This is a genomic window from Streptococcus mitis (genome assembly GCF_016658865.1).
Classification (GTDB): Bacteria; Bacillota; Bacilli; order Lactobacillales; family Streptococcaceae; genus Streptococcus; species Streptococcus mitis_BT.
Genome location: NZ_CP067992.1, coordinates 1 through 57,671, shown reverse-complemented (window position 1 = coordinate 57,671; position 57,671 = coordinate 1). Strand labels below are relative to the sequence as shown.

Genomic DNA, 57,671 nt, shown 5'->3' with positions numbered 1-57,671 from the left:
GCAGACCTATAATATCCTTCCTTGATATTATCAACTACCTCTAGCAAGTATTTCTTAGTAACTTCACGTGAGATTTCTTCAGTTATTACTTTTTCAATTTTATCTTCCATATCAAATTATATATCCTTCCCCAAACTCATCAACACTATCCGGTTCATCACTAAACAAAGTCACATGTCCCATTTTGCGGTTGTGCTTCGCTTCTATTTTACCATACATATGGAGGTGGGCGCTTGGATTTTCTGCGACATACTTTTCAGCAACCTCGACGTGTTGGCCGAGAACATTGAGCATGACTGCAGGCGCATGCAGTTTGATAGCTGGCAATGGCGTTCCGAGAACACCCAAGATATGGGTGTCAAATTGCGAGAAGTCGCAGGCTTCAATTGAATAATGCCCAGAGTTGTGTGGGCGTGGGGCAATCTCATTGACAATGATATCGTCAGCTGTCGCAAACATTTCCACGCAGAGAGTTCCAGACAAGTTCAGTTGTTCAGCAATTCGCACTGCCATTGCTTTGGCTTTATCTGCTAGACTATCAGAAATTCGAGCTGGGACGATGGTCTTAGACAGGATGTTGTTGCGGTGGATATTTTCCTGAACTGGGAAAACCGTCACATCCTTGCCATTTCCTGACACGATGACGGAAATTTCAAGGTCGAAGTTGACAAATTCTTCCAAAACGCAATCTGCTGAATCAGCCAGTGCATAGGCTTCTTCAAAGTCTGCTTCTGAGCGAATAACCTTTTGTCCATGCCCATCGTAGCCACCAGTCGCAGTCTTGAGGACATAGTTTTTCGACAGGTCGATATCTGCCAAGTCTTGGCTAGAAGTCACAACCTTGTAAGGTGCCACAGTGACTTGCGCCTTGTTGGAAAGGAAGTCCTTTTCAAAAATGCGATTTTGAGAAATGCGGAGTAGGTCTGTCCCTTGAGGGAGCTGACCATCCTTGATGACAGCATCCAAACCGTCAGCATCGACATTTTCAAACTCATAGGTGAGGACATCGCAACGCTCAGCCAACTGACGCAGAGCATCCACGTCATTATAAGGAGCCACGATGATCTCCGCCACGCGAGAGGCCGGGCAATCCGCCGCAGGATCCAGCGCGATGACCTTGTGCCCCATGTAGATAGCTGAAATCGCCATCATCTGACCCAGCTGACCGCCACCGATAATTCCGATTGTTTTAGATGAGCTCATTGGTAGACTCCTCTGCGATTTTTCCTTGTTCCTCTGCGAAATCTGCCAAAGCTGTCGCGATAGCCTGATCCTCTACCGAAAGGAGACGGAGGGCAAAGAGAGCTGCGTTAGTCGCTCCAGCTTCCCCGATAGCCATAGTCGCAACAGGCACACCACCTGGCATCTGAACGATAGAGTAGAGAGAGTCCACGCCACTAAGGGCACGTGATTTAACTGGTACACCAATGACAGGAAGGGTTGTTTTTGCTGCGACCATACCCGGCAAATGGGCTGCACCACCCGCACCTGCGATGATGACCTTAATACCACGACTACGGGCTTCTGCTGCATGCTTGAACATGAGGTCTGGTGTACGGTGGGCAGAGACAACTTTCTTTTCGTAGGCTACACCGAAGCGGTCTAGGACTTCTGCTGTTTTTTGCATGGTTGCCCAGTCGGATTTTGAGCCCATGATGATGGAAATAATTGGTTTGGTCATAATTTTTCCTTTTCTTCTTTTTGATACTGGTCTTAGGTGATGGGGATGGAAGCAAACCTTCGGTTTCATTCCTAAAATTTGAGCCTAAAGTCTCAAATTTCCCCCGACCAGAACAGATACTGTTCTGGTCTTTTCACCACGGGGACTATTATCGTGTTTGGCGACTGCGTCGCTTTTTCTTATATCTTTATCTAATTGCCTTGCTTCCGATATCTGTTCGGTAAAAGAGGCCTTCTGTGTTTTGTTTTGTAAGTTCGCTGTAGATAGTGTCTTGAGCCACTTTGACGGTGGCTGCTGTGGTGACTAGCATGTATACTCGACCTCCATTTGAGAGCAGTGCTCTGCTATTTTCCGCAAACTTAGTTCCTGCATAGTAGGTGATGATATCACCCTCTGTCTTGGCTGGCAACTCAACACCCTTCTCATAAGCCAGTGGATAACCGTTTGATGCGACAACCACACCCAGAGTCACACCCTTGTCCGTCCAGGTGATGTTTGGCTCCTTACCATCCAGAATATCCGTAATATTTTGTGCAAAGTCAGATGTCAAACGAGGCAAGATAATTTGCGTTTCTGGATCTCCAAAACGAGCGTTGAACTCGATGACTTTGGGTCCATCAGCTGTCAAGATAAGCCCCGCATAAAGAACACCCAGATAAGGGCGCCCTTCTTTAATCATGCCTTCTAGGACTGGCTTGACAATAGTCTCCACTGCTGTGTCAACCACGCTCTCTGGCAAGTGAGGAACTGGCGCATAGGCACCCATACCGCCCGTGTTAGGTCCTTTGTCGCCATCGTAGGCACGTTTGTGGTCCTGAGCCGTTGGCATGATGTAGAACTTGTCCCCATTGACAAAGACAAAGAGTGAAAACTCCTCTCCTTCAAGGAATTCCTCAATAACCACACGCGCACCTGAGTCACCAAATTTATTGTCCAAAAGCATCTCGTGAGCTGCTTCGACTGCTTGCTCAACTGTCTCCGCAACGACGACACCTTTTCCAAGGGCCAAACCGTCTGCCTTAACGACAATTGGAGCGCCTTTTTCTTCGATATAGGCCTTGGCTTCCTCGAAATCTGAGAATGTGCCATAGGCTGCTGTTGGAACACCGTATTTGACCATGATTTCCTTAGCAAAATCCTTGGACCACTCCAGTTCAGCAGCGGCCCTAGTCGGCCCAAAAGCCTTAAGCCCAGCTTGGTTAAAATCATCCACAATGCCAGCAGCAAGGGCATCATCTGGACCGATGAAGGTCCAAGCGATATCGTTGACCTTTGCGAAGTCAATCAACTTAGAATGTTCGGAAATAGAGATACTTACCAATTCTAGACCATCCAGAGTCATACCATCATTCCCAGGAGCCACAAAGACTTTTTCAACATCTTTTGATTCAAGCAACTTCTTGGCAATCGCATGTTCACGACCACCCGAACCGACAACTAACAGCTTCATCTCTTAACCTCTTTTGCGAATTATTTATTAAAATTATACCATAAATGTTCGTTTTAATCTTGTTTCACTTAGCATTTTAAGCCAAAAAAGGAAAGAAACTGTTTTCTTTCCTTTATATTCTTAATGTCTAAAATGTCTCACGCTTGTGAAGACCATGGTCAGACCATATTTGTCAGCAGCTTCGATGGATTCCTGATCACGGACCGATCCACCTGGCTGGATGATAGCCTTAATACCTGCTTTGGCGATTTCTTCCACATTATCCGCAAATGGGAAGAAGGCATCCGAAGCAAGCACAGCGCCGTCAAGACGGTCTTTAGCTTGGTCAATAGCGATGCGAACAGAAGCCACACGGTTAGTCTGACCTGGACCAACACCCAGTGTCATGTGGTCGTTGGTCACAATAATTCCGTTTGATTTGACGTATTTAATAGACTTCCAAGCGAATTCAAGTGCTGTCGCTTCTGTCTCAGTTGGTTGGCGTTTGGTCACCACTTGCCAGTCAGCTGGACTTTCCTTAACCACGTCTTGGTTTTGCACAAGAAGTCCACCGACCACACCTGTGTATTCCGCTTCTGCTTCACTGGCATCTTGTGCGTCAAATGGCAAGGCAAGGATACGCAAGTTTTTCTTTTTATTGGTCAAAATGGCTAGCGCTTCATCCGTATAGCTTGGTGCAATGATGATTTCAAGGAATACACCATGCATCTTCTCAGCTGTCGCAGCATCCACCTCACGGTTAAGAACAACGATACCACCAAAGATAGACACTGGGTCAGACTCATAAGCGTAGGCCCATGCAGTTTCGATATCATCAGCCTGACCAATTCCACATGGATTCATGTGTTTGAGTGCCACTACGGTTGGGCGGTCCTTGAAATCACGGATGATACGAATGGCAGCGTCCGCATCGCGGATATTGTTAAAGGACAATTCCTTACCGTTAAGCTGTTTCGCTGATGCAATAGAGTAATCTGTCGTCAAGGCTTTTTGGTAGAAGTCCGCATCCTGCTGAGGATTTTCCCCGTAACGCATTGCTTGTTTAAGGTCATAAGTCAAGGTCAGTTTTTCAGGCTTGCTTTCGCCGACCTGAGCTGTAAAATACTCTGCTATCAAAGCATCATAAGCTGCTGTATGACGAAAAACCTTGGCTGCCAACCGTTGGCGAGTTTCATAAGTAGTCTCACCATTTGCTGACAACTCGTCCAAAACCACTGTATAGTCAGCAGGGTCTACCACAACTGTTACGCTAGCGTGGTTCTTCGCTGCTGAACGAAGCATAGATGGACCACCGATATCGATATTCTCCACCGCATCAGCGTAAGTTACGTCTGGCTTGAGGATCGTTTCCTTGAATGGGTAGAGGTTGACCACAACAAGGTCAATGAGCTCAATTTGATTGTCCTTAGCCGCTTCCAAGTGGCTATCCAAGTCACGACGAGCGAGAAGGCCACCGTGGATATTTGGGTGAAGAGTCTTGACACGACCGTCCATCATCTCTGGAAAACCAGTCACATCATCGATGGCAACGGTCTCCACCCCAGCATTATCAAGGGCAATCTTGGTCCCACCTGTCGAGATGATGTCCCAACCCAGTTTTTTAAGTTCTTGGGCAAATTCAACAATGCCCGCTTTATCTGAGACTGAAATAAGTGCTCGTTTAGTCATTTGTTCTCCTTACTTATTAGAATAGACTGAGGAAACCTGAGTTAAATTCATCTTCTCTTATCTTTCGTGTAGCTTTTAGAATATTATTTCTTGATAAAACTGCATTTTGACTTGAAAACTCATAAAAATAATCTATTAATTCACTATTTTCAATATCAAAAGGCTCATTCATTCCAAATTCTGAATTAATAAATATATTAATCCTTTCAAACCATTCTTTTCTACTTCTAAAAACAAAAACTGGTTTTTCTCCACCATACTTCAAATAATTTGAAATTCGTTCCAAAATAATACTCACTGTGAAGTTCGTAATTTTTTTATCAACATCCGATAATTTAATATCCTTTTTATTCAGCGAAGCAAAAGGAACCAATTCTAAATTACAAATACGTACCCCTTGATATTTTTCTAGATTATCCCACTCCTCCAATAAGCGATTAGCCGCCTTATCTAACAGATTTTTTCCTTCCCCTTTTTCACCCAACAATGCTTTATAGTAGCTTTTAATGTAGTAACATTCACTCTTTATAAATTTTGTGAGCAATTGATGATCTGGTTTTTTAGAAAATTTCCCGAGTATCAGTTTGATTTCTTGGTAAAGAATATTGTCTTTCTGAACTATTTTATTTTTAACATCTTCCACAGAAAAATTTTGATAGTCTTGAAACATCCTCTCTATGTAGTCTTCTTTATTTTTGGCTCGTTTAATAAATTCACGAATGTCAGTATCTTTTAATTTCCAAATACTATCAGCCACACCGGGATTATAAAGACATTGATACAAAATTGCGTTTTCATAATCGCCTTGAACGTGTGTAGGGATAATGTATCTTGTTGCAGGTTTGTATTTTTTCCCGTTAGGTTCAATCCAAGAAAATTCATTATTCGGTTGTGTTAAACATTTAAGAAAATCATTAATCACCCCTACACCGTTATCATTTTTCCATGGATTATAGTCACTGACATCTTTATCCCAGTTTTTCAACTTTTCTTTAAAACCCATATCTTATCTCCACTCCCAAACTATTCAACACCTCAGGATACAACTTATACTCTGCCTCATGAATGCGAGCTTCAAAGCTTTCGATGGTATCATTCGCTAGTCTTGGCACACGTACTTGTTTGATGACCTTGCCTGTATCCACTCCGGAATCCACCCAGTGAATGGTCACGCCGCTCTCAGCAACGCCAGCATTCCAAGCGTCCTCAATCCCATGAGCTCCTGGAAATTCTGGCAAATAGGCTGGGTGAATGTTGATGATTCGTCCTTCATAAGCTGCCAATAAGGTTGGCCCAACGATTTTCATGTAGCCTGCTAGACAAACCAAGTCAATCTGGTGTTCTTCCAAGAGTTCGACAAGGGCCGCTTCGTAGTCTGCCTTGCTCTCAAACTCCTTGAGTTCAAAAGCATAGGACAGAACGCCGAGCTTGTCTGCACGTTCGAGCACATAGGCGTCACGATGGTCTGAAAAGACAAACTCTACTGGAAATTGTTCCGCTATCACCTGAAAATTTGAGCCATTACCAGAGGCAAAAACCGCTATTTTTTTCATTTGATGATGACACTTTCGTTTTCTTTCTTGACGATACGACCAATTTCATAGACTGGTTCATCCAACAATTCCTTGACACGACTTACATTTTCAGGGCTAACTGCCAGCATAAGCCCCACACCCATATTGAAGATTTCAAACATTTCCTCATGTTTGATCTGACCGTATTTTTCAAGGGCTTTGAAAATCGGTAAAACTGGAACCTTGTCTTCCTCAATCTCAGCTGCTAGGGCAGCTGCAAACATACGAGGGACATTTTCGATAAAGCCACCACCAGTGATGTGGGCAATGCCGTTGACCAACTCTTCCTTGATGAGTGGCAAAACAGCCTTGACATAGATACGAGTTGGCTCAAGAAGAACGTCCTTGAGTTGCTTGCCTTCCAATTCTGGCAAGATTTCCTCACCTGTGTAATCCGCAAAGACACGACGGACGAGAGAGTAACCATTGGAATGAATCCCACTTGAAGCAAGTCCGAGAAGAACATCTCCTTCTGCCACCTTTGAACCGTCAATGATTTGAGATTTTTCAGCCACACCGACCGCAAAACCAGCCAAGTCATAGTCATCTTCGCCGTACATGCCAGGCATTTCAGCCGTTTCCCCACCGATGAGGGCAGCGCCTGCCTGCACACAACCTTCTGCCACACCAGCAACCACTTGTTCTAGCTTAGCTGGTTCATTCTTGCCAGTTGCGACGTAGTCAAGGAAATAGAGGGGCTCCGCACCCGCAGCGATGATATCATTGACACACATGGCCACACAGTCCTGACCGATGGTATCGTGCTTGTCGTACTTGATAGCCAGCATGAGCTTGGTTCCGACACCATCAGTTCCTGAAATCAAGACGGGTTCTTTAACCCCAGTCTTTGAAAGGTCAAACATACCACCAAAGCCACCCAGAGCTCCCATGACACCTGCTCGCTCCGTACGAGCCACGTGCTTTTTAATCCGTTCAACAACTTCATAACCCGCTTCAACATCCACGCCAGATTGAGCGTACGCATTTTTATTTGCCATTTTTATATTCCTTTTCTTTAATGGAGGATTTATTGTCTATTTGTAAAAACTGGTCTTTTCTTCCAAACTTCTACGATAGTCTTCTTCATAGTCGTAGAGAGGCGTTGGGTAATCACCATCAAAATAAGCGACACAGAGACCACCATTTGGCGCATCCGTTTCAATACCAATTGACTCAATCAAACCTTCAACAGACAGATAGGTCAGACTGTCCGCACCAATGATTTGGCGAGTTTCTTCAACCGTATGATTGGCTGCAATTAGCTCCTGACGGGTCTGGATATCAATTCCATAGAAGCATGGATAAGCTAGCGCTGGACTGCCAATGGCAACGTGAACTTCAGTCGCACCCGCTTCTTTCAAGAGCTGAACGATACGACGAGAGGTTGTTCCACGTACAATAGAGTCATCAATCATAACAACACGCTTGCCTTTGACAACACCAGAAACTGCAGACAATTTCATCCGCACCCCTTGCTCCCGTAATTCTTGAGTCGGTTGGATAAAGGTACGTTGGGTGTATTGGTTCTTGATGAGGCCCATTTCATTTGGTAGCCCGGACTCCTCCGCAAATCCCATAGCCGCGCTGAGGGAAGAATTGGGCACACCGACCACTATATCCGCCTCATGCTTGAATTCACGCGCCAATTGGGCACCCATACGTTTACGTGCCGTATGAACATTGACACCATGAATGTTAGAATCAGGGCGGGCAAAATAGATATACTCCATAGAACAGATTGCTAGCTGAGTATCATCTGTATAGCTATCATACTGGATGCCCTTGTCATCAATGATCACAATCTCACCTGGCTTCAAATCACGAATCCATTCAGCACCAATAACCTCAAAAGCACAGGTTTCAGAGGAAACAACCACCGCTCCGTTGGCCATTTTCCCGATAGAAAGGGGACGGAAACCATTGGGGTCAAGAGCCGCAATCAACTTATCCTCAAACAGCAAGATATAGGCAAAGCCACCTTTAACTAGGCTGAGCGCTTCTTTGATTTTGCCCATCAAGTTCGGATTGTGACTCCGACGAATGAGGTGAGCCAAGATTTCCGAGTCCGAAGTCGCGCTGAAAATCGCTCCTCTTTGTTCCAGTTCTTTCTTGAGAGAAGCTGCATTGGTCAGATTCCCATTATGAGCCAAGCCGAACTGCATATCGTGAAAACGGAAGAGGAAAGGCTGGATATTATCTACAGAAGCTTCGCCAGCAGTCGCGTAACGCACATGTCCAATCGCACCAGTTCCCGTCAATTTATCCAAATTAGCAGGATTTCTAAAGACTTCTGATAAAAGCCCCATATCGCGATGACGCTTTAGTTTTCCTTGGTCATTGGAGAGGATTCCTGCCCCCTCTTGACCACGGTGCTGAAGACTATGGAGACCAAAATAGGTCAATTTAGCAGCATCTGGATGTCCCCAGATACCGAAAACACCACATTCTTCATTAAGAGATTTTACTTCGTATGTCATTTTATATACCTAATTTTTATTTGTATAGCACCAAGAGCTAAATCTACATGACTTTTACATTACTGATACAATCTATTAGAAAATCTGTAAGTCTTATTTTCCAGTAAAGTATTTAACCGCCGACGCAAACAGGTGCTGGTCTTTATTTCCTGGGATGTTTTGGAAAAGACCGTCTTCATAACGTTCTGAGTGTCCCATCTTACCGATGATTTGGCCGTTCTTGCTGGTAATTCCTTCGATGGCATGGACAGAACCATTCGGATTGTACTTAGAGTCCATACTTGGTTTTCCATCAAAGTCAACGTATTGGCTAAAGATTTGGCCATTGTCACGGAGCTCCGCAAATTCCTCAGCCGTCACGACAAACTTCCCTTCACCGTGCGAAACAGGAATAGCGTGGATATCACCCACTTGCACTCCAGCCAACCATGGTGAGTTGGTATTGGCAATTCGAGTTTCCACCATCTTGGCCACGTGCTGGTTGGCATCATTGTAGAAGAGGGTTGGACTAGTACTGCTTGCATCCTCGAAATTTCCATAAGGAAGAAGACCTGATTTGACCAAAGCCTGGAATCCATTACAGATACCGATAATCAAGCCCCCACGAGCGATAAAGCCATCAATGGCCACACGCACTTTTTCATTGAGCAGGATATTGACAATAAACTTAGCTGATCCATCCGGTTCATCCGCAGCCGAGAAACCACCTGCAAAGAAGAGAATGTTAGCCTTACCGATGTTGTAAACCATAGTTTCAACTGACTTGACAATAGCCTCTTCATTCAAGGTCACAAATGGCACCAAGTTGACCTCTGCACCTTCTTTCTCAAAGGCCTTAGCTGAGTCATATTCTGAGTTGGTTCCTGGGAAGACTGGGATGTAAACCACAGGTTTTTCAATGGTTTCTTTTGATTTGATGACTTTGCTAGAAGCGACAGCTGGCACTTCAGCCAATTCTTTCGCTTGAGCAAATTCTGTTGGGTAAACTTCTTCCAATTTGCCTTGGAAAGCACTGTCAAGTTTGTGTCCATCTAGCTTCACATCGTTGACAGTTAGTGTAAAGTCTGCTTTTGTTTGTCCGATTTTCTCTACTCCAGCAATTTCTTCAGGCGATGTGAAGACAAATCCGCCCAATTGTGCTGTCAAAGAACTTTCAAGTTCAGGCAAGGTCACCTCTGCACCAATATGATTTCCAAAGGTAGCAAGGGCCAAACTTTCAAGCACACCACCGTATTTGACAGCTGATGCAGATGTCACTTTGTGACCAGCTTGGATGTCTTCAAACTGAGCAAAATTAGACTTAATCAAGTCAAAATCAATTTCTGCAGAGAGGGCTTGACCTGGGATGTAGTAGATATTTTCACCAGCAGTTTTGAACTCTGGAGAGAGGACCTTACGGCTATCTGCCGTCGTCACCCCAAAGGCTACCAAGGTTGGTGGCACTGTCAATTCTTCAAAAGTACCAGACATAGAGTCCTTACCACCGATAGATGGCAAACCAAGCTGAATCTGTGCTTCGATAGAGCCTAGAAGAGCTGCTACTGGCTGACCAAAACGCTCGGCTTGTTTGTCCATCCGCTCGAAGTACTCTTGGTAAGAGAAGCGAGCCTTAGACCAGTTGGCACCAGCAGCAACCAAACGAGCAGTTGCTTCGATCACAGCATAGGCAGCACCGTGGTATGGAGACCATTCAGCTACATATGGGTTGAATCCTTGAGCCATAACAGACGCAGTATGAGTCACACCGTGTTGAACTGGTAATTTCTGCACAGAAGCCTCGGTTGGTGTAAGTTGGTAGCGACCACCAAGTGGGTGATTAACCGTAGAACGTCCAACAGAGCAGTCAAAGATAGTCTGTAATCCTTTTTGACTCGCATGATTCAAATCAGATAGAACCGCAAGGGTATCAGCTTCAAGTGTATCAGAGTTTGTTGTGCGCTCTTCTGGGAGCTTGACATCCTTGTCCACAACCTTAGCATTGACGACCACGCGCACACCGTTTGTATCAAGGAAACGACGCTCCAAGTCCACGATTGTCTCACCATTCCAGTGCATGACAAGATTTGGTTTTTCAGTTACTGTCGCAACAACAACAGCATCAATATTCTCTTTGTTACATTCCGCAACGAAGGCATCCACATCTTCAAGACGAACCACCACAGCCATCCGTTCTTGTGATTCAGAGATGGCAATTTCGGTACCATTCAAGCCTTGGTATTTAAGAGGAAGCTTGTTGAGGTCGATTTCAAGACCGTCTGCCAATTCACCGATAGCCACACAGACACCACCAGCACCAAAGTCATTAGATTTCTTGATAAGACGAGTGACATCACCATTACGGAACAGACGTTGAATCTTGCGTTCTTCGATAGCATTCCCTTTTTGAACTTCAGCTCCAGCAGTTTCTACAGACTCAACCGTTTGAACCTTAGAAGAGCCCGTCGCACCACCGACACCATCACGTCCAGTCTTACCTCCAAGGAGAATAATCACATCTCCCGCTTCCGGTTTTTCACGGACAACATTGCCCTTAGGAGCCGCTCCGACAACCGCACCAAGCTCCATGCGTTTAGCTACAAATCCTGGGTGGAAGCATTCACGAACATAGGTCGTCGCAAGCCCAATTTGGTTACCATATGAAGAATAACCATGAGCCGCTGTTTTAGAAATAACTTGTTGTGGCAATTTCCCAGCGCGAGTTTCAGAAATCGGTGCTGTAATGTCACCCGCACCTGAGATTCGCATGGCTTGGTAGACATATGAGCGACCTGACAATGGGTCGCGAATAGCACCACCGATACAAGTAGCCGCTCCACCAAATGGCTCAATTTCCGTTGGGTGGTTGTGAGTTTCATTCTTGAACATTAGGAGCCATGGCTCTTTCACACCATCAACATCCACTTCGATTTCTACTGAGCAAGCATTAATCTCGTCTGACACTTCCATATCATCCAAACGTCCATTGGCACGCTCATAACGACCGAAAATAGTGGCCATATCCATCAAGGTTTGTGGTTTTTCAGAACGCCCCAACTCATCGCGCATAGTGATATATTTGTCATAGGTTGCCTGTAATTGTTTTTGGAATTTAGAAGCTGAAAAGTCGATGTGTTTCAACTCTGTCTCAAACGTCGTGTGACGGCAGTGGTCAGACCAGTAAGTATCCAAAACCTTGAGCTCTGTCTCAGTTGGCACGCGCCCGATTGACTTGAAGTAGTCTTGGATAAAAAGCAAATCATCCACTTCCATGGCCATCCCTTGCTCGGCCTTGTAGCGGGCAAAGTCTGCTGCCGTATAGCTTTCAAAGAAAGTCAATTTTGGAATGGTCTTGTCTGACTCTGAAAATTCCTGCTTGGCAATCCCTACCGTGATATCCTTGAAGCGAGAATCAACTGGATTGAGCAGATAGTTCTTGACCGCCTCTAACTCAGTCGCATCAATGTCTTTATTCACCAAGTAAAGTTGGGCTGTGTTGACTGTCACATCACTCGAACTTCCCAGCAAAAGCAAGGCTTCCTGTGAAGAAGCTGCACGCTGATCAAATTGCCCAGGTAGGTTTTCAATGGCAAAGAAAGCATAGTTAGCCAGATCCGCCTGCACAGCAACTTCGTCCAAAACATGGTCTGTCACCTGCTCAGAGAAAATGTGTTTCTCTGCAGGTGCAAACAGGTCCTCTGCCAAGTCAAATACATCATAAACTTGCACGATGCGAATACTTTTCAAGCTTGAAAGTCCCAAGTTGTGCTGGAGTTCTCTAACCAAACTCTCTGACTTGACCTGAAAATCAGCCTTTTTTTCAACAAAAATACGTTTATCCATCAATCCTTATTCCTTTATTTCAGCTCTTACAATGTTCCAACGACCTTGAGGTTGTTATTTCAATTCTTGCAACTTTTCCCAAACAATCTCGTAAACGTCTATTAGCTCTCCCAATCCTCTACGGATTGAAAAGGTCTGGGGGACCTTTTCAACCTGAGTCCTTTTAGTTGAGAGACGAAGGTTTTCCGTTGCAAACAGATTATTTCAACCCTTGCAACTTCTCCCAGACAACTTCGTAAACGTCTGTTAGTTCTCCCAATCCTCTACGGAAAACATCCTTATCCATGTGGTTGCCATCCGCATCCCACAAGCGACAGTTATCTGGTGAAAATTCGTCTGCTAAGATAATCTTGCCATCCTTATCAAAACCGAACTCTAGCTTAAAGTCAATCAACTTAAGCCCAATCTCAGCAAACCAGGCTTTCAAAAGTTCATTGATTCGACGAGTTTCTTCCTTCAAGTAGGCAATCTGCTGGTCATCCGTAATCTTTAGGAATTTCACATGCTCATCATTGATAAATGGATCATCCAAATCATCATTTTTGTAGTAAAATTCGACAATCGGAGTCTCCAAGGCGATTCCTTCATCAACGCCAAAACGTTTTGAAAAGGAACCAGCCGTGTAGTTGCGAAGCACGACTTCTAAAGGAATAATCTTAACCTTTTTATTGAGTTGTTCCGTGTCTGAAAGCTTCTCCACAAAGTGAGTCGCCACACCAGCCGCATTTAATTTCTCAAAAATAAAAGATGAGATCTGATTATTCAACACTCCCTTACCTGCAATCTGCTCCTTCTTGACACCATTGAAAGCAGTCGCCTGGTCCTTGTAAGTTGAAATAATAAGATTTTCATCCTCAGTTGTATAGATATCTTTAGCTTTTCCCGAATAGATTAATTGTTTTGACATTTTAAAGTTCGCCTTTCGTATTACTTGAGCACATTCTACCATAAAAAACCTAAAATTACAAGAATTTAACCGAATAAATGACGTAGTAACTTCAAAAATCATAAAGAAAAAACTGCAAGAAGAATCTTTCTCACAGTTTTAAAATCATTTAACTCTAAAAACACGAACATTACTCTTTGTTCAAAAATTGATCCAAATAATAACGTAGGTAACTTTTCTTGCCCGTAATCATCTGCAGACGACCTTCCACCCCGTACCGAAGTTTTTCAGCCTGCTCCGAAGTTAGATTAGTCTCCACCTCGATTTTAAAGAAATTCCCTTTTTCAGTCTTGGTAGCTGTCGCATCAATACTTGTAATAGTAGAATCTAGGAAAATTTGATTCTTGGCATCATGAGTCGTAGTATAGCGAACAGAATCACCGACCTTGATCCTTGCTACATCCTTTGAACTAAGATAAGCTGTTAGTTTGGCTTTCCCTTCTTTTTCCAAGGCCGGATAGAGTTGGGCTAGTAAGGCACCTTCTGCTACCATGGTAGAATCACTGGTCTCAGGATTAAGGTGAAGCACCCCATCCTCACTCGCCATAATTTTCCCCTTGTCTAAAAGATTTCCCTGTACCTTCTTACCTGACTCTGCCTCCAAGATTTTCTGCTCTAGAAGGGTCAATTCCTGACCAACCTTAGCCAAATGTTGGGATTTAAGGGACTCCAATTGACTGCCTAAACCAGACGCATAGGCTTGCTGGGTACCTGAACCTGCATACTGGACGCGGTAAGTAGCGAGACTAGATTCTAACTGAGAAAGCTGCGCTTCAACTTGCGCAACAGCCTGGGCCTTAGCTTGCGGATTTTCCTCGCCCTGAGACTTGTAAGACTGGTAGAGAGAATAGGCTAGATTCTGACTGGCCAAGGAAGCACCTGTTTCCATAGCTGACTTAGCTGTCTGGTAATCGCGAATTTTAGCCTCTGTTTGGCTGATGAGGTTGCCGATTTCAGCTTGGGTTTGACTAGCTGCTGCATTCTGGGACGCGATGGTCTCATTTTGTTGCGATGTACTAGCCCTAAGACTGCTTGCTTGACTGATGTAGTCGCGAAAGGTGGCTTGGTAGCCAAATTTATCCTCCTCTGGAAAGTGGTTCTCCCCTTCTTGCAGACTTTTTTGCAAATACTCCAATTGCTTTTTTTGATCCTTAAGCATGTCCAACTGACTAGCATAGGCCTCCGCTTGGACACCCTCTGCCCCTTCTTGATATTGAACCAACAGTTCTCCCTTTTTAACCAGCTTATTTTCTTCCAAATGATTGACAAGAATGCGATTATTGCTAGTTGACTGGATATTTGCAAGGATACGACTAGGCTCAATAGTAGCTCTAGTAGACAAACTCATCTCCTTCTCTGCCAAAGTTGCAAAACCAAGCAAAAACACGAGCAGAAGGGACATGGGGACAATCACCCGACTGGAAAAATTATGGTAACGACGATTATAAAACTCCGCACTTTCTAAAAATTCTGGTTTCATCCTCTCCTCTTTCTAGCTATTCACCAAATGGGCGTAAAAGCCACCCTGTGCAAGTAAATCAGCATGATTTCCTTCTTCAACAATCTTGCCCTGATCCAAAACAACCACCTTCTCTGTCCGCTCAGCAATGCTCAAGCGGTGGGCGATGAAAATCAAGGTCTTATCTAAAGCCATGAGATTATCTACAATTCGCTTCTCTGTCAAAATATCCAAACTGCTGGTCGCCTCATCCAAAATCAAGACAGGCGCATCTGTCAAGAGAGCACGCGCCAGAGCGATTCTCTGACGTTGACCACCTGAAATTCCTGCCCCATCCGAAGTCAATTCTGTCTGGTAATTCAGGGGCATACGCTCGATATCCTCCCGAATCTCTGCCAATTCGACCGCCCGTAAGATATCTTCCTGTGTCGTCCCCTCCTTGGCTCCAAGGAGAAGATTGTCCAAAATCGTTCCATTAAAGACATAGGGCTGTTGAGGCAGATAGTTGATATACTGGCGCAGGGCTTTTTTATCAATCTGATTGAGATTGACACCACCCAGACTAATCTCTCCTTGACTTGGGTCGTAAAAATTAACCATCATCTTAGCTAAGGTCGTCTTACCTGACCCCGAAATCCCCACAAAAGCCACCTTAGAGCCTTTGGGAATAGTCAAATTGATATCTGACAAGACATCTCGACCATAGCCATACTTGTAATGAACCTGCTTGAAGGTCATATCTCCCTTCATCAAGCTCAGATCCTCAACTGTTTTCTTCTCATCAAACTCAGAAGCTACCAGATAAACCTCATTTAGACGGTTATTGGCAACCTGCGCTGTCTGAAGCTTAGTTTGCAGGTTGATGATATTCTCCAAAGGATTAGTAAAGTAAACCAGCAAGGTATTATAGGTAATCAACTGCCCCAAACTCATCTTGCCATCCATGACCAGAACAGCCCCCATCCAGAGAATGCCGACATTGAGCAAGAGATGGGCAACCTTTTTCAGAGCCTTTTGCTGACTCTCTGCTCGACTATAGGTAAAGGATTTTTTCAGATAATCCACAAATTCCTTGTCAATCTTTTGGTAACGCTGACTTTCACTGGTCAAGGACTTGATAGTTTCAATACCATTGATGTCCTCAATGATAGAAGAAGACAGAACCGCATTGGCTTCCATGGTATCCCGATTCATCTTTTCAAACGGCTTCATGAAGGCAAAGATAATCACTGTGTAGATAGGGAGCGCCAATAAAGTCATGAAAAAGAGATTGGTATTTTGTGAAAATAAAACAAGGGAAATAATGACAACCGTTGATACATCTAGGAAAATCGAAAGAATGGTCGAAGCCAGCGCATCAATGATACTGTTAGCATCCGTGAAACGAGACACGATTTCCCCTGTACGACGTGTCGCAAAAAAGGACATAGGCAGGTGAAAAACATGCTTGATATAGGACAAAATCACATCAATAGACAAGCGTTGCCCCAAAACAAGTAAGAGATACTCCTGAGCGTAAGACAAGATTTGCTGGAGAATATAGACGATAACCAGCCCAATAGAAATAATCCCAAGCGTCGAACGCATCTGATCTGGCACATAGGTATCAATGATAGACTGCAGATAATAAGAACCCACAATGTTAATCAAGGTTACCAAGAGTGTTGCCAAAACGATATTAGCAATCAAGCCACGCTGCTTCACTAATATAGGGATAAAAGAGAGCAGACCATTCTTTTGATCCTTATGAGGCTTGTAGTCTGGACTAGGTGCCATAAAAAGAGTCACTCCTGTCCATTCTTCCGCAAAACGCTCACGTGACAGTTTGGTCAATTTCACCCCAGGATCCGGATCGGCAATATGAATGCTATCCTTATCCTGCCCAGTCACCACATAGTAGTGGAGCAATTTCCCTTCCTTAAGCACATGGGCAACAAAAGGAAAAGCCAAATCTGGCAAGTCAAAGAGCGTCATATCCGCCTTAATTGCTCGCGTCTCAAAACCAATTTCCTCTGCCACCTTGACCAAGCCCAAAGCCGTTGTCCCATCCATGGTTGTCTTGGCCAATTCTCGCAAGTGAGCCAAAGAATAATAACTACCATAGTAGCCAAAAACCATGGCTAATGAAGCTACACCGCAGTCCATCTGATCCACCTGCGGACGATAGTGACGTTTCCCAAATTTCATATTCATCTCCTTTTTTCTAAACTCATCTGATAATACCTATCTTACCCCAATCCCTAAACAAAAACTGGACTTCCTCCCCAAATGCGCCTATCTACCTCCCAAATGCACTTTTGGGATAAAAAAATAGGCAGAACAAACGTCATGCCTAAAATATATATATATTTATTTCTTTTTCTTCCTAATTCTTTTGTCAATCATATATAAAACGATAAGCGAAAACAGCGGTGGAACAATATAACTCTTTTCACTCATTGTCAGCTGAAATCCCAGAGTTGCTAGTATCTTAAAGATGAAAATATTCATCAAAAATAGAAAAACAAATACTAAAACATATCCTAAAACCTTCTTCATTTCTTTTCTTCAACTCTCCTAATTTCTATACCTATTTTATCATATTTTATCAAAAAATACATGTAAAACTCCAAATAAACACCTCATACTCAATGAAAATCAAAGAGCAAACTAGGAAGCTAGCCGCAGGTTGCTCAAAACACTGTTTTGAGGTTGTGGATAGAACTGACGAAGTCAGTAACCATACCTATACCAAGGCGACGCTGACGTGGTTTGAAGAGATTTTCGAAGAGTATGATTTTTCTAATTTCATTATATCCCCTCCTCAGATTTCTCCTGTCCCTAGAAAGACTAAATCTGTTCCTAAACGGTCGCTTGAACCAAAGAAAAAATTCCAAAGCAAGTGCCTTGGAACTCCTATATATACTCAACAATCATTTTTGTCATATCAAGAGTCATTGGTTGATAATATACATCAGGGTGCTTATTATGGCTCTATACGATTTGTAGTGAGTAAATCCTATCTGTATATTATGAAGCCTATTTTTGTGTAGAAAAAAGTCCCATATGACCTATCATGAAAAGCGACAAAACAACGCATTAGAAAGATTCATATGGAACCATTACATTTTATCACACAACTACTCGATATTAAAGACCCTAATATCCAATTTGTGGATGTTGTTAATAAGGATACCCACAAGGAAATCATCGCTAAACTGGATTATGAGGCTCCATCTTGCCCTGATTGCAGAAGCCAAATGAAGAAATATGATTTTCAAAAACCGTCTAAGGTCCCTTACCTCGAAACGACTGGTATGCCTACTAGAATTCTTCTTAAAAAGCGTTGATTCAAGTGCTATCAGCTCTTGCTTTTCCACTTTCAGAATAAAGAGTCTGACAAATTTTTCGGACTCATTGAGGACAATCTAAAGAAGGTTCATCTTTTCTTTCAGACTATCTTTAAAACCTCTCTTAAGGACAAAGAGAAAATCCTTAATTCCCTTCAGTTACACTATTCCAACGCCAAACTGGAAGTGACCAATAATCTCATCAAACTTATCAAACGAAATACATTTGGTTTCAGGAACTTTGAAAACTTCAAAAAACGGATTTTTATCGCTCTGAACATCAAAAAAGAAAGGACGAAATTTGTCCTTTCTAGATCTTAGCTTTTCTTCAACCCACTACAGTTGACAAAGAGCCGAGTTTTTCACCCTGCAGAAATCAGACTCATTCACTTAGTATTCAGGGCTTTAAAGGTTCTCCCTCAGTTCGTCGAGCACTTGACGCCAAGCTTGAACAATCCTTTCTCTCAAATAGTTCCTTGCGAGATCATAAGAAGTCCGGTGCATAGACTTCAAGTCATTTTCTAAGATAAAAACGAGCTTCTCTGCCATGTCAGCAACCAATTCTTCTTCATTTCTATCCACACCATATGGAACTAGATAGCCATTTTTTCCATCCTGAATGAAGGTTGGATTACCATAACGAGCATCAAAACCAAGTAAGACCAACCCCGAACCAATGGCTTCCATCAGGGTTAAACCAAAGGTTTCCCACTGGGAAGTCGTGACATAAACTTGATACTGAGGATAGAGAGACTCTAAATCTGCATACCCTTGAAGCAAGATATAATCATCCGCATGAAGATCTTGGATAAGCTGTCGCAAAGTAGGTTCCTCTTCTCCTTTACCAAAGATATGAAATTGCAAAGCGGGTACCCTTTGATGGGCCAAAGCAACCGCCCTAATGGCTAAATCAATTCGTTTACGAGGATCCAGACGAGAGGCTGTCATCAAGCTCAGAGGTTGGCGAGGGGACGATGGTTGCTGTAACTGATCCAAATGTCCAACAGGAATTACATAAATAGGAAGTACATCTATACCTTGCTTTTTAAAGGTTTCTAATAAGACCTCTTTTTGAAGTTCTGTTGCTGTTAGCAGGAAGTCAAAGCGTTGCATATATTTAAATACATAATAGTACTCATAATTAAGAGAACCATTCAAAAATTCATGCTCCGAGTGAAAGACAAACCCTAAGCGAGCAGAAGTCTTTTGCTCAAGAATAGGACGGGAAAAGTCCATTAAGGATGCTCGATCAAGAAAGAGAATATCCTCCTTCCCTAAATCAAGTCGATCAAGAAAACGTTCCAACACTTGAGTTTGGGTCAATAAGATTTCCCTTCCCATTTGATAAAACCAGTCTTTTCCCTGCTTGATTTCCTGAAAAGCTACTCTGCCATTTTGATGGTGATAGGTTCGTCGAACGATGACCCCATCTACAAAGTACTCTGTAACTATTTTTTTAGCTCCATACCACTCCCGTTTTACCATAGATCCTCTCACTAGATAATCAACATAGCGAACACAGCCTTGATGATAAGGATCTAAAGTAAAAACCAGTGATTGTTCATTAGAAATCTGGTAATGGGCCTCAGTCTCCGTCTTTTTCACCAAATCTAGTCGCGTTAGCTGAAAGTCCGTTTGTAGAGCCTCGACTGTGACAGAAGGAACACTGATTTCTTGATCTGTAAAGCTGAGATAGGCGTATAAGAGTTCTTCATCCTTGTGGCCAAGTGAGAGATAATAGGCTAACTTCTGAGGACTAGGCCAGGTCGTAAAGACAAATCGTGCTGGCTCCTGCAACTGACGAAGCATAATTGCCCGAGAAGCCTGAGCCACATCTACCCCATTTGGTTCATATCCCACCAAGAGATTAAAGGTATAAATGGTCATTTGGCTTCCTCCCCTCGACAATTGAAGAATGCAAGCAGGTCTTCTTTCTTAGCCAATTGCAAGACGACTCTTTGTTCCTCAATCCGATTAGTAAACTCTTCTGGTGATTGCAACACATCTTTGATCTTTTCTAGTAATAAATCGCTGGATGCGAGGACAGTTGGTAATTTTTTGTAAACCTCATAATGAACAGTCGTGTTTAATCCAAGAATTAACTGCCCACTTTCAATTGCTCTCATAGAGGCTGCTGAAACTTCCCTACCATGGTTCACATCCAAATATAGCGAGCAGCTTGCCAATAACTCCTGAAAACGCTCCTCTGAGCAATTCGGATGGAGATGAAGATTAGGAATAGAGCTTAAATTGGTTAATTTAGGTCCCATGTTGGTTAGGGCTGCAACATGAAAGTCCACTCCGGGAAGACTTTCTACCAAGTAGGCCAAGCTTTCCACTTCTTCTGATGCTGTCATGATCAAAGCCTTAGTTTGAAAGGTAATTGTCCCAGAATCAACCAATCCAGCCACATATTGAAGGTCCGCTTTTCGATCTTCAGGAGCATAGTAATTCAAGATGAGTATCTGCTTGACTTGTTTTTGAAGGTCACTTAAATTCTCTTGATGAGGACTGCAAAAAATCAAGTCTTCCTTTCCAAGTTCTTGTAGGAGGGGAACTACCTTCGAATCCAAACATATAAGGGGTTCCTGACCAGAAAGGACCTTTTCGAATAGAGATCGTCTCAACTCCTCCTCATTGGCATAAAGCTGATCTAGACCAGACTTTTTCTGATAGAGGAAATACCCCTTTTTGACAAAATGATGCAAGACCTCTTCCTGATTTCGATTATAGTAAATTTCCAGGTAGGTTTGTCCGTCTTCTTCCAACAGTCGTTTACGGCTTCTCCAACCATAACGATTGTAATCTTCAATAGTCAGAACAGTATCCCCCTCACCCAGCCACTCCACATACTCTACGGTTCGTGATTGGATATCTTTTCGTAAGATTATATTTCCTCTTCGTTTCTGACCATCAAAAATATAGGTCGTAATCCCCATAGTCCATGGCTCCCAATAATCAGGAACAGGTAAGTCATTAAAAAAGAGGGGCTGCCCCTCCCTAGAGCTGGGATCTGTATAGGTCAAGAGGGAAGCCAAACTATCTTCACCTAGCCCCAAATCTGTTTCCAAATTGGTAAACAGGATCTGATAAGACTGCCCCAAGATAGCCAGTAGCTTTCTGACTTTTTTCAACTCTCTATTATTTTCTGGTGCAATAACTAGCATAAGAATCCTTTCTAAAAAGGAGCCCACTAACTAAGAATCTAGGGCTCCAACAAACCTAAGTTTATACGGGCACATTTATAGGTTTCTGTTTCTTGTAGCTGGGCTTCTTCAAGCTTTTCAATCGCTCGCTTCAACCTTGTCTTGTAGATATAGCTATGCAAAGTCAGATCATATCCCATCATTCCTAAAAGATCCAGCTTTTCATTTTTTGCTTCCATTTCATCCAGGACGCGCTTCTCATTCCAGACCTGGGATAAGGTGTCCTCTCTTCCGACCCGATACCAGTAGATACACTTCTCTGTATGAATAACACGCTCAGCCTTAAGCAAGAGCTTGTACATTAGGAAGTTATCCTCTACATTTTTCCCAAGTGGAATAAGGCATCTTCCCAAGATAAAGCATAATAGAACCACCAAATCTCTCTAAAATGATTGAAACGATTGGCTGTCCAGGGTTTATTGTGAGATGTATAATGAATAACTGCTGGAAGACCTGGAAACTCATCATACAAGGCCAAGTCCCCATACTGATGCTGATCCTTATCCGATCCCACTTGAAGGTTATAGGTCAAAGGCAGGCGAAGCCAAGCATCCTTGAAGTAGTGATTCAAAATTCCTTGATCTCCATAAACATGCTGGTGATGCTCCTTGGTCAACTCAAAGAGAGCTTGCGTCGTTTGGTGATCACGCCACCAGGCTAAGTCCAATTGGAACTCTCTAGCTTTTTTTGTGACTGAGAACTTTTTATCCCAGAGTCTCGATCCTAGCTTTTCTTCAACCCACTACAGTTGACAAAAGGCCTCTTTATTTTCCTTGAATAATCTTAACCACATCTCCTACACTTTGGAGTTGATCAATTTCCTCATCACTGATTTCGATATTAAATTCATCTTCCAGCGTCAAGATAAACTCCATCAAGTCAACTGAATCAGCATCCAAATCGTCTTTCAGACTCAAGGATTCTGTCACTACAAAGTCCTCTCCCTGTCGCTCTTGGATAATGGTCACAATACGGTCAAAAATTTCTTTTTCTGTCATCTCTTTTATTCTCCTGAAAATTCATGCGCAGTCTGGGCAACTACGTCTGTTTCTAGCATGGTACGAATCTGACGGATCGTACTATAGACAGCCTTGGCATCACTTGAGCCATGAGTCTTGACAACAGGTGCCTTGACACCAAACAAGACTGCTCCACTAACATCTGAATAGTTGAGCTGTTTTTTCAAACCTCTGAGACTGTCCTTGAGAAGGAGGGCGCCTAGTTTCGCTCGAAGCCCACCACCTGTAATAGCGGTCTTGAGCAAGCCCATGATTCCCATGGCTGTCCCTTCGATAGATTTGAGGACAGCGTTTCCCGTGAAACCATCTGACACAACAACATCCGCAACGCCATTCATCAAATCACGCGCTTCCACGTTTCCGATAAAATTCAAACTTTCATCAGCCGCCAGTAATTCATAAGTTTCCTTACGAAGCGGGTCGCCCTTACTACTCTCTGTCCCGTTGTTAAGCAAGCCAACACGTGGTTGCGCAATGCCGCGGACATTTTTGGCATAGAAGGAACCCAGAACAGCGTATTGATGGAGATGCTGGGCTGTATTTTCCGCATTGGCACCGAGGTCTAGCATGTCAAAACCCTTCCCATCTACAGTCGGCAAGGTCGACATAAGTCCAGGACGGTCGATATTCTTGATACGACCCACGATGAAGAATCCAGCAGCCAACAAAGCACCTGTATTCCCAGCTGAGAGGACAGCGTCTGCTTCTCCTTCTTTGACAGCCTTGGCCGCCAAGACCATACTGGCATTTTTTTTCTTCCGAATAGCTCTCGTAGGTTCATCGTCTGAATCAATCTTCTCATCCGTATGGATAATGCTAACACGCTCTGTCGCTGTCAGATATTGCTTGATTTTGCTTTCATCTCCGTAGAGTTGAACCTCAATATCTGAAAAGTCAGCCAGGGCTTGATTGACCCCCTCAACGATGGCTTGAGGTGCATAATCGCCCCCCATGGCATCTACTGCGATTTTTTTCATTTGTTTTCCTCTTTTAGTAATTGTCCCCAGTCTGCTAGGGAATCAATAAATTTCTTTGATTTTAGGTGAATCCCCACGTACTCTTCGTAGAGCTGATCCATAAATTGTCGTAGCTCTTGCTTGATTTCAGGCTTGAGCGAAATGGTCTCCAAGGTCTCAAAATCAATGGCTTGAAATTGATTGAGCAGATAAGGGATATTGGGATTGAGATGGCAACGTCTCTCATCCTCATGATAATGCTCTGGACAGAGGCAGGCTCCATATTTGAAAGAAAAGTCAAAAGCCTGACCAACCCGATGACAAAAGACACACTCATTAAAATTGAGACTAATACCAAATCGAGTCAAGATTTGAATTTCAAAAATATTAGTCAAAATTTGATAATCCAAGCCCTCTTCCATCAACTCCAAAGTCTTTTGCAAAAAAGCAAACAAGGGAGCATCCTGCTGATTGTCCTGCAAACTAGCATCCGCAAGAGCCGCCACGTAGGTCGCATAAGCCATGACAAAGAGATCGCTATTAATCTTGGGAAAAGTCATCACCTCATGATAGTCCTCAATGTAGCTGAGCCCGTCATCATTGATTCGCAAGAGAAATCGTGCCAGCACCAAGGGCTGAATAACAGGAGCTAGCTTAGACTGACCAGCGTGTTTAACAAAAAACATGCGCTTGCCAGCCTGCTCCGTAAAAATCTTGACTAGCTTATCATCCTCACGAAAGTTACGATTGTAGAGCACCAAGCCTTGACTCGTGATAGACTGAATCATGCTTCTCTCATGTACTCCTCAAGTCGTTTCATGGCTTCTTTGATAGTCTCCATGCTGGCTGCATAAGACAGGCGAACATAGCCTTCCCCGTAACGCCCAAAGGCAGCGCCAGGGATAAAGGCAACGGCTTTCTTCTGAGCAAAATCCTTCAAAAAGGCAAAGGAATCTTGATTGTAGCCCGCTGGAATCTTAGCAAAGATATAGAAGGCCCCGTCTGGTTTGATAATCTCAAAACCAAGAGCAGTCATTTTCTCGATAATATAATCACGACGCTGGATGTATTCCTTCTTCATAGGTTCGGCATCATTTTTACCAGCCGTCAAGGCTTCCACCGCAGCGTGTTGCGCCATGGTATTTGCGGCAGTCACCAAGTACTGGTGACTCTTGATTAACTGGGCTGTAAAGGCTGCAGGAGCGAAAATCAGCCCCAAACGCCAACCTGTCATAGCATGCGATTTAGACAAACCATTGATAATGATAGCCTGGTCTCTCAACATAGTTCCTAGAGACACATGGGCTTCCCCTGTATAAGTCAATTCTGAGTAAACCTCATCACAGACAACGAAAATCTCATACTTGCGTAAAACAGCTGCTAAGGCCTCCAACTGCTCCCGACTATAGGTAATTCCTGTCGGGTTGGCTGGATAGTTGAGAATAACCGCCTTGAGCTTGTCACCCTGCTCCAAAATGGCCTTTTCCAACATCTCAGGAGTCAAGACAAAACCATTTTCAGTCGTGTCAATCTCAACAATCTCTGCCCCAACTAGATTGACAATCGGTTCATAGCCTGGATAGGCAGGAGCTGGCAAGAGCACCTTGTCTCCCTCTTCCAAAATAGCTGTCAAAGTAGCAGATAAAGCCTCTGTCGCCCCAATTGTAACCAAGATTTCATTTTCAGGAGCATAGTCCAGTTGGTACTTTTCCTTAACAAAATCACTAGCTGCCTGACGTAAAGTCAGCAGACCACTCATCCCTGTATAGTAGGATTGGTTCTGGTCAATCGCTCGCTTAGCCGCCTCCTTGACATGATCTGGCGTTGTAAAATCAGGTTCCCCCAAGGTCAAACGCAAGACCCCAGGAATCTCAGAAATAGCCTGATCAAACTGACGAATCAACGAAACTTGAATCTTATCTAACTGTTTATTAAAGCGCTTAGTTAAGTCCATAGATACCTCCCACTTTCAAAACGTATCTCTATTATACTACAAAAGCCCCCCGACCGCAAAAATACATGATAGAATAGCTTTCCACTTTCTATTTTACTTTTCCTGTTTACAGGTCTATAATGGTAACAGATTCTATTTGGAGGTTTTTATGTCATTTCTATCAAAAAATGGAGCAGGCATCTTGGCCTGCCTTCTCATTTCAATCGTATCTTGGTACTTAGGAGGATTCTTCCCTGTGATTGGCGCGCCTGTTTTTGCGATTTTTATGGGAATGCTCCTACACCCCTTTCTCTCGCCTTATAAACAACTGGATGCGGGATTGACCTTTAGTTCTAAAAAATTGCTCCAGTATGCCGTTATCTTGCTTGGTTTTGGTCTCAATATCTCGCAAGTCTTCGCAGTCGGACAATCTTCACTCCCTGTCATCCTGTCCACCATTTCAATAGCCTTGATTGTTGCCTACCTCTTCCAGCGCTTCTTTGCACTGGACACAAAACTGGCTACCTTGATTGGAGTGGGTTCTTCTATCTGTGGGGGCTCTGCCATTGCAGCGACAGCGTCCGTTATCCATGCCAAGGAAAAGGAAGTAGCCCAAGCCATTTCCGTTATCTTTTTCTTCAATGTCTTGGCTGCGCTCATCTTTCCAACCCTAGGTACCTGGCTTCATCTATCCAATGACGGCTTCGCCCTCTTTGCAGGGACTGCGGTCAATGACACTTCCTCTGTAACCGCCACAGCCAGCGCCTGGGACAGTCTCTACCAGACCAATACCCTCGAATCTGCAACCATTGTCAAACTTACGCGGACTCTGGCTATTATCCCCATCACTCTCTTTCTCTCCTACTGGCAAAGTCGCGAGCAAAAAAATAAGCAAGGATTGCAACTAAAAAAAGTCTTCCCACTTTTTATCCTTTACTTTATCCTTGCATCTCTCCTAACCACCCTACTGACCTCTCTCGGTGTGTCCAGTAGTTTCTTTACCCCTCTCAAACAGCTTTCCAAATCCCTCATTATCATGGCTATGAGTGCTATCGGGCTCAAAACCAATCTGATAGCTATGGTCAAATCCAGCGGAAAATCAATTGTTCTTGGAGCCATCTGTTGGATTGCCATCATCCTTACTAGTCTTGGTATGCAGACCCTTATCGGCATTTTCTAACACAAAAGGTAGCCCACCAGCTACCTTTTTCTTATGCTTCCTCAATCAAGCGTGTATGCTCTCTCTTAATACAACGATTCATCACGATATCATCACATCCACCAGCACGCAAGATTTCTTCCGCTTCTAGACTTTCAAGTCCTAGCTGTGCCCAAAAAATCTTGGCATTAGCCTTGAGAAAATCACGCGCCACATCTGGCAAAAACTCACTGCGCCGGTAAACATTAACAATATCTACAGGAAAAGGAATCTCTGCTAGGCTAGCATAAGCCTTTTCACCCAAGATTTCACCACCTTCTACCTTGGGATTGACTGGGATGATTTTATAACCCCGAGCCTGCATTTCCTTGGTCACTCGATTGCTAGTTGTTTCCTCACGATCTGACAACCCCACTACAGCAAGGGTTTTACTCGTTGCGAGATACTGACGAATCACACCATCACTTGGATTGATAAATTCTTGACTCATAGAAATCCTCCTTTTTCATCAGTATAGCATATTTTGAAAAGGCTTGCAGATTTTGGCTACAAAAAAGCTCCTAGCAGTTCACTCCTGCTAGGAGTATGTTTTATTCTAAGTGAAAACTTAAATCTTTTTCTCAATACTAAAAAGTGGAGAAAGTGGGCGTTTTTCATGAATACGTACGATAGCATCCCCCAATAAATGAGCGATTGAAATCTGCTCAATCTTATCGATCAAACGCTCTTCTGGGAGATAGATGGTATCCAAAACAACCAATTTCTTAATAGCTGATTTTTGGATATTGTTCATAGCAGGACCAGAAAGAACTGGGTGCGTACAGCTCGCATAGACTTCAACAGCACCAGCTTCTGCAAGGGCATCTGCCGCGTGACAAATCGTTCCAGCTGTATCAATCATATCATCAATCAAAATACAAGTCTTGCCTTCGACCTTACCGATGATGTTCATGACTTCACTAGTATTCATCTTATCAACGCTACGACGTTTATCAATAATAGCAATAGATGTTTTCAAAAATTCTGCCAACTTACGGGCACGAGTCACCCCTCCATGGTCTGGGCTGACAACCACATAGTCAGAACCAACCATACCACGACGCTCAAAATAATCCGCAATCAGAGGAGCCCCCATCAAATGATCCACAGGAATATCAAAGAATCCTTGAATCTGCGCAGCATGCAAGTCGATGGTCAATAAACGATCCACTCCAGCTACTTCAAGCATATTTGCGACAAGTTTTGAAGTGATTGGCTCACGCGCTCTCGCCTTTCTATCCTGACGTGCATACCCATAGTAAGGCATAACAACATTCACAGATTCTGCACTGGCACGCTTCAAAGCATCCACCATAATCAAAATTTCAAGCAGATTGTCATTTACAGGCGAGCTAGTTGATTGTAGGATAAAAACGTGTTTCCCACGGATTGATTCTTCGATGTTGACCTGAATCTCTCCATCTGAAAATTGGCGAACACTTGATTTCCCCAACTCTATCCCAATCTCCTGCGCTACACGTTTTGCCAATTCTTGATTAGAAGAAAGGGCAAACAGCTTTAAATCAGAAAAAGACATGATTTCCTCCGGTATATATGTATCGCTTGTGCTTTTCACAAGATTTTTCCATCTACCATTGTAGCGCTTTTTGCACTATTTTTCAATCAAAAATAAAAGAAGGGCACCATATTTGTACCCTTGCATCATTCTTTTAAAAAATATTCTAGTTCATCAACTCATTGTGCTTCTCAACAAAGCGATAAGCCTGATAAAAACCATAGAGAGTCATAGCCGTAACCACTGGAATCACTAAAGGCAACTCTGTCTCCAACTCCACAAAAGGAGAGTTAAACAAGAAATGAGTTCCCAAGGCTAAACCTAGGAAAATAAGCCCCTGTTTCTTGCCAACCTTCTGCCCTTTATAGGCTCTGTAAAGCAAGTAAATACCTACTACAGCCAAACCTGAAAAAGTCCAGTGAGAGGCAATCCCTGAGATGATACGCTCTAAAATTCTCGAAATAGTAAAGTCAAATCCCTCTGGCAAATCCGTACGAATGTAGCCAATATCCTCAATCATTTGAAATCCCAAACCAGAAGCAATCCCTAGTAAAAACAAAGATTTTAATTTTCGCACAGGAATCAAAGCTAAAACAAAGACAAGTGGCAACAATTTCAAGGGTTCTTCTACCAAAGGAGCCACAATCGCACTTTCAAAGGCATTTAAAAATGCACTATCTGGGAAAAGAACCTCCAATAAATCATGGATATAGGTATTAGCAAAGCTAGACAACCAGCCTGAAAGGAACATCCCACCCAATAAAGACAAGATCAAGGCCTTCTTTGGCAATTCCCATTTTTTCCCAATACGGAAAAGGAAATAAAGAGCTGGAATCATGTAAAAGAGAGCTAGAAAGATAGAAACTCCCATTAGTCCATATTCCGCACCTGACATCGAACCATCCGTATAGTAGATGGTTTCATACTGTAAACCAATACATAGCAATAAGATAAAAATAAATAAAATGCTGTTTTTCTTCATACACTTTCTTTCTAAATGAAGTATTTATAATTCTACGACTGTCATCCTTCCTGTATCCACATCGTAAACCGCACCTGAAATAACAACATCATCTGGGATTAGAGGAGTTTCCTGCAGCAATCTCATATCCTCACGAACACTTTCATCAATGTCTTGAAAAGGCAAAAAGTCCTTGTCAGAAACATCCACTCCTAGTTCTTTTTTCAAATACTCCTGAAAAGGACCATTTTCAAATGTCTGTGCACCACAGTCTGTATGATGGAGCACCACAATTTCCCTTGTCCCCATTTGTTGCTGGGAAATCACAAGCGAGCGAATAATATCATCTGTCACTCGCCCTCCAGCATTCCGCAAAATATGAGCATCTCCCAGAGCCAACCCAAGAGCTGGCGCAACGTGTAAACGCGAGTCCATACAAGTTACGATTGCAACCTTGGTCTTTGGTTTGATTGATAAATGAAGATCTCCATGCAGTTCTACATAGGCTTGATTGGCTTTTAAAAAATTTTCAAAATAGGACATGACAACTCACTTTCTAGTCTATCAGATAATTTGAACACCAAATTATTTATATCCTATCTTACCATCTTTTCTTTGTCTTGTCAGTTGTCAACCTTCATATAAAAAAACTGGGACAGAGACATCCAGCTTCTAGCTTGGGCTTCTGTCCTAGTTTTATTTTTATGAACCTTTTTGGATATACTTATTGAGCGATCCTGCAAAGCTCTGAAGATTGAGACTTTGTACGTAGACCTCACCAGTTCCTCGGAAGGTATTCACCACTCCTTCGCCTGTACCAATAGACTGCCAGAAGCTATTTTCTAAGTGGATATTATAGTCCAAAGATTGACTCCAAGCCACCACATGGGCATTGTCAATGGTTATTTCTTGGTTTTGTAGCTCAATTTTCTTGATAGAGCCAAAAGCATTGACCAAGAGAGTTCCCTGGCCTTGGGTAGTCATCACAAAGAGACCGCCTTGCCCTCCGAACAGAGCTTTACCAATAGACTGACTCTCCATAGTATAGGAAGCTGTACCATCAAGAGCTAGAAAAACCCCATCATTCAGTCGATATTGTTTTTCACCTAGTTCAAGAGCAATTACTTGCCCAGGAGTATCTGGTGCTAGAGCAAGGTTCCCGTTATCAGACTCTGCTACAGCTTGAGTAATGAAGGTGCTTTCACCAGAAACCATTGAACGTCCTACAGCTTTAACAAAACGTCCCAAACCTGAACCGCTAGCATTGAGCTGGGTATTGAGACTTACGTTAGGCGTGTGGTAAACCATACTACCTCGCTGGATATAGACGGTTTCTCCTTGATTGAGTGACAACTCTACCAAAGGAAATTGCATATGACTGTCCATAGAAAATTTCATAAGAAATTCCTCCTTGTTTTAATAAATGTTAGCAATAAAATAATTAGTCATCTAAAGCTGACCATAACTATTAGGAGAATACCTTTTTCAAGACTTCCTGAATCGTTGTCACCCCAATAACCTGAATTTCCTTAGGTGGAGTGATTCCTGTCAAGGAATTTTTGGGTACATAAATCTTAGTAAAGCCCAGTTTAGCAGCTTCATTAATACGCTGCTCGATACGATTCACGCGCCGAATTTCTCCCGTCAAACCAAGTTCTCCCACAAAACATTCCTGAGGGTTGGTTGGCTTGTCCTTGTAGCTCGAAGCAATAGCAACAGCGACGGCTAAGTCAATGGCAGGTTCATCCAATTTGACACCACCAGCAGATTTGAGATAGGCATCCTGATTTTGCAAGAGAAGCCCTGCACGCTTTTCCAAAACAGCCATAATCAGACTCGCACGATTGAAGTCCAGACCTGTGGTCGTGCGCTTGGCATTTCCAAACATGGTTGGCGTCACCAAGGCCTGAACCTCTGCTAAAATCGGACGCGTCCCTTCCATGGTCACAACGATTGATGAGCCAGTCGCTCCATCCAAACGCTCTTCTAGGAAAACTTGACTCGGATTGAGGACTTCAACCAAGCCACCCGACTGCATCTCAAAAATCCCAATTTCATTGGTAGAACCAAAACGATTTTTGACCGCTCTCAAAATACGAAAGGTATGGTGACGCTCCCCTTCAAAGTAAAGCACTGTATCCACCATATGCTCCAACATACGTGGACCAGCCAAGGTTCCTTCCTTGGTCACATGGCCGACGATAAAGATAGCAATGTTATTAGTCTTCGCTAATTGCATAAGTTCAGCAGTCACCTCACGCACCTGAGAAACAGACCCCTGTACCCCTGAAATCTCAGGAGACATAATGGTCTGGATAGAGTCAATAATGAGGAAGTTTGGCTGGATTCTTTCTACCTCAGCTCGAACACTCTGCATATTGGTCTCTGCATAGAGATAAAACTCGCTATCAATATCACCCAAACGCTCTGCACGTAGTTTAATCTGCTGGGCAGACTCCTCCCCACTGACGTAGAGAACCGTTCCCACTTGGGACAACTGGGTTGAGACTTGTAGTAGAAGCGTTGATTTCCCGATTCCAGGATCCCCACCGATGAGGACGAGACTTCCTGGTACCACTCCGCCTCCAAGTACACGGTTAAATTCCTCCATCTCTGTCTTAGTTCGATTGACATTGATGGAAGTCACCTCAGCCAGTTTCATGGGCTTGGTTTTCTCACCTGTCAAGGACACACGCGCATTCTTGACCTCGGCAACCTCAACCTCTTCTACAAAAGAAGACCAAGACCCACAGTTAGGACAACGTCCTAGATACTTAGGCGAATTATATTCACAATTTTGACACACAAATGTCGCTTTTTTCTTTGCGATGATAAACCTCTTTCTATATCTCTAACTCACACTCAATCACTTGGCAAAAATCAATCTTCTCATTTGGCACAAACTGGCTCATGAGCATTCCGTGAGTTACCACTATCACGGTCTGGTAATCTCGATACTTAGCCATACATTCTAGAAAACGAGACTTCATATCCGTAGCTGTCTCATATTGAATAGGACTATTAGGAAGTAACTCCCCCTTATTTTCTAGAAACATAGTACGAGCTTTTTCAAAATTATCTGTGCCACTTTCATAGACCTGCCATTCATGCAATAATGGCTCCACTCTCAAAGGAAGTCCAGTAACACAAGCCACATAAGAAGCCGTTTCTAAAGATCTTGTGACTGCAGAAGATACGATTATTTCAGCTGAAGGAAGCAAGGGATTTTTGCTCAGTTTCTGGGCTTGTTGCCGTCCCTTCTCAGACAAGGGCGCCAAATCTATCCCAAATCCCGTATAAGAACGCTCCTCTAACTCACAATAATCTGGCTCCCCGTGACGTACAAAGATAATCTTCATTCTAGTGCCCAGTCGATCCAAATCCACCAGTCCGCACGCCGTCTGCCGCATCTCCATCTGCAATTAAGAAAGGAGCAAAGACAGCCTGGACAACACGTTCTCCAACTTCAAGAACAACCTCTTGGTCTGTGATATTCTTCATCTGAGCAAAAATATGCCCTTCATTCCCAGGATTTCCATAATAATCCCCATCAATGACCCCAACTGAATTAATTAAAACCAAGCCCTTTTTACGAGGGTTTGAAGAACGATCATAAAGGTAAAGAACCTCAGTCGGCTGCATATAGGCCTTAACCCCTGTCGGAACCAAGACAATCTCTCCTGGCGCAATAACCGTACGCACAGCAACCTTTAAGTCGTAACCAGCCGCATGCGCCGTCTCACGCTTGGGCAATAAATTTTTATCTGTAAAAGTCGAAACCAATTCAAAACCACGAATTTTCATCATCTTCTCTTTTCTATTATCATTTATTCTAGATTATTCTATCTTATTTATTCGGAAAAAGCACGAAAAAAAGAGCACACAATTCAAATCGCTTAGGGCTGCTGGATTCCTCCCCTGACCCGCTTCACGCAGAACTGTTGCTCCACTATTTATTATATCACATTCCTATTCATTTTAAAAGCAAAATTATTTTTTCCGTCTATTTCTAAAAAAGTCCTGCATAATAGCTGCGCATTCATCTTCCAAAATTCCCGTTTCAACCTCCACACGATGATTGAGACGCTCATCTGTCAAGATATCGTACAAACTCCCAGCAGCGCCAAATTTCTGGTTTTTAGCCCCATAGACCACGTTTGGAATACGGGCGAGTCCAATTGCCCCACTACACATGACACAAGGCTCAATGGTCACAAAAAGCGTGCAATCCAGCAAGCGCCAGCTCACCTCACTCAGATTCGCATTCTCTATAGCCATAATTTCCGCATGCATTACAGCTCGTTGCAACTCTTCACGCGCATTATGCCCGCGACCAATGATTTCTCCGTCCTTGACAATCACACAACCAATTGGAATTTCATCGTGTTCAAGAGCAATCTCAGCCTCTCTCAAAGCTTCCCTCATAAAGACTTCTTTTTCTTCAACTGTATAATTCATCAATTTCCCTTTTACTACTTATCGATTTTATTATTATATCATGAATCCCAAGACAAAAAAAGCCACCGAATGCGGTGACTCTATAGGGAGATTATTATGAAAAAGAAAAGTTTAGGATATTTGTTACAACAAGTTAGGAGGTCTTCTTGTAACTGTCTATAGTATACCCGACCTATCTTAAACAAATCTTAAAAATCTCTTAGGACCAAACACTTTCTAAAATATTTGTTTGTTCACGACCAGGACCTACTGAGAAAGTAGAAATACGAACGCCAACCAATTCACTCACACGACGAACGTAGTTACGCGCATTCTCAGGAAGATCTTCCAAATTACGAACTCCGGTAATATCTTCTGACCAACCTGGCAACTCTTCATAGATAGGCTTGCAACGTTTCAATTGCTCAAGACTAGCTGGATAGTAGTCAATACGTTGACCATCAAGATCATAAGCCACACAGATTTTCACAGTATCCAAACCACTCAAAACATCGATAGAGTTCAATGAAAGGTTCGTAATACCAGAAACACGGCGGCTATGACGCATCACAACTGAGTCAAACCAACCCACACGACGTGGACGACCAGTTGTTGTACCATATTCATGACCCACTTCACGGATACGTTCTCCCACTTCATCAAACAACTCAGTTGGGAATGGACCGTCTCCTACACGACTCGTATAAGCCTTACATACACCTACAACCTTGTCAATCTTACTTGGACCAACACCTGAACCAATCGTAACACCACCAGCCACAGGGTTTGATGACGTAACAAATGGATAGGTCCCTTGGTCAATATCTAGCATAACACCTTGTGCACCTTCAAAAAGCACACGTTTACCGTTATCAAGTGCATCATTCAAAATGACAGATGTATCGGTCACATATTTCTTGATTTGTTGCCCATATTCGTAATATTCTTCAAAAATATCATCGAAAGCAATCGCTTTACTATCATACAATTTTTCAAAGAGACGATTCTTTTCAGCAAGGTTACGTTCTAAACGCTCACGGAAAATATCTTTATCCAAAAGATCTGCGATACGAATTCCCACACGAGCAGCCTTGTCCATATAAGCTGGACCAATTCCCTTAATTGTAGTCCCAATCTTATTGTCACCTTTAGCTTCTTCTTGCAAACGATCCAACTCGATATGATAAGGCAAAATAACATGCGCACGATCAGAAATACGCAAATTATCAGTTGTTACACCTTCCTCATGAAGATAGCTCAACTCTTTCACAAGAGATTTAGGATTTACAACCATACCGTTCCCGATAACAGAGATTTTTTCAGGGAAGAAAATCCCAGATGGAATCAAGTGCAACTTAAATTTCTTACCATCAATCACAATCGTGTGACCTGCATTATCACCACCTTGGTAACGTGCAATCACTTCTGCATTCGCTGAAAGGAAGTCTGTAATCTTCCCTTTACCTTCATCACCCCATTGGGTACCTACAACAACAACTGAAGTCATAATCTTGTCTGAGCCCTCAGGCTCTTCCTTTCTCACATACATGGCAGGAATCTCACCTGCAATTATATCTTACAATTTATTATAAGAAAAAATCGCCTTTTTATCAAGAAGAAACAATAGAAAGATTTGCTATTTCCAACTATTAAAAAATGATTTAGAAAAATTACCAGCTATTTATTGTTATATTGCCATGAAAAAGTAAGTTTGTTCGGAAATTTACTAAAATTACCTCAACAAGAAATAAAACCCCGATTCATTACCATCTTTTCAAGATAAAAACGATAAGCAACACGATAATGGTAAACAATAAAATCCCGATGGCGCACAATACGATATCGGACAAGATAATAAATCAAAAACTTAAAATGAACATGTTCCCAATCAAAATTATCACCGAAGGACATACCATACTCTTCTTCAATATTTCTATAAAAATCCGTCATCTGCTCATAAATCTCTTGTAACATAAGCCTATACCCCTTTACTTTTTATAAGCTTATTCTAACAAAAAATTTTACACATTCACTATCAATTCCTGAATTGCTTAAAAACCAACCTCAAAAAGATAACAAATAGGAAAAGTTGACAGAATAGGAACAAATTTACTACCTAAATTAGACTATTATAGATCTTATTAACTGTGTTAAATACTAAAAGAGACTGAGGCAAAAATCTTAAATTAAGAAAAACGCATAGCATCAGATTGTACTGACCCCAATCTGTATTGCACAGGGCTAAGTCCTTTTAGTTTTACCTTAATTCGTTTGTTGTTGTAGTAATCAATATAGTCTACAATGGCTTGTTCCAATTGCTTAAGCGACTGAAACGACTTCTCATAACCGTAAAACATCTCCGATTTCAGAATCCCAAAGAAGGACTCCATCATACCGTTGTCTGGGCTGTTACCCTTGCGCGACATGGATGCTTGAATTCCCTTACTCTCTAGGAACCGATGATAAGAATCATGTTGATATTGCCAGCCTTGATCACTATGGAGAATCGTATTCTCGTAGTGCTTCTCTGTGAATGCCTGTTCCAACATGGTTTTTACTTGTGTTAAGTTGGGTGAAGTTGAAAGATTATAGGCAATAATTTCGCTATTAAAGCCATCTAAAACTGGTGATAAGTAAAGCTTTTGAGTACTTGCTGGAATGGCAAATTCTGTCACATCTGTGTAGCACTTTTCCATTGTTTTAGAGCCTTCAAATTGACGTTGAATGAGATTATCTGCCTTCTTACCATGAGAAGAATATTTTCGTTTCTGTCGCATTTTAGCTTGTAAATTGAGTACTTTCATCAAGCGTTGAACTCTTTTCTGATTTACCAGATAACCACGATTTCTTAGTTCTAAATGAATCCGACGATAACCATAATTTCCCTTGTGTTCGATAAAAATAGATTGAATTTCAGCTTTAAGCTCTTGGTCCTTATCTGGTTTGTCTAGCTGTTTCAAGTGATAGTAGTAAGTCGAACGAGCTAGTTTAATGGCTTTTAGAAGAATATCTAACGAAAACTCAGTCATTAATTCTTGAACAATTTCGGTCTTTCTTCTTTCTCTTTTTTTTTTCCTTCAATCGGAGTTCTCTCAACTTTTTTAGAATGGCATTCTCCGCTCTCAGGTAGTCATTTTCTGCTTGAAGACGTTCTAATTCTGTCCTCTCTTCAGGTCTCTTTTTTGGCTTACGTCCCATTTTAGGTACTCTCCCTCTTGTTTTCTCAACAATAGTATACCCGTTTTTCTTATATTGTGCCAGCCAATTCGAAAGTAATCCACTACTTAGAAGAGCATAATCCAGAGACGCCCTAATTTGTGAATGCCCCTCAAGAAGAACTTTATCAATGATCTCTTGTTTTAAATCAGGAGAATAGTAACGATTTTTTCCTTTTTTGACGAACTCTATTCCGTAACGATCTATCAATTTAATCATATACCTAAGATTAGAATTGTTTATCCCAAATTTATTTGAAAGCTTCTATAAGCTATAGCCTTGTTTTCTAAGTTCATAGATCTGAACTTTATCATCATATGTTAATTTCATAATAAAAACACCCCAAAAGTTAGATTTTTCAGACTGTTTTTAAAATCTTTCTCAAGGACAAATATAAAATCGTCAACACTTTGAAAACTTCAAAAAAGGATTTTCATCGCTCTAAACATCAAAAAAGAAAGGACTAAATTTGTCCTTTCTAGATATTACCTTTTCTTCAATCCACTACAGTTGACAGAGAGCCTATTTTTATGTTCACGAAAATAAAAAAAGAGGACTAAACCTCTCTTAATTAACTACTCCGCCAGTAGGACTCGAACCTACGACATCATGATTAACAGTCATGCGCTACTACCAACTGAGCTATGGCGGATTAAAGCTAAGCGACTTCCATATCTCACAGGGGGCAACCCCCAACTACTTCCGGCGTTCTAGGGCTTAACTTCTGTGTTCGGCATGGGTACAGGTGTATCTCCTAGGCTATCGTCACTTAACTCTGAGTAATACCTACTCAAAATTGAATATCTATTCAAACCAAGAAAACCGTTCGCTTTCATATTCTCAGTTACTTTGGATAAGTCCTCGAGCTATTAGTATTAGTCCGCTACATGTGTCGCCACACTTCCACTTCTAACCTATCTACCTGATCATCTCTCAGGGCTCTTACTGATATAAAATCATGGGAAATCTCATCTTGAGGTGGGTTTCACACTTAGATGCTTTCAGCGTTTATCCCTTCCCTACATAGCTACCCAGCGATGCCTTTGGCAAGACAACTGGTACACCAGCGGTAAGTCCACTCTGGTCCTCTCGTACTAGGAGCAGATCCTCTCAAATTTCCTACGCCCGCGACGGATAGGGACCGAACTGTCTCACGACGTTCTGAACCCAGCTCGCGTGCCGCTTTAATGGGCGAACAGCCCAACCCTTGGGACCGACTACAGCCCCAGGATGCGACGAGCCGACATCGAGGTGCCAAACCTCCCCGTCGATGTGAACTCTTGGGGGAGATAAGCCTGTTATCCCCAGGGTAGCTTTTATCCGTTGAGCGATGGCCCTTCCATACGGAACCACCGGATCACTAAGCCCGACTTTCGTCCCTGCTCGAGTTGTAGCTCTCGCAGTCAAGCTCCCTTATACCTTTACACTCTGCGAATGATTTCCAACCATTCTGAGGGAACCTTTGGGCGCCTCCGTTACCTTTTAGGAGGCGACCGCCCCAGTCAAACTGCCCGTCAGACACTGTCTCCGATAGGGATCACCTATCCGGGTTAGAGTGGCCATAACACAAGGGTAGTATCCCAACAACGTCTCCTTCGAAACTGGCGTCCCGATCTCATAGACTCCTACCTATCCTGTACATGTGGTACAGACACTCAATATCAAACTGCAGTAAAGCTCCATGGGGTCTTTCCGTCCTGTCGCGGGTAACCTGCATCTTCACAGGTACTAAAATTTCACCGAGTCTCTCGTTGAGACAGTGCCCAAATCATTACGCCTTTCGTGCGGGTCGGAACTTACCCGACAAGGAATTTCGCTACCTTAGGACCGTTATAGTTACGGCCGCCGTTTACTGGGGCTTCAATTCATACCTTCGCTTACGCTAAGCACTCCTCTTAACCTTCCAGCACCGGGCAGGCGTCACCCCCTATACATCATCTTACGATTTAGCAGAGAGCTGTGTTTTTGATAAACAGTTGCTTGGGCCTATTCACTGCGGCTGACGTAAAGTCAGCACCCCTTCTCCCGAAGTTACGGGGTCATTTTGCCGAGTTCCTTAACGAGAGTTCTCTCGCTCACCTGAGGCTACTCGCCTCGACTACCTGTGTCGGTTTGCGGTACGGGTAGAGTATGTTTAAACGCTAGAAGCTTTTCTTGGCAGTGTGACGTCACTAACTTCGCTACTAAACTTCGCTCCCCATCACAGCTCAATGTTATAGAACTAAGCATTTGACTCAGTTCACACCTCACTGCTTAGACAGACACTTCCAATCGTCTGCTTTAGTTAGCCTACTGCGTCCCTCCATCACTACATACTCTAGTACAGGAATATCAACCTGTTGTCCATCGGATACACCTTTCGGTCTCTCCTTAGGTCCCGACTAACCCAGGGCGGACGAGCCTTCCCCTGGAAACCTTAGTCTTACGGTGGACAGGATTCTCACCTGTCTTTCGCTACTCATACCGGCATTCTCACTTCTATGCGTTCCAGCACTCCTCACGGTATACCTTCATCACACATAGAACGCTCTCCTACCATACCTATAAAGGTATCCACAGCTTCGGTAAATTGTTTTAGCCCCGGTACATTTTCGGCGCAGGGTCACTCGACTAGTGAGCTATTACGCACTCTTTGAATGAATAGCTGCTTCTAAGCTAACATCCTAGTTGTCTGTGCAACCCCACATCCTTTTCCACTTAACAATTATTTTGGGACCTTAGCTGGTGGTCTGGGCTGTTTCCCTTTCGACTACGGATCTTAGCACTCGCAGTCTGACTGCCGACCATAATTCATTGGCATTCGGAGTTTATCTGAGATTGGTAATCCGGGATGGACCCCTCACCCAAACAGTGCTCTACCTCCAAGAATCTTAATGTCGACGCTAGCCCTAAAGCTATTTCGGAGAGAACCAGCTATCTCCAAGTTCGTTTGGAATTTCTCCGCTACCCACAAGTCATCCAAGCACTTTTCAACGTGCCCTGGTTCGGTCCTCCAGTGCGTCTTACCGCACCTTCAACCTGCTCATGGGTAGGTCACATGGTTTCGGGTCTACGTCATGATACTAAGGCGCCCTATTCAGACTCGGTTTCCCTACGGCTCCGTCTCTTCAACTTAACCTCGCATCATAACGTAACTCGCCGGTTCATTCTACAAAAGGCACGCTCTCACCCATTAACGGGCTCGAACTTGTTGTAGGCACACGGTTTCAGGTTCTATTTCACTCCCCTCCCGGGGTGCTTTTCACCTTTCCCTCACGGTACTGGTTCACTATCGGTCACTAGGGAGTATTTAGGGTTGGGAGATGGTCCTCCCAGATTCCGACGGGATTTCACGTGTCCCGCCGTACTCAGGATACTGCTAGGTACAAAGACTATTTTAAATACGAGGCTATTACTCTCTTTGGCTGATCTTCCCAAATCATTCTTCTATAATCTTTGAGTCCACATTGCAGTCCTACAACCCCGAAGAGTAAACTCTCCGGTTTGCCCTCCTGCCGTTTCGCTCGCCGCTACTAAGGCAATCGCTTTTGCTTTCTCTTCCTGCAGCTACTTAGATGTTTCAGTTCACTGCGTCTTCCTCCTCACATCCTTAACAGATGCGGGTAACAGGTAGTACCTGTTGGGTTCCCCCATTCGGAAATCCCTGGATCATCGCTTACTTACAGCTACCCAAGGCATATCGTCGTTTGTCACGTCCTTCTTCGGCTCCTAGTGCCAAGGCATCCACCGTGCGCCCTTATTAACTTAACCTTATTTTTGACCTTTCAGTCATAAACTCTTTTAATACTACAGCGTTTCGGTTTATTTTCTTGTTACTATTTGATATAGATATTCAATTTTCAATGTGCATTACTTGGTGATCTCTCACCAATGGAGCCTAGCGGGATCGAACCGCTGACCTCCTGCGTGCAAAGCAGGCGCTCTCCCAGCTGAGCTAAGGCCCCACAAGACCTCTCAAGACTAAACAAGACCAATGCGCAGTTCCTTATCCTTAGAAAGGAGGTGATCCAGCCGCACCTTCCGATACGGCTACCTTGTTACGACTTCACCCCAATCATCTATCCCACCTTAGGCGGCTGGCTCCTAAAAGGTTACCTCACCGACTTCGGGTGTTACAAACTCTCGTGGTGTGACGGGCGGTGTGTACAAGGCCCGGGAACGTATTCACCGCGGCGTGCTGATCCGCGATTACTAGCGATTCCGACTTCATGTAGGCGAGTTGCAGCCTACAATCCGAACTGAGACTGGCTTTAAGAGATTAGCTTGCCGTCACCGGCTTGCGACTCGTTGTACCAGCCATTGTAGCACGTGTGTAGCCCAGGTCATAAGGGGCATGATGATTTGACGTCATCCCCACCTTCCTCCGGTTTATTACCGGCAGTCTCGCTAGAGTGCCCAACTGAATGATGGCAACTAACAATAGGGGTTGCGCTCGTTGCGGGACTTAACCCAACATCTCACGACACGAGCTGACGACAACCATGCACCACCTGTCACCTCTGTCCCGAAGGAAAACTCTATCTCTAGAGCGGTCAGAGGGATGTCAAGACCTGGTAAGGTTCTTCGCGTTGCTTCGAATTAAACCACATGCTCCACCGCTTGTGCGGGCCCCCGTCAATTCCTTTGAGTTTCAACCTTGCGGTCGTACTCCCCAGGCGGAGTGCTTAATGCGTTAGCTACGGCACTAAACCCCGGAAAGGGTCTAACACCTAGCACTCATCGTTTACGGCGTGGACTACCAGGGTATCTAATCCTGTTTGCTCCCCACGCTTTCGAGCCTCAGCGTCAGTTACAAGCCAGAGAGCCGCTTTCGCCACCGGTGTTCCTCCATATATCTACGCATTTCACCGCTACACATGGAATTCCACTCTCCCCTCTTGCACTCAAGTTAAACAGTTTCCAAAGCGTACTATGGTTAAGCCACAGCCTTTAACTTCAGACTTATCTAACCGCCTGCGCTCGCTTTACGCCCAATAAATCCGGACAACGCTCGGGACCTACGTATTACCGCGGCTGCTGGCACGTAGTTAGCCGTCCCTTTCTGGTAAGATACCGTCACAGTGTGAACTTTCCACTCTCACACTCGTTCTTCTCTTACAACAGAGCTTTACGATCCGAAAACCTTCTTCACTCACGCGGCGTTGCTCGGTCAGACTTCCGTCCATTGCCGAAGATTCCCTACTGCTGCCTCCCGTAGGAGTCTGGGCCGTGTCTCAGTCCCAGTGTGGCCGATCACCCTCTCAGGTCGGCTATGTATCGTCGCCTTGGTGAGCCGTTACCCCACCAACTAGCTAATACAACGCAGGTCCATCTGGTAGTGATGCAATTGCACCTTTTAAGCAAATGTCATGCAACATCTACTCTTATGCGGTATTAGCTATCGTTTCCAATAGTTATCCCCCGCTACCAGGCAGGTTACCTACGCGTTACTCACCCGTTCGCAACTCATCCAGAGAAGCAAGCTCCTCCTTCAGCGTTCTACTTGCATGTATTAGGCACGCCGCCAGCGTTCGTCCTGAGCCAGGATCAAACTCTCATTAAAAGTTTGAGTTCTCACTCATTTCTGTCACTGACAGATTTATTGTTTTTTTCATTGTTCAGTACTACAACCTTAGTTGTAGTGCCCTGCACATTGGTTCGTCTTGTTCAGTTTTCAAAGGTCTTTGTCACTCGCTTCTCTCAAGTGACAACTATATTAGTATATCACAGCCGCTTTCGCTTGTCAACACTTTTTTGAAACTTTTTTAAAAATTTTTCATCAAGTGCCTCAACCACAACATACCATAGTCCGTACGGGATTCGAACCCGTGTTACCGCCGTGAAAAGGCGGTGTCTTAACCCCTTGACCAACGGACCTGAGTTATTTTCAACTCTTACTATTATACAGACTTTTTCTGACTTGTCAACTACTTTTTTTATCTTTTTTCATTTTTTGCATGGCTTCCTAGTATGTACGGATGTCAAACTCTTTAAATACAATACGTAAGTCTCTTAATACTCTTTGACGACCTCGGAAGCGTTCATTTCTTAAGACGCGTTCTAACTCTTCTTGTTTGTCTTTACTTTGTTTGTTTCTATAGTCTCTTAGTGTCTCATGAAAGAGATAATACTCATCTAGCCACAGACCTCCCTCGCTTATACGATGACTGATCTCACCTACTTCTTCATAAGGTTCTTTATCATATCTACGCTTCTGGCTTTCTTGTTTACGGATATGATCTAAAATTCGATTACGGAATTTAGTTTTGAAGTATTTACGTAAACGAGGAATATCTTCTACTAGATCTTCTTCTCTACTAATCAATTCATGTAAGCAAATCATCCCCTCTTGGTCCCAATCCGATAGATCCCATAAATGAAGGTAATATTCATTTCTACACTTATATACAATCCCCTGGACTTCTTTATACAATTCTTTAAACATAACGTCCCCCTTTCTAGATACAGTTTAACAGATTCAGAAACACTTTTGTCCCATTTCCTCCGTTCTGTCCCCTTTATCTCCTCAACTGCACAAAAAAGAGAGGGCATGCCTCTCTCAGGGTTATTTTTCGTCATTCATTTTTGACTTCACTTCATCATAAGATAATGCATGTGATTCCTCTTCTACTGTTTCAGGCATCTTTCCTGTTTCGTAAAGAGATTTAATTTGCGTACTATCCAATGTTTCGTATTTCAATAATGCTTCAGCAATCAATTTGTGTGTTTCACGATTTGATTGGATGATTTCAGCAGCTTTATTTCGTGCTTCATTTAATAATGAACGAACCTCTTCGTCAATTTCATAAGCTGTTTGTTCTGAAATTGATTTTTGAGGACTCTGTGCACCAAACATAGCATGGTTTCCTTCATATTGTACTGGGCCAAGTTTTTCACTCATACCGTACTCTGTAACCATTGCACGCGCCATTTGCGTCGCTTGTTCAAAGTCGTTTGAAGCTCCTGTAGTTTGGACATTAAAGATAATTTCTTCAGCTACACGTCCACCCATCAAGCCAGCCAATTGCTCTTTCATATCTTCTTTAGATAGAAGCATTTGATCTTCCTTAGGAAGTGCAATCATGTAACCACCTGCACGACCTCTTGGTACAATTGTAACCTTATGAACAACACGGGCATTCGATAAGACTAGACCAACAATGGTATGTCCAGCCTCATGGTAGGCAACCAATTCACGTTCTTTTTGTGAAACTGTCTTATCTTTCTTAGAAGGACCAGCAATAACTCTGTCTTCTGCTTCATCAATATCTGAAGCATCAATTATCGATTTATTGCGACGAGCAGCAACTAGAGCAGCTTCATTCAAGACATTCTCTAAATCTGCTCCAACAAAACCTGGGGTTTGTTGGGCAACTAATTTCAAATCAACATCTTCTGCTAAAGGCTTGTTCTTAGCATGAACTTTCAAGATTGCTTCACGACCTTTAACATCAGGGCGACCAACCAATACTTTTCTATCAAAACGTCCTGGACGCAAAAGGGCAGGGTCAAGTACATCTGAACGGTTTGTCGCAGCGATGACAATAATTCCTTCATTTCCCTCAAAACCGTCCATCTCAATCAAAAGTTGGTTCAAGGTTTGTTCACGTTCGTCATTTCCTCCGCCAAGACCAACTCCACGTTGACGTCCAACAGCATCAATTTCATCGATAAAGATAATAGCTGGTGCTGCTTTTTTGGCATCTTCAAAAAGAGAACGGACACGACTAGCTCCAACTCCGACAAACATTTCTACAAAGTCAGAACCTGAGATACTAAAGAATGGAACACCTGCTTCTCCGGCGACTGCCTTAGCAAGCAAAGTCTTACCTGTTCCCGGAGGTCCCTCTAGAAGGACACCTGCTGGAATACGGGCTCCAAGTTTTGTAAATCGTTTTGGATCTTTTAAGAATTCAACAACTTCAACTAGTTCTTGTTTTTCTTCCTCAGCTCCAGCAACATCTGAAAATCTTACTTTAATATCTTCTTTATTTGCAGCTTTAGCCTTACTACGTCCAAAACTCATCGGGTTACGGCTATTATTTCCTCCCATATTTCCCATCATCGAGAAGAGGAAGAAGAAGAGGATACCGAATGGCACAATGGATACAAGAATATTAATCCACATACCACTTGAACTTTCATGCTTAATAGTTACTTCCGCTTTATGGTCAGAAGCAAGCTTTTGCAATTCTGATACTGTAGTATCTGAAGGAAGAATAATACTTGAAAATTTTTCTACTGTTGTAGCAGAAGGAGAAAAGAACTGGATACCTGTTTCTTCTTTACTTGTTTTAGGATTTTTATAAACACCTGAAACTTCGATAACACTGCCATTTGGTTGGTAAGTCAATTCTTTTACATTGTCATCGGTAATTTCTTTTACCAATTCTGTATAATTAATTTGCTCACTTTTCCCTGCAACACTACCTGTACTAAAATACTGGTAACCTGTAACTAGGAAAAAAATAAGTAATAACCATAGAAAAGGATTTTTAATTAAACCATTATTTTGTTTTTTCATTAAAAATTGTTCTTTCTAATTTGAATACACTTCTTCTTTCAATACTCCAACATAAGGAAGGTTACGATAATTTTCTTTGTAGTCTAAACCATAACCTACTACAAACTCATTTGGAATAGTAAAGCAGGTATAGTCAGCTTCAATTTCTACAACACGTCCCTCTGGTTTATCCAACAAGGTTGCAATCTTAACAGAAGCTGCATCTCTTGCAATAAACATATCTCGCAAATTCTTCAAAGTTTGACCTGTATCAATGATATCTTCTACAAATAGAACATGTCTTCCTTTGATATCTTGAGTCACATCTTGTTTAATATTGATAACACCACTACTTGCTGTTCCACCATGGTAGCTAGAAACCATCATAAAGTCCATTTCAATATGTGTATCAATATGTTTGACCAATTCAGCCATAAAAGGAATAGATCCTTTTAAAATCCCAATTAAAATCGGATTTTTTCCTGCATAGTCCTTGGTTAATTGAGCACCTAATTTTTTAGCCGCTTCTGTAATTTCATCGTGTGAAACGAGGATTTTTTTAATATCGTTTTCTAACATTTTTTTTACCTATCTATTTTTTCTATATAAAGTACAGTGTTCATTATATCATTTTTCGTGTTTTTACTCAAATTACTGGTCGCAATTCCCAAAATTGAGACAATTTCACCAAATTGCTCAATAATCAGAGCTGATTTTCGCTTTTCCATAGGGATTTTCAAATCAATAAATAGACGTCTGAGTTTTTTTCTATGCCCATTTTGAATCAAAAAATCTCCTGTTTTTCGATGACGAATGTGTATGGATGTTTCCCGTGAAACAGGTACCTGCTGAATTAATTCACCTTCTAAAGGAAGTCCAAAGGAAAATAAATAACCTTGGTAAGATACCTGATTTTGATAGTGTAACACAAGTTCATCTTCCTTTTCATCAGACTGAGGACTGATTTTACAAATCTGAAACTGTTGGTACTCTTTTATCAATTCATAGCCATTTTTAAGCGGATGACGATACTGGCTTTTAGATTTTAAAATCTGTCGAACTTCATCAAACTGAGCTTTTGTAAGATTCAAATCTGGAAAACGACTGATATAGTTTTGAAGTAAAACCTTTTGTGTAGACTGAGAAAAAGTAAAGAGTTGCTCTAAGTCCTCCACATCAACATCTTTTGATAATTCAGTTATTGCCAACTCATAGTCTCTAACCTCATTACCTAATTCTAATATAGAATCTCTAAAGCAGGGATTTTCCTTCTCTAACTCTGGTAAGTAAAGATTTCTCGTTCGATTTCGAAAGTAATTATTCTCATTATTTGTTTTATCATCAAAATGAAAAATTGGTGGAAAATCCTTTTTATGAAAGTGTAGTAAAGGACGGATAATTTCAATGTCTCCTACTAATTGCTTTTCTTTAATTCCTGATAAATACCGTAATCGACTACCTCGAATCAAACGCATAAAAATCGTTTCAACCTGATCATCTGCATGATGTGCCGTAACCAAAGCTGTTGCTCCAGTTTCTTTCATAACCTCTTGAAAAAAATCATAACGAAAATTTCGAGCACGCGCTTCAGAAAATTCTCCTGAAAAATTGCTGATATAAATAGGAAGCTCTGCTTCAGCAGCCAACTTCCTTAATTCCTGTTCTTCCCAATCTGATTCTACTCTCTGCTTATGATTAACATGAGCTAGAATCAATTCAATTTCTAACTCTTTTTGATACGTAGATAATACCTTAAATAGAAACATAGAATCTAATCCACCAGAAAGAGCTAGCACCACCTTAGTATGCTTTTTGAAATATCCCTTCTTGAGAAAATGATTTAAAAAATCTTGTTCCCTCATTTTAGAACCTCATAAACATCCTTGGCTATCTTAGAAATCGTATCATAATCAGAATTTTTAGTGAAAATAGAAAGAATAAATGGAGAATCTGCATAGACAACACCTGTATCATGCTTAAATTCATCCGCATCTCCAATTTTATGAGCTACTTTAACAGAAACACTTTTGGCAATTCTCTCATTATCAAAATCTGTTTTAGTCAAAGAATCCAATACAAATCCATTTTGGTTATAAATAGCTTCCATGACTTTCCCAGCCATTTTAGAAGAAATCAATTTTTCTTTTGGATCCCAATCATCTCCCATAATAGCAGACGTCTTGGATTTGAATATAGCATCAGATTGATTTGAAATGTAATATCCCAATAGATTATGAGCTACATTATCCGATTCTTTAGATACTTTTGTGATTAAGTCCTTTATAGAATACTCTTTATTATCCTCTTTTTTAGGGAGACTACCACTTCCCTCTGGTTTATAAGAACCTGGAAAATCATTAACTGCTGATACGTATTTTACAGTCGTGTCTAACTGATAAAGACCCTCATTTATTTTTTCTTGCGTATAGTAGAGATAAGGTAATTTTAAAATGCTAGCTGCATACATCTTTTCATCTTGATTGATACCAGCTTCTTTTCCAGTAGTCAGTTGCTTAACATAAATAGAGAAAGAAGTTTTCTGATATTTTTCAGATAATATTTCTTGCACTTTATTCATCCGATTATCTTCTTCAGAAGTTAATTCCTTATCTACCCATCCAGCCTGATCAATATGTAGAAATTCTTTTCCTTCTATAAACATTGTCTTATCGATTGACACCTGAGAAAAAGCTGATAAGGATGATTTCACTTCTTTTAAATCATAAGGGCTGTTATACAGTTTAAAATCAGATTCTAACCATACTTTTTTTATTGTTGGAGTTACTTCTGACTGATCGTATAAAAATCGTTTGTCCGCAGCAATAAATTGATGATTGGATAACTTAAATACTGGAATTCCTTGTTTATTTAAGCGCCACTCGGTTATTTGGAAACTTGTTTTTGGAGTTAATTTTCCAGATTCTACAACTAAATCTTCATTCGCATAAACAGGAACCTCTCCATAAACCATGGGAGAACTTAATTTTTCTCTAAAATAAATACCAAAGTCAGATTGTGAAAGGTAATAAATTTCTTTCGAAGTATATACAACTTCTTTTTCTGTGCTAACGACTTTTGAAACTGTCAAAAAACTTGGTAGCAACAAAATAATTAAGAATTTACGCATTCTTCCTTTCCTTTTCTTCTTGTAAACGCAATAGTTGATTTTTATCAGACAACTCTTCTAGTTTTTCATCCGATAGACTCAAAAATTGCTCAATTACGTCTAATAAATTTTCCATTTCATCACCTTGGAAGCAAGTCAGGAATCGTATAAACAGCTTCCCGATTCTTAGAATAATAATATTTTGCACGCATGTATTTAGCAGCGTAATCTTCATCTTTCAACTTTGTAGCAAAAGCTGTCTCTTTCTCCTTTTCCTCACTCAAGGTTTGATACTGAGTTTGCAAGTCTGATAACTGTTGACGTCTTTGGAGTAATTGGTGATAACTTTGAGCAAGATTATAAGTTGGTAAAATGAACAATAAAATCATCAAAATAAGAACCCAACCCATGAAACGATTACGTTTTTGTCGTTCCTTCATCAGATAGCGACGACGTTGATGTTCATTTTGAATAAAAGAATTATTCAATTGTACGATATTTTTAGACATTTTCTTCTACCCGTGTTTCACTGATAATTTCATACATGCCTGCTGCATCTTCTTTTTTTGTACTATCTTTCATCTCCAGTACTTTTACAAGTAGCAACTTATTGCCAAATCGAATTTCAACTTGGTCATTAACTTTCAAATCCGTTGAACTTTTGGCCAAGATTCCATTTACCTTGATTCTGCCTTTATCTGCTACTTCTTTTGCGACTGTACGACGCTTGATAATTCTTGATACTTTTAAATATTTGTCTAATCTCATTTTTATTACCTCAAATTATTATTGTACCATTTTTCTCCCCTTTATAGAAGAAAAATGTTAAAGGGAATTGCCTTCTTTCGACACTTTTATCTCTAATAAACTTTCTCCAAAAATGAGCAGACCTTCTAAAATTTCATAGTCCTTCTTGTTTCGAACATCAAATACAACTTCCATTAATCCCTTATTCTCAGCTATAGCTGCTTTTAAGTTCGTTGCGGATAAAGCTTTAAAATAATCTTGAGCCAAGAACAGTCGCTGAGTAATTTTTTCAAATTGAACTGTAATCTTATTTTCTTTTCGTTCCACACGTTGAACAAAGACCTTATCAAGATAAGACTTAACCAAACCAATCTCTAAAAGATAGGCTACCACGTCTGGGTACTCTCCAAATCGGTCCATCAACTCTTCTTGTAATTCTTCGTAGTTGACACGGTTGTCAATTTGACGAATTTTCTTGTAAATTTCAATCTTATGTCGTTGATCAGAAATATAAGTATCAGGAAGATAGGCATCAATTTGTAAAATCAATTCGGTATTTCCTTTGATTTTTGTGTTCCCATTACCATGTCGTTTAGCAATAGCTTCCTCCAATAACTGCGAATACAATTCAAAACCAACAGAATCAATGAAACCAGACTGAGATTTTCCTAAAAGATTTCCTGCTCCACGAATCGAAAGATCTCGCATTGCAATCTTAAATCCAGAGCCCAATTCTGTAAATCCTTTAATCGCTTCTAATCTCTTCTCGGAGACTTCACTGATTGATTTTTCTGGACGATACATGAGATAGGCATAAGCAATACGATTACTACGACCGACTCTTCCTCTTAACTGATACAAGGTTGACAAGCCCATATGGTCCGCATTTTCAATAAATAAAGTATTGGCATTTGGAATGTCCACCCCTGTCTCAATAATGGTAGTCGTCACTAAAATATCATACTGACCTTCAATGAAATCCAGTAGAGTATTTTCTAACTGAATCTCACTCATTTGCCCATGAACATACCCAATCGAAGCCTCTGGAATCAAGTCCTGTAATTCGGAAACCTTCTGATCAATCGTGTCAACTTTATTGTAAAGATAGTAAACTTGACCTCCACGCTCCATTTCACGCAAGACAGCATCACGAATCACACTATCATTCTTTTCTAAAACATAGGTTTGCACTGGATAGCGATTAGTCGGCGGAGTTGCAATAACAGACAGATCTCTGATTCCCAGCATAGACATATGAAGGGTACGAGGAATTGGCGTTGCTGTCAAGGTTAGGACATCCACTTGTTTTTTCAATTCTTTCAATGTTTCCTTATGCTTGACACCAAATCGCTGTTCCTCATCAATAATCATCAAGCCCAAATCAGCAAACACAACATCTTTTGATAAAACACGATGTGTTCCAATCAAAATATCAACTTGACCGTTTTTCAATTTTTCAAGTGTTTCAGTCTGCTCTTTTTTACTTCTAAAGCGACTCAATACATCAATATTAACTGCAAAATTTTGGAATCGTTCCTTAAAATTCGTATAGTGCTGTTGAGCTAAAACCGTCGTCGGAACGAGAACGACAACCTGTTTGTGATCATTGACTGCCTTAAAGGCTGCACGCATAGCAACTTCAGTCTTTCCAAAACCAACATCCCCAACTAAAAGTCGATCCATTGGTTGAGAAGCCTGCATATCTCTCTTGATTTCCTCAACACTACGAAGTTGATCATCCGTTTCAACATAAGGGAAGGCATCATCAAAAGCATGTTGATCCTCATCATCAGCTGAGAAAGCAAAACCCTTCAACTGACTGCGTTCAGAATAAAGTTTAATTAAATCGTCAGCTATATCCTCTACTTGGTTCTTAACTTTTTGCTTGGCTTTTTTGAAATGACCGTCATTTAATTTATTGAGTTTAGGAGCTTTCCCATCACTTGAAACATATTTGGACAGTAGATGAATCTGTTCCACTGGGATAGAGATTTGATCCCCGTTTTGGTATTGAACACTAACATAATCACGGTGAATCCCTTTGATTTCAATTGTTTCAATCCCTAGATATTGACCAATCCCATGGATATGATGGACAACGTAGTCCCCTTTTTCAAGTTCATTGTAATCTTTTAATCTCTCTGCATTCGAAACATGTTGTCTTCGAAAACGACGTTTCAATTTCTTTTGAAAAATCTCATGTTCAGTTATCAATAAAATCTTTTCATCTACAAAATGAAAACCATGTCTAAGATTACCCTCGATTAAGTTTACAGATTCTTTACAGATACTTGACTTATCTCTGGAATCTAATTTAATCTGATATTCCTCTAAAACATCCTCCAATGTTTTACTTCCCATTGAATTGCTAGACTGAAGAATAATAGTGTAATTCATTTTTTTGTATCGCTCAATTTCTTCTTTTAGAAAAGAAAATTGATTGAAAAACTCTTGCATGGGATATTGATTAAATTGATAAATTTGATCAAACTTGAGATTTCCTAACCCCTTTTGCAGGTTAGAGAAAAAGGTAACCGGACTCTGTTTTTTATAGATTTGCTCTGTATCAGCAAAATACTGCATCTCAGAAAATGCTTTACTGTTCTGTAATTCTTCTGTAAAGTATTGTGCTAATTCTCTTTCAAAGACTTCATACTGATTCATTAATTTTTGATAATCATCAAAGAATACTGGAGTATTTTTTTCAATATAGTCAAAAACAGTCCATGTCTTGTCATAACACAAAGATAAAAACTTCCTAGAATCTAAATGAATTTTTTTTTGATGAAAACTTGAAAGAATTTCTTCTAAGTATGATTTTAAAATAGGTGATAACGTTTTTGAAATTTGTTTTTCTAAAGCTGACTGTCCTCGTTGATAATCCTTTTCTCTCAAAAGTATGTCGCTAGCTGGAAAGATTGTGAGTTCTGTCTGATTTTCTTTCGATAATTGTGTTTCGACTTCAAATGACCTAATACCATCGACTTCATCACCAAAAAACTCAATTCGGCAAGGTTCTAACTGGGATATTTCAAAAATATCTAAAATATCTCCTCGCAGACTAAATTCGCCTTGAGTTTGTACTTGTGTAACTTTTCGATAGCCTATCTCTTTTAACTGATGGATAAGTGCGTGTTGGTCATATTCTTCACCAACTGTTATTTTTACAATACTATCTTTGAATATATTGGGAGACGGTAAAATCAATCGACTTGCTGCGATATTACAAACTAAAATCCCTTTCTTAGATGAATCAGTCAAAAAACGCAAAGCTTCAACCCGTGAAATGATTTTTTCTTGTGAAGACATCAAAAACTCGACCATAGGGGAGTCATCTACCAAAAATGGATAGACAAGTTCCTCACCCAAGATAGATAGAAGATCACTAACAATTCCTTCTGCTTCTCCATAAGTTGACGTCAATAACACAATCTTATCTTCTTTGTCTAGACTACTTGCAATTGCAAGAGCCTTAGTAGACGTTGATAAACCTAGTATTAGTTGTCTTTTCTTATCTGTCAGATTTTGATGCCATTTTTTAATCTGATCATTTTCTGAGAATAAATATAATAAGGTAACCATTTATCCGTTATACCTCTGCATCGTTTTTTCAAAGTTTTTCTCTTGTAAATAGTAGTTTACAGAGTCGTCAACTTTGTCAATAGACTGTAAAATACCAATATAATCATCCTTGTTAAAGGTACTCAAAACATGGTGAACAACTGACATTCCATTTTTAGGTCGTCCGATTCCAATCTTAACACGATTAAAGACCTGAGTCCCTATATGTTGAATAATAGATTTAATACCATTATGACCACCTGCTGAACCTTTTGCTCTTAAACGAATTTTCCCAACTTCCATGTCAAGGTCATCGTAAATAACGAGTAAATCTTCAATATCCAAACCATAATAAGTCAATAAAGCATGGACCGCTTTTCCACTTTCATTCATAAATGTCGTTGGTTTGACAAGATAAATTTTTTCTCCATTTAGGAAAAATGATGCTAGATCAGCTTGAAATATCTTATCGTGTGTAAATGTGACATTCTGTTTTTTCGCTAGTTGGTCAATCAACATAAAACCAACATTGTGTTTTGTTTCAAAATATTTATCCCCTGGATTTCCTAATCCTACAAGTAATTTGGTCATTTATTTTTCCTTTCAAAAGCCAAAAGGGTTGGAATTTTTTTCCAACCTAATTGACACTATTTATTAAATTTCTTATACATTAAAGCGGAATTCCATGATATCGCCATCTTGAACGATATATTCTTTTCCTTCTTCACGCAAACGTCCAGCCTCTTTTACGGCCTTTTCAGATCCGTATTTCACTAGATCCTCATATGACATGGTTACTGCACGAATAAATCCTTTTTCAAAGTCTGAGTGGATAATCCCAGCTGCTTGAGGAGCCTTCATACCACGTTTGAAGGTCCAAGCGCGAACTTCTTTTTCACCAGCTGTGAAGTAAGTTCCTAGTCCAAGTAAGTGGTAAGCTGCACGAGTCAACTTGTCAACGCCTGATTCTGTCAAACCAAGTGCTTCAAGAAACTCTTGCTTATCTTCTTCGTCTAACTCAGAAATTTCTTCCTCAGCACGCGCAGAAATAACGACTACTTCAGCATTTTCTGTCGCTGCAAATTCACGAATTTGTTTAACATAGTCGATAGAGTCAGGATCTGAAACCACATCCTCGTCCACATTCGCTACATAAAGAACTGGTTTAGTCGTCAACAGGAAGAGACCTTTGACAACTTTTTGTTCTTCATCTGTAAACTCGATTGTACGAGCTGATTTTCCATCTTCAAGGACTGGTTTAATCTTTTGAAGAACATTAAACTCTGCTACTGATTCTTTATCTTTTTGCGTACGTGCCATCTTTTCTACACGCGCATAGCGTTTATTGACTGACTCTAAGTCAGCAAGAATCAATTCCAGATTAATTGTATCAATATCTGCAAGTGGATCTACAAAGGCGTCTTCACGTCCTTGCTCACGCATAACATTTTCATCATCAAAAGCACGAACTACGTGAACAATCGCATCTACTTCACGGATGTTGGCCAAGAATTTATTCCCTAGCCCTTCTCCTTTTGAAGCTCCTTTTACAATCCCTGCGATATCTGTAAATTCAAAAGTTGTTGGAACTGTCTTTTTAGGAGTAATCATTTCAGTTAGTTTTTGGAGGCGTTCATCTGGAACTTCTACCATTCCAACGTTTGGATCAATCGTCGCAAATGGGTAGTTTGCTGCCTCTGCTCCTGCTTTTGTAATTGCATTAAATAGTGTTGATTTACCAACGTTTGGCAAACCAACGATACCTGCTGTTAAAGCCATATTTTCTCATTCTCCGTTTTCATTTCAATCCCTAATATTATAACACAAAAAGGGAAAACTTGCTAACCCTCTAACTAAGGGTTCTCATACTCTTCGAAAATCTCTTCAAACCACGTCAACGTCGCCTTACCGTATAGATATTACTGACTTCGTCAGTTCTATCTGCAACCTCAAAACAGTGTTTTGAGCAACCTGCGGCTAGTTTCCTAGTTTGCTCTTTGATTTTCATTGAGTATCAGTCAATAATTTTATTCATCTTTCGATCAAAATCATAGCGTCCCATCATGACAATATGGTCACAATTACTGCATTTGATTTTGATATCTGCCCCTACACGCGTAATTTCCCAACGATTGGCCTTTTTACCTGTTGACTTGATGGTGCAAGCATGTGGTTTTTTCATTTCAACAAAATTTCCAACTTGATACATACTACTCTCCTTTTCTTTTTCGATTATATCATAAAAGAGGCGAGCCAGGCTCAACCTCTTTCACTTAATTTGTACGAACTGGTGTAATGAGCTGCATGAAGTCTTCGTCAGTATCTGCTGGCACAAGAGTAAATGGACGAACAGCTGAGATAAAGCTAATGGTCACCTTTTCGCTATTTAAAGCCTTGAGTGAATCAATCAAGTAAGTTGGGTTGAAACTAATAGTCAAATCTTCACCAGTCACTTGATCAGTATCGATTTCTTCGTTTACTTTACCAACTTCTGGAGAGTGAACATGGGCGCTAACAACCCCATCTTTAATTTCAAGTTTCACAGTACCATTTTGAGTAGCACTTGATAAAAGACGAGCACGTTCCATTGACTGGCGTAAGTTTACAACATCAAAAGTAATAGTAGTATTAAAGTCCGTTGGAATCAAACGATCTGTATCAGGATAGTTACCTTCTAACAAACGAGTATAGAAGCTAATATTTTCGCTTCTAAAGAGGATTTGGTTATTGGCAAAGAAAATCTCTATAGTTTCAATATCATCTGTAAATACTGCTGAAAATTCGCGTAGAGAACGGCTAGGAATGACAACATCAAAATCATCACTATTTTTCTCAAGCGTTAATTTTTTCTGGCTTAGACGATGAGAGTCTGTTGCCACTGTTTTTAGCTCCTTGTGTTGACTTAATACAAAATGAACACCTGTTAAAATTGGACGACTCTCTTGTGTACTTGCAGCAAAGGCTGTTTCATTGATAATTTTCTTGAGTAATTTTGTTTCAAGAACCAAAGGAGTGCTTGCTGAAATTTCTTGGATTCGTGGATATTGTTCGCTATCTTTTCCTTTTAGGGTAATTTCTGATTTGCCGCTGGTTAAAACAATTTGATTTTGTTCAATTTCTTTAAAATCAAGAGTCACATCAGGTAGACTAGATACCACATTGATAAAGAAAGAAGCTTCAAGAAGGATCGAACCTAAAGAAGTAATTAATAAACCAGCATCTTCATTTTTTTGAGAAATAAAATTTTCAATTGAAATTTGACCATTTGAACCAATTAAAGTAACACCTTCATTGGTCACGTCAATTTTTACGGTTGATAAAATAGGAATAGCATTTTTAGAACTAATAGCTCTCTTAGTAGTATTTAATGCTTGTAGAAATAAATTTTTATTAATTGAAAAATGAATCATGGATTCTCCTTTATTTATTTTTAGTATTAGAAGTATAATAGTAATAATAGAGTCTGTGAAATCTGTGGAAAACAGACTTTAAACAAGTCATATCAAGTTTTTTAGCTTGTTTAAAAAATGTGGATAAAAAAGATAAAAAAGCAAAAGTTATCCACAAGTTATTTGATTTTCTTTTTGATTGATTCAATTTCTAAACGTAAATTATCGTCTTCATCAATCAAAGATTTAATTTTAGCATGGGCATGAATGACTGTTGTGTGATCTTTTCCACCAAATTCCTTCCCAATTTTTGGAAGACTATTATCTGTTAGTTCTCTAGATAAATACATAGCTACTTGACGGGCTAAAACAATATTTTGAAGGCGTCTACTTCCCTTCATTTCTTTGACACTGACACCATAAAAGTTACCAACTTCATTTTGGATTTTATCAATTGGGATGACGAGCATTTGGCTAACATCTTGTTTGCGAGCTCTAATGGCTTCTGCAGCGATATCGATAGTGATATCCTTAATCTTCTTCACTCTTGCAATTAAAGTGATGTCGTTGATTGCTCCTTCAAGTTCTCGAACGTTTGAATCAAATTGGCCAGCTAGGTATTCTAGGGTATCACTTTGGAAATTGTAGTCTAAATGCTCTGTTTTACTTTGTAAAATGGCAATACGTGTTTCAAAGTCAGGTGGTGTGATGTTTTGCGTCAAGCCCCAGCTAAAGCGCGTGACAAGCCGTTCTTCAAGGCCTTCTAAGTGTTTAGGACTACGATCACTAGTCAGAACAATTTGTTTTTGATTGCTATGGAGAACATTGAAAGTATTGAAAAATTCTTCTTGAGTTGCAACTTTTTTTCCACTCAGCGATTGGATATCATCAATTAAGAGGAGATCAAGACTACGGTAAGTTTTTTTGAACTTTTCCATTTCACCAAGTCTCAGGTGTTCAAGAAAGTCGTTGATAAAGCTTTCAGCAGGGATGTACTTCACACGCGCATCAGGAATATTTTTCAAAATCTCATTCCCAATTGCATTTAGTAAGTGAGTCTTACCAAGGCCAGGTCCTCCATAGATAAAAAGAGGATTATAGGTCAAGGCTAAATCTTCAGAAACAGCCAAAGCGGCTGATACTGCCCAAACATTCCCATCCCCTTGAATAAAATTATCAAAGGTATATTTTTCTTTTAATCCAGTATCTGAATAAGGAATAGAGGCTAATTTTGAACTATAGTCATAAAGAGTTGAATTTGTAGTTTCTTCAACTTGTGATATAGTCGTATCTTGAGGTTTTGTGAAAATATAGTGGGGAGTTATCTCAGCATCATAAATTTCAAATCCAGCAACTACAATAATATCTTTTAGTTGTTTTTCCCAGACCATTTCCATTTCAGATCGTGGTAAAAATATAGTGGCAACATTTTCCTCTACCTTGATGAGTTCAGCTTGAATAGCATAGAAATCATACATGGATCGAGTCAGTCTTTCTTGAGCAAATTCTAATATACGATTCCAAAATTGTTTTTCTTTCAA

48 protein-coding genes, 3 tRNA genes, 3 rRNA genes, 1 other RNA gene and 3 pseudogenes (1 of these 58 running past the window's edge) are annotated in these 57,671 nt (G+C 41.3%); 3 read left to right on the top strand and 55 right to left on the bottom strand.

The genetic code is table 11. From position 1 onward, the window contains the following. The 14 genes from JJN14_RS00285 to JJN14_RS10005 form a co-directional block, all read right to left on the bottom strand. On the bottom strand, window positions 1-110 hold the beginning of the coding sequence (locus JJN14_RS00285; RefSeq protein ID WP_201058607.1) for a hypothetical protein. 1,342 nt of this gene lie to the left of the window's left edge; only the first 110 of its 1,452 coding nucleotides appear in the window; the start codon lies at window positions 108-110; its stop codon lies off the left edge, out of view. A 1-nt stretch (window position 111) separates the two neighbouring features. After that, window positions 112-1,203, bottom strand: coding sequence for a 5-(carboxyamino)imidazole ribonucleotide synthase (gene purK, locus JJN14_RS00280; protein ID WP_201058606.1), 1,092 nt, complete (start codon window positions 1,201-1,203; stop codon window positions 112-114). Next, window positions 1,190-1,681, bottom strand: a complete 492-nt coding sequence (gene purE, locus JJN14_RS00275) for a 5-(carboxyamino)imidazole ribonucleotide mutase (protein WP_201058605.1) — start codon at window positions 1,679-1,681, stop codon at window positions 1,190-1,192. The genes purK and purE overlap by 14 nt, the downstream gene beginning before the upstream one ends. A gap of 187 nt (window positions 1,682-1,868) precedes the next feature. Continuing rightward, on the bottom strand, window positions 1,869-3,131 hold the full coding sequence (gene purD, locus JJN14_RS00270) for a phosphoribosylamine--glycine ligase (protein ID WP_201058604.1): 1,263 nt from the start codon (window positions 3,129-3,131) through the stop codon (window positions 1,869-1,871). Between the two features lie 120 nt (window positions 3,132-3,251). Continuing rightward, the gene (gene purH, locus JJN14_RS00265; RefSeq protein ID WP_201058603.1) at window positions 3,252-4,799 is read right to left on the bottom strand and encodes a bifunctional phosphoribosylaminoimidazolecarboxamide formyltransferase/IMP cyclohydrolase; all 1,548 of its coding nucleotides are present in this window, start codon (window positions 4,797-4,799) and stop codon (window positions 3,252-3,254) included. A 16-nt stretch (window positions 4,800-4,815) separates the two neighbouring features. Then, on the bottom strand, window positions 4,816-5,802 hold the full coding sequence (locus JJN14_RS00260; RefSeq protein WP_201058602.1) for a hypothetical protein: 987 nt from the start codon (window positions 5,800-5,802) through the stop codon (window positions 4,816-4,818). Continuing rightward, window positions 5,792-6,352: a phosphoribosylglycinamide formyltransferase gene (purN, locus tag JJN14_RS00255; RefSeq protein WP_201058601.1), complete on the bottom strand. Its 561-nt coding sequence runs from the start codon at window positions 6,350-6,352 to the stop codon at window positions 5,792-5,794. Before purN ends, JJN14_RS00260 begins: the two co-directional genes overlap by 11 nt. Beyond that, a complete protein-coding gene (purM, locus tag JJN14_RS00250) occupies window positions 6,349-7,371 on the bottom strand; it encodes a phosphoribosylformylglycinamidine cyclo-ligase (RefSeq protein ID WP_201058600.1) in 1,023 nt (340 codons plus the stop codon). Before purM ends, purN begins: the two co-directional genes overlap by 4 nt. Window positions 7,372-7,407: 36 nt before the next feature. Next, window positions 7,408-8,850 carry an amidophosphoribosyltransferase gene (gene purF / locus JJN14_RS00245; RefSeq protein WP_020903300.1) on the bottom strand — a complete coding sequence of 481 codons (1,443 nt, stop codon included), beginning with the start codon at window positions 8,848-8,850 and terminating at the stop codon, window positions 7,408-7,410. 93 nt (window positions 8,851-8,943) lie between these two features. Beyond that, complete coding sequence (locus JJN14_RS00240; RefSeq protein WP_201058599.1) at window positions 8,944-12,669, bottom strand: phosphoribosylformylglycinamidine synthase; 3,726 nt, start codon at window positions 12,667-12,669, stop codon at window positions 8,944-8,946. 199 nt (window positions 12,670-12,868) lie between these two features. Further along, a complete protein-coding gene (purC, locus tag JJN14_RS00230) occupies window positions 12,869-13,576 on the bottom strand; it encodes a phosphoribosylaminoimidazolesuccinocarboxamide synthase (protein WP_201058598.1) in 708 nt (235 codons plus the stop codon). A 169-nt stretch (window positions 13,577-13,745) separates the two neighbouring features. Further along, window positions 13,746-15,095 (bottom strand): competence pheromone export protein ComB, encoded by a 1,350-nt coding sequence (gene comB, locus JJN14_RS00225; protein WP_201058597.1) that lies wholly within the window; start codon window positions 15,093-15,095, stop codon window positions 13,746-13,748. Between the two features lie 12 nt (window positions 15,096-15,107). Next, entirely contained in the window at window positions 15,108-17,261 is a 2,154-nt protein-coding gene (gene comA / locus JJN14_RS00220) for a peptide cleavage/export ABC transporter ComA (protein ID WP_201058596.1), read from the bottom strand. Between the two features lie 162 nt (window positions 17,262-17,423). Further along, window positions 17,424-17,612, bottom strand: a complete 189-nt coding sequence (locus JJN14_RS10005) for a hypothetical protein (RefSeq protein WP_236253696.1) — start codon at window positions 17,610-17,612, stop codon at window positions 17,424-17,426. A 554-nt stretch (window positions 17,613-18,166) separates the two neighbouring features. On the opposite strand from JJN14_RS10005, the pseudogene JJN14_RS00215 reads away from it, so the two are divergent. Then, a pseudogene (locus JJN14_RS00215) lies at window positions 18,167-18,724 on the top strand (transposase). 84 nt (window positions 18,725-18,808) lie between these two features. Here JJN14_RS00215 and JJN14_RS00210 read toward each other — a convergent pair. From JJN14_RS00210 to JJN14_RS00175, 8 genes are all read right to left on the bottom strand, one after another. Further along, complete coding sequence (locus JJN14_RS00210) at window positions 18,809-20,290, bottom strand: glycosyltransferase (protein ID WP_201058595.1); 1,482 nt, start codon at window positions 20,288-20,290, stop codon at window positions 18,809-18,811. Further along, on the bottom strand, window positions 20,287-21,570 hold the full coding sequence (locus JJN14_RS00205; protein WP_201058594.1) for an accessory Sec system glycosyltransferase GtfB: 1,284 nt from the start codon (window positions 21,568-21,570) through the stop codon (window positions 20,287-20,289). The genes JJN14_RS00210 and JJN14_RS00205 overlap by 4 nt, the downstream gene beginning before the upstream one ends. 38 nt (window positions 21,571-21,608) lie before the next feature. Beyond that, entirely contained in the window at window positions 21,609-21,911 is a 303-nt protein-coding gene (locus tag JJN14_RS00200) for a hypothetical protein (RefSeq protein WP_236253695.1), read from the bottom strand. 14 nt (window positions 21,912-21,925) lie between these two features. Then, a complete protein-coding gene (locus JJN14_RS00195) occupies window positions 21,926-22,276 on the bottom strand; it encodes a glycosyltransferase (protein WP_201058593.1) in 351 nt (116 codons plus the stop codon). A gap of 97 nt (window positions 22,277-22,373) precedes the next feature. Further along, the gene (locus JJN14_RS00190; RefSeq protein ID WP_000136446.1) at window positions 22,374-22,607 is read right to left on the bottom strand and encodes an acyl carrier protein; all 234 of its coding nucleotides are present in this window, start codon (window positions 22,605-22,607) and stop codon (window positions 22,374-22,376) included. 5 nt (window positions 22,608-22,612) lie between these two features. Then, entirely contained in the window at window positions 22,613-23,605 is a 993-nt protein-coding gene (gene plsX, locus JJN14_RS00185; protein ID WP_201058592.1) for a phosphate acyltransferase PlsX, read from the bottom strand. Continuing rightward, window positions 23,602-24,372, bottom strand: a complete 771-nt coding sequence (recO, locus tag JJN14_RS00180; RefSeq protein WP_201058591.1) for a DNA repair protein RecO — start codon at window positions 24,370-24,372, stop codon at window positions 23,602-23,604. Before recO ends, plsX begins: the two co-directional genes overlap by 4 nt. Next, window positions 24,369-25,538 (bottom strand): pyridoxal phosphate-dependent aminotransferase, encoded by a 1,170-nt coding sequence (locus JJN14_RS00175; RefSeq protein ID WP_000366342.1) that lies wholly within the window; start codon window positions 25,536-25,538, stop codon window positions 24,369-24,371. Before JJN14_RS00175 ends, recO begins: the two co-directional genes overlap by 4 nt. Window positions 25,539-25,686: 148 nt before the next feature. Here JJN14_RS00175 and JJN14_RS00170 point away from each other — a divergent pair, with 148 nt between their 5' ends. Then, on the top strand, window positions 25,687-26,697 hold the full coding sequence (locus JJN14_RS00170) for a YeiH family protein (RefSeq protein WP_201058590.1): 1,011 nt from the start codon (window positions 25,687-25,689) through the stop codon (window positions 26,695-26,697). 31 nt (window positions 26,698-26,728) lie between these two features. Here the strand turns inward: JJN14_RS00170 and JJN14_RS00165 are convergent, their stop codons facing one another. The 13 genes and pseudogenes from JJN14_RS00165 to JJN14_RS00105 all read right to left on the bottom strand — a co-directional run bounded on the left by JJN14_RS00165 (window position 26,729) and on the right by JJN14_RS00105 (window position 37,175). Then, window positions 26,729-27,166 (bottom strand): CoA-binding protein, encoded by a 438-nt coding sequence (locus JJN14_RS00165; protein WP_201058589.1) that lies wholly within the window; start codon window positions 27,164-27,166, stop codon window positions 26,729-26,731. Window positions 27,167-27,283: 117 nt separating this feature from the next. Beyond that, window positions 27,284-28,252 carry a ribose-phosphate diphosphokinase gene (locus JJN14_RS00160; protein WP_201058588.1) on the bottom strand — a complete coding sequence of 323 codons (969 nt, stop codon included), beginning with the start codon at window positions 28,250-28,252 and terminating at the stop codon, window positions 27,284-27,286. 145 nt (window positions 28,253-28,397) lie between these two features. After that, complete coding sequence (locus tag JJN14_RS00155; protein ID WP_201058587.1) at window positions 28,398-29,213, bottom strand: PrsW family intramembrane metalloprotease; 816 nt, start codon at window positions 29,211-29,213, stop codon at window positions 28,398-28,400. A gap of 24 nt (window positions 29,214-29,237) precedes the next feature. After that, entirely contained in the window at window positions 29,238-29,735 is a 498-nt protein-coding gene (locus JJN14_RS00150) for a beta-class carbonic anhydrase (protein ID WP_201058586.1), read from the bottom strand. A gap of 159 nt (window positions 29,736-29,894) precedes the next feature. Then, window positions 29,895-30,590 carry a TIGR00266 family protein gene (locus JJN14_RS00145; RefSeq protein WP_201058585.1) on the bottom strand — a complete coding sequence of 232 codons (696 nt, stop codon included), beginning with the start codon at window positions 30,588-30,590 and terminating at the stop codon, window positions 29,895-29,897. A 70-nt stretch (window positions 30,591-30,660) separates the two neighbouring features. Next, on the bottom strand, window positions 30,661-31,998 hold the full coding sequence (radA, locus tag JJN14_RS00140; protein ID WP_236253694.1) for a DNA repair protein RadA: 1,338 nt from the start codon (window positions 31,996-31,998) through the stop codon (window positions 30,661-30,663). A 37-nt stretch (window positions 31,999-32,035) separates the two neighbouring features. After that, window positions 32,036-32,602 carry a histidine phosphatase family protein gene (locus JJN14_RS00135; protein ID WP_201058584.1) on the bottom strand — a complete coding sequence of 189 codons (567 nt, stop codon included), beginning with the start codon at window positions 32,600-32,602 and terminating at the stop codon, window positions 32,036-32,038. Further along, on the bottom strand, window positions 32,553-32,996 hold the full coding sequence (locus tag JJN14_RS00130) for a dUTP diphosphatase (RefSeq protein WP_084926802.1): 444 nt from the start codon (window positions 32,994-32,996) through the stop codon (window positions 32,553-32,555). The genes JJN14_RS00135 and JJN14_RS00130 overlap by 50 nt, the downstream gene beginning before the upstream one ends. Before the next feature lie 56 nt (window positions 32,997-33,052). Further along, an RNA gene (gene ffs / locus JJN14_RS00125) (signal recognition particle sRNA small type) lies at window positions 33,053-33,150 on the bottom strand. 32 nt (window positions 33,151-33,182) lie between these two features. Then, window positions 33,183-33,650 carry a tRNA adenosine(34) deaminase TadA gene (tadA, locus tag JJN14_RS00120; protein WP_201058583.1) on the bottom strand — a complete coding sequence of 156 codons (468 nt, stop codon included), beginning with the start codon at window positions 33,648-33,650 and terminating at the stop codon, window positions 33,183-33,185. A gap of 199 nt (window positions 33,651-33,849) precedes the next feature. Further along, on the bottom strand, window positions 33,850-35,136 hold the full coding sequence (locus tag JJN14_RS00115) for an adenylosuccinate synthase (RefSeq protein ID WP_001832534.1): 1,287 nt from the start codon (window positions 35,134-35,136) through the stop codon (window positions 33,850-33,852). A gap of 230 nt (window positions 35,137-35,366) precedes the next feature. Beyond that, window positions 35,367-35,603 (bottom strand): sigma(X)-activator ComW, encoded by a 237-nt coding sequence (gene comW / locus JJN14_RS00110; protein WP_201058582.1) that lies wholly within the window; start codon window positions 35,601-35,603, stop codon window positions 35,367-35,369. A gap of 212 nt (window positions 35,604-35,815) precedes the next feature. Then, window positions 35,816-37,175: pseudogene (locus JJN14_RS00105) on the bottom strand (IS3 family transposase). Window positions 37,176-37,198: 23 nt separating this feature from the next. On the opposite strand from JJN14_RS00105, the pseudogene JJN14_RS00100 reads away from it, so the two are divergent. Beyond that, window positions 37,199-37,328: pseudogene (locus JJN14_RS00100) on the top strand (ISL3 family transposase); the annotation flags it as partial. Window positions 37,329-37,423: 95 nt separating this feature from the next. Here the strand turns inward: JJN14_RS00100 and JJN14_RS00095 are convergent. From JJN14_RS00095 to dnaA, 20 genes are all read right to left on the bottom strand, one after another. Further along, window positions 37,424-37,497, bottom strand: a tRNA-Asn gene (locus JJN14_RS00095). Between the two features lie 5 nt (window positions 37,498-37,502). After that, window positions 37,503-37,618 (bottom strand): 5S ribosomal RNA (gene rrf / locus JJN14_RS00090). Between the two features lie 76 nt (window positions 37,619-37,694). After that, window positions 37,695-40,595, bottom strand: a 23S ribosomal RNA gene (locus JJN14_RS00085). Window positions 40,596-40,716: 121 nt separating this feature from the next. Then, window positions 40,717-40,789: transfer RNA gene (locus JJN14_RS00080), tRNA-Ala, on the bottom strand. Between the two features lie 51 nt (window positions 40,790-40,840). Continuing rightward, window positions 40,841-42,387: ribosomal RNA gene (locus JJN14_RS00075) — 16S ribosomal RNA — on the bottom strand. The 16S, 23S and 5S rRNA genes sit together here with 3 tRNA genes alongside, the layout of an rRNA operon. A gap of 242 nt (window positions 42,388-42,629) precedes the next feature. After that, window positions 42,630-42,701, bottom strand: a tRNA-Glu gene (locus JJN14_RS00070). Between the two features lie 88 nt (window positions 42,702-42,789). Continuing rightward, window positions 42,790-43,269 (bottom strand): sigma-70 family RNA polymerase sigma factor, encoded by a 480-nt coding sequence (locus tag JJN14_RS00065; RefSeq protein WP_201058581.1) that lies wholly within the window; start codon window positions 43,267-43,269, stop codon window positions 42,790-42,792. 120 nt (window positions 43,270-43,389) lie between these two features. After that, window positions 43,390-45,348: an ATP-dependent zinc metalloprotease FtsH gene (ftsH, locus tag JJN14_RS00060; protein ID WP_049535535.1), complete on the bottom strand. Its 1,959-nt coding sequence runs from the start codon at window positions 45,346-45,348 to the stop codon at window positions 43,390-43,392. Window positions 45,349-45,363: 15 nt separating this feature from the next. Further along, window positions 45,364-45,906, bottom strand: coding sequence for a hypoxanthine phosphoribosyltransferase (gene hpt / locus JJN14_RS00055; protein WP_049486815.1), 543 nt, complete (start codon window positions 45,904-45,906; stop codon window positions 45,364-45,366). A gap of 5 nt (window positions 45,907-45,911) precedes the next feature. Continuing rightward, entirely contained in the window at window positions 45,912-47,189 is a 1,278-nt protein-coding gene (gene tilS, locus JJN14_RS00050) for a tRNA lysidine(34) synthetase TilS (RefSeq protein WP_201058580.1), read from the bottom strand. Next, window positions 47,186-48,454, bottom strand: a complete 1,269-nt coding sequence (locus JJN14_RS00045) for a serine hydrolase (RefSeq protein ID WP_201058579.1) — start codon at window positions 48,452-48,454, stop codon at window positions 47,186-47,188. The genes tilS and JJN14_RS00045 overlap by 4 nt, the downstream gene beginning before the upstream one ends. After that, window positions 48,447-48,569: an SP_0009 family protein gene (locus tag JJN14_RS10180; RefSeq protein ID WP_020902316.1), complete on the bottom strand. Its 123-nt coding sequence runs from the start codon at window positions 48,567-48,569 to the stop codon at window positions 48,447-48,449. Before JJN14_RS10180 ends, JJN14_RS00045 begins: the two co-directional genes overlap by 8 nt. 4 nt (window positions 48,570-48,573) lie before the next feature. Then, complete coding sequence (locus JJN14_RS00040; protein ID WP_000041905.1) at window positions 48,574-48,942, bottom strand: septum formation initiator family protein; 369 nt, start codon at window positions 48,940-48,942, stop codon at window positions 48,574-48,576. Further along, window positions 48,935-49,201 carry an RNA-binding S4 domain-containing protein gene (locus JJN14_RS00035; protein ID WP_001234978.1) on the bottom strand — a complete coding sequence of 89 codons (267 nt, stop codon included), beginning with the start codon at window positions 49,199-49,201 and terminating at the stop codon, window positions 48,935-48,937. The genes JJN14_RS00040 and JJN14_RS00035 overlap by 8 nt, the downstream gene beginning before the upstream one ends. 57 nt (window positions 49,202-49,258) lie before the next feature. Next, on the bottom strand, window positions 49,259-52,762 hold the full coding sequence (gene mfd, locus JJN14_RS00030) for a transcription-repair coupling factor (protein ID WP_201058578.1): 3,504 nt from the start codon (window positions 52,760-52,762) through the stop codon (window positions 49,259-49,261). Beyond that, on the bottom strand, window positions 52,763-53,332 hold the full coding sequence (pth, locus tag JJN14_RS00025) for an aminoacyl-tRNA hydrolase (RefSeq protein ID WP_201058577.1): 570 nt from the start codon (window positions 53,330-53,332) through the stop codon (window positions 52,763-52,765). It abuts the gene before it with no gap. Between the two features lie 72 nt (window positions 53,333-53,404). Then, complete coding sequence (gene ychF / locus JJN14_RS00020) at window positions 53,405-54,520, bottom strand: redox-regulated ATPase YchF (RefSeq protein ID WP_049501881.1); 1,116 nt, start codon at window positions 54,518-54,520, stop codon at window positions 53,405-53,407. 235 nt (window positions 54,521-54,755) lie between these two features. Further along, the gene (locus JJN14_RS00015; protein WP_042751911.1) at window positions 54,756-54,950 is read right to left on the bottom strand and encodes a DUF951 domain-containing protein; all 195 of its coding nucleotides are present in this window, start codon (window positions 54,948-54,950) and stop codon (window positions 54,756-54,758) included. A 64-nt stretch (window positions 54,951-55,014) separates the two neighbouring features. Beyond that, window positions 55,015-56,151: a DNA polymerase III subunit beta gene (dnaN, locus tag JJN14_RS00010; protein ID WP_201058576.1), complete on the bottom strand. Its 1,137-nt coding sequence runs from the start codon at window positions 56,149-56,151 to the stop codon at window positions 55,015-55,017. Window positions 56,152-56,309: 158 nt separating this feature from the next. Then, a complete protein-coding gene (gene dnaA / locus JJN14_RS00005; RefSeq protein WP_201058575.1) occupies window positions 56,310-57,671 on the bottom strand; it encodes a chromosomal replication initiator protein DnaA in 1,362 nt (453 codons plus the stop codon).

Bases quoted from the DNA above. Each gene is read 5' to 3' on its own strand.
- JJN14_RS00240 (WP_201058599.1), bottom strand. From the start codon at position 12,669: ATGGATAAACGTATTTTTGTTGAAAAAAAGGCTGATTTTCAGGTCAAG.
- plsX (WP_201058592.1), bottom strand. From the start codon at position 23,605: ATGAAAAAAATCGCAGTAGATGCCATGGGGGGCGATTATGCACCTCAA.
- JJN14_RS00150 (WP_201058586.1), bottom strand. From the start codon at position 29,735: ATGTCCTATTTTGAAAATTTTTTAAAAGCCAATCAAGCCTATGTAGAA.
- comW (WP_201058582.1), bottom strand. From the start codon at position 35,603: ATGTTACAAGAGATTTATGAGCAGATGACGGATTTTTATAGAAATATT.
- tadA (WP_201058583.1), bottom strand. From the start codon at position 33,650: ATGAATTATACAGTTGAAGAAAAAGAAGTCTTTATGAGGGAAGCTTTG.
- purC (WP_201058598.1), bottom strand. From the start codon at position 13,576: ATGTCAAAACAATTAATCTATTCGGGAAAAGCTAAAGATATCTATACA.
- purK (WP_201058606.1), bottom strand. From the start codon at position 1,203: ATGAGCTCATCTAAAACAATCGGAATTATCGGTGGCGGTCAGCTGGGT.
- pth (WP_201058577.1), bottom strand. From the start codon at position 53,332: ATGACCAAATTACTTGTAGGATTAGGAAATCCAGGGGATAAATATTTT.
- JJN14_RS00165 (WP_201058589.1), bottom strand. From the start codon at position 27,166: ATGAGTCAAGAATTTATCAATCCAAGTGATGGTGTGATTCGTCAGTAT.
- JJN14_RS00210 (WP_201058595.1), bottom strand. From the start codon at position 20,290: ATGACCATTTATACCTTTAATCTCTTGGTGGGATATGAACCAAATGGG.
- JJN14_RS00175 (WP_000366342.1), bottom strand. From the start codon at position 25,538: ATGGACTTAACTAAGCGCTTTAATAAACAGTTAGATAAGATTCAAGTT.
- JJN14_RS00035 (WP_001234978.1), bottom strand. From the start codon at position 49,201: ATGAGATTAGACAAATATTTAAAAGTATCAAGAATTATCAAGCGTCGT.
- mfd (WP_201058578.1), bottom strand. From the start codon at position 52,762: ATGGTTACCTTATTATATTTATTCTCAGAAAATGATCAGATTAAAAAA.
- JJN14_RS00155 (WP_201058587.1), bottom strand. From the start codon at position 29,213: ATGAAGAAAAACAGCATTTTATTTATTTTTATCTTATTGCTATGTATT.
- JJN14_RS00130 (WP_084926802.1), bottom strand. From the start codon at position 32,996: ATGAAAATTCGTGGTTTTGAATTGGTTTCGACTTTTACAGATAAAAAT.
- dnaN (WP_201058576.1), bottom strand. From the start codon at position 56,151: ATGATTCATTTTTCAATTAATAAAAATTTATTTCTACAAGCATTAAAT.
- JJN14_RS00045 (WP_201058579.1), bottom strand. From the start codon at position 48,454: ATGCGTAAATTCTTAATTATTTTGTTGCTACCAAGTTTTTTGACAGTT.
- JJN14_RS00200 (WP_236253695.1), bottom strand. From the start codon at position 21,911: ATGTACAAGCTCTTGCTTAAGGCTGAGCGTGTTATTCATACAGAGAAG.
- purM (WP_201058600.1), bottom strand. From the start codon at position 7,371: ATGGCAAATAAAAATGCGTACGCTCAATCTGGCGTGGATGTTGAAGCG.
- ftsH (WP_049535535.1), bottom strand. From the start codon at position 45,348: ATGAAAAAACAAAATAATGGTTTAATTAAAAATCCTTTTCTATGGTTA.
- comB (WP_201058597.1), bottom strand. From the start codon at position 15,095: ATGAAACCAGAATTTTTAGAAAGTGCGGAGTTTTATAATCGTCGTTAC.
- JJN14_RS00040 (WP_000041905.1), bottom strand. From the start codon at position 48,942: ATGTCTAAAAATATCGTACAATTGAATAATTCTTTTATTCAAAATGAA.
- tilS (WP_201058580.1), bottom strand. From the start codon at position 47,189: ATGAGGGAACAAGATTTTTTAAATCATTTTCTCAAGAAGGGATATTTC.
- JJN14_RS00260 (WP_201058602.1), bottom strand. From the start codon at position 5,802: ATGGGTTTTAAAGAAAAGTTGAAAAACTGGGATAAAGATGTCAGTGAC.
- purD (WP_201058604.1), bottom strand. From the start codon at position 3,131: ATGAAGCTGTTAGTTGTCGGTTCGGGTGGTCGTGAACATGCGATTGCC.
- purF (WP_020903300.1), bottom strand. From the start codon at position 8,850: ATGACATACGAAGTAAAATCTCTTAATGAAGAATGTGGTGTTTTCGGT.
- comA (WP_201058596.1), bottom strand. From the start codon at position 17,261: ATGAAATTTGGGAAACGTCACTATCGTCCGCAGGTGGATCAGATGGAC.
- JJN14_RS00145 (WP_201058585.1), bottom strand. From the start codon at position 30,590: ATGAAATTTTCTATGGACAGTCATATGCAATTTCCTTTGGTAGAGTTG.
- ychF (WP_049501881.1), bottom strand. From the start codon at position 54,520: ATGGCTTTAACAGCAGGTATCGTTGGTTTGCCAAACGTTGGTAAATCA.
- purE (WP_201058605.1), bottom strand. From the start codon at position 1,681: ATGACCAAACCAATTATTTCCATCATCATGGGCTCAAAATCCGACTGG.
- JJN14_RS10180 (WP_020902316.1), bottom strand. From the start codon at position 48,569: ATGGAAAATTTATTAGACGTAATTGAGCAATTTTTGAGTCTATCGGAT.
- JJN14_RS00135 (WP_201058584.1), bottom strand. From the start codon at position 32,602: ATGCGGCAGACGGCGTGCGGACTGGTGGATTTGGATCGACTGGGCACT.
- JJN14_RS00205 (WP_201058594.1), bottom strand. From the start codon at position 21,570: ATGCTAGTTATTGCACCAGAAAATAATAGAGAGTTGAAAAAAGTCAGA.
- purN (WP_201058601.1), bottom strand. From the start codon at position 6,352: ATGAAAAAAATAGCGGTTTTTGCCTCTGGTAATGGCTCAAATTTTCAG.
- JJN14_RS00115 (WP_001832534.1), bottom strand. From the start codon at position 35,136: ATGACTTCAGTTGTTGTTGTAGGTACCCAATGGGGTGATGAAGGTAAA.
- JJN14_RS00015 (WP_042751911.1), bottom strand. From the start codon at position 54,950: ATGTATCAAGTTGGAAATTTTGTTGAAATGAAAAAACCACATGCTTGC.
- recO (WP_201058591.1), bottom strand. From the start codon at position 24,372: ATGATTCAGTCTATCACGAGTCAAGGCTTGGTGCTCTACAATCGTAAC.
- JJN14_RS10005 (WP_236253696.1), bottom strand. From the start codon at position 17,612: ATGAAGAAGGTTTTAGGATATGTTTTAGTATTTGTTTTTCTATTTTTG.
- JJN14_RS00065 (WP_201058581.1), bottom strand. From the start codon at position 43,269: ATGTTTAAAGAATTGTATAAAGAAGTCCAGGGGATTGTATATAAGTGT.
- JJN14_RS00170 (WP_201058590.1), top strand. From the start codon at position 25,687: ATGTCATTTCTATCAAAAAATGGAGCAGGCATCTTGGCCTGCCTTCTC.
- purH (WP_201058603.1), bottom strand. From the start codon at position 4,799: ATGACTAAACGAGCACTTATTTCAGTCTCAGATAAAGCGGGCATTGTT.
- hpt (WP_049486815.1), bottom strand. From the start codon at position 45,906: ATGTTAGAAAACGATATTAAAAAAATCCTCGTTTCACACGATGAAATT.
- JJN14_RS00160 (WP_201058588.1), bottom strand. From the start codon at position 28,252: ATGTCTTTTTCTGATTTAAAGCTGTTTGCCCTTTCTTCTAATCAAGAA.
- JJN14_RS00190 (WP_000136446.1), bottom strand. From the start codon at position 22,607: ATGACAGAAAAAGAAATTTTTGACCGTATTGTGACCATTATCCAAGAG.